60 protein-coding genes (2 of these 60 running past the window's edge) are annotated in these 56,929 nt (G+C 48.9%); 18 read left to right on the forward strand and 42 right to left on the reverse strand.

The features are described from left to right. From tilS to rpsB, 17 genes are all read right to left on the reverse strand, one after another. Positions 1-1,011, reverse strand: partial view of a tRNA lysidine(34) synthetase TilS gene (gene tilS, locus AC566Q_RS16820; RefSeq protein WP_499608427.1) — the 5' portion only. The gene continues 336 nt to the left of window position 1, outside the view; only the first 1,011 of its 1,347 coding nucleotides appear in the window; the start codon lies at positions 1,009-1,011; its stop codon lies off the left edge, out of view. An 82-nt stretch (positions 1,012-1,093) separates the two neighbouring features. Beyond that, a complete protein-coding gene (gene accA / locus AC566Q_RS16825) occupies positions 1,094-2,050 on the reverse strand; it encodes an acetyl-CoA carboxylase carboxyl transferase subunit alpha (protein ID WP_499608432.1) in 957 nt (318 codons plus the stop codon). A gap of 45 nt (positions 2,051-2,095) precedes the next feature. After that, positions 2,096-5,560: a DNA polymerase III subunit alpha gene (gene dnaE / locus AC566Q_RS16830; protein ID WP_499608435.1), complete on the reverse strand. Its 3,465-nt coding sequence runs from the start codon at positions 5,558-5,560 to the stop codon at positions 2,096-2,098. 6 nt (positions 5,561-5,566) lie between these two features. Further along, the gene (rnhB, locus tag AC566Q_RS16835; RefSeq protein WP_499608438.1) at positions 5,567-6,163 is read right to left on the reverse strand and encodes a ribonuclease HII; all 597 of its coding nucleotides are present in this window, start codon (positions 6,161-6,163) and stop codon (positions 5,567-5,569) included. Next, positions 6,156-7,310, reverse strand: coding sequence for a lipid-A-disaccharide synthase (gene lpxB / locus AC566Q_RS16840; RefSeq protein WP_499608443.1), 1,155 nt, complete (start codon positions 7,308-7,310; stop codon positions 6,156-6,158). The genes rnhB and lpxB overlap by 8 nt, the downstream gene beginning before the upstream one ends. Before the next feature lie 3 nt (positions 7,311-7,313). Then, complete coding sequence (gene lpxA / locus AC566Q_RS16845; RefSeq protein ID WP_499608446.1) at positions 7,314-8,084, reverse strand: acyl-ACP--UDP-N-acetylglucosamine O-acyltransferase; 771 nt, start codon at positions 8,082-8,084, stop codon at positions 7,314-7,316. 1 nt (position 8,085) lies between these two features. Beyond that, the gene (gene fabZ, locus AC566Q_RS16850; protein WP_489806540.1) at positions 8,086-8,535 is read right to left on the reverse strand and encodes a 3-hydroxyacyl-ACP dehydratase FabZ; all 450 of its coding nucleotides are present in this window, start codon (positions 8,533-8,535) and stop codon (positions 8,086-8,088) included. Between the two features lie 226 nt (positions 8,536-8,761). After that, complete coding sequence (locus AC566Q_RS16855; protein WP_279318239.1) at positions 8,762-9,277, reverse strand: OmpH family outer membrane protein; 516 nt, start codon at positions 9,275-9,277, stop codon at positions 8,762-8,764. 39 nt (positions 9,278-9,316) lie between these two features. Further along, positions 9,317-11,791: an outer membrane protein assembly factor BamA gene (gene bamA / locus AC566Q_RS16860; protein ID WP_499608455.1), complete on the reverse strand. Its 2,475-nt coding sequence runs from the start codon at positions 11,789-11,791 to the stop codon at positions 9,317-9,319. Positions 11,792-11,843: 52 nt separating this feature from the next. Next, positions 11,844-13,196 carry a sigma E protease regulator RseP gene (gene rseP / locus AC566Q_RS16865; protein ID WP_499608458.1) on the reverse strand — a complete coding sequence of 451 codons (1,353 nt, stop codon included), beginning with the start codon at positions 13,194-13,196 and terminating at the stop codon, positions 11,844-11,846. 3 nt (positions 13,197-13,199) lie between these two features. After that, a complete protein-coding gene (ispC, locus tag AC566Q_RS16870) occupies positions 13,200-14,378 on the reverse strand; it encodes a 1-deoxy-D-xylulose-5-phosphate reductoisomerase (protein ID WP_105935050.1) in 1,179 nt (392 codons plus the stop codon). Continuing rightward, on the reverse strand, positions 14,378-15,241 hold the full coding sequence (locus AC566Q_RS16875) for a phosphatidate cytidylyltransferase (RefSeq protein ID WP_123324305.1): 864 nt from the start codon (positions 15,239-15,241) through the stop codon (positions 14,378-14,380). The genes ispC and AC566Q_RS16875 overlap by 1 nt, the downstream gene beginning before the upstream one ends. Positions 15,242-15,284: 43 nt before the next feature. Then, the gene (uppS, locus tag AC566Q_RS16880) at positions 15,285-16,070 is read right to left on the reverse strand and encodes a polyprenyl diphosphate synthase (RefSeq protein ID WP_499608467.1); all 786 of its coding nucleotides are present in this window, start codon (positions 16,068-16,070) and stop codon (positions 15,285-15,287) included. An 8-nt stretch (positions 16,071-16,078) separates the two neighbouring features. Further along, positions 16,079-16,636 (reverse strand): ribosome recycling factor, encoded by a 558-nt coding sequence (gene frr / locus AC566Q_RS16885; RefSeq protein ID WP_123324307.1) that lies wholly within the window; start codon positions 16,634-16,636, stop codon positions 16,079-16,081. An 18-nt stretch (positions 16,637-16,654) separates the two neighbouring features. Further along, positions 16,655-17,398 carry a UMP kinase gene (pyrH, locus tag AC566Q_RS16890; RefSeq protein ID WP_105935046.1) on the reverse strand — a complete coding sequence of 248 codons (744 nt, stop codon included), beginning with the start codon at positions 17,396-17,398 and terminating at the stop codon, positions 16,655-16,657. A 184-nt stretch (positions 17,399-17,582) separates the two neighbouring features. Then, entirely contained in the window at positions 17,583-18,455 is an 873-nt protein-coding gene (tsf, locus tag AC566Q_RS16895; RefSeq protein WP_499608477.1) for a translation elongation factor Ts, read from the reverse strand. A 137-nt stretch (positions 18,456-18,592) separates the two neighbouring features. Further along, positions 18,593-19,321: a 30S ribosomal protein S2 gene (gene rpsB, locus AC566Q_RS16900; RefSeq protein WP_499608482.1), complete on the reverse strand. Its 729-nt coding sequence runs from the start codon at positions 19,319-19,321 to the stop codon at positions 18,593-18,595. A gap of 402 nt (positions 19,322-19,723) precedes the next feature. Here rpsB and map point away from each other — a divergent pair, with 402 nt between their 5' ends. From map to AC566Q_RS16920, 4 genes are all read left to right on the forward strand, one after another. Beyond that, complete coding sequence (gene map / locus AC566Q_RS16905; protein ID WP_105935079.1) at positions 19,724-20,518, forward strand: type I methionyl aminopeptidase; 795 nt, start codon at positions 19,724-19,726, stop codon at positions 20,516-20,518. A 112-nt stretch (positions 20,519-20,630) separates the two neighbouring features. Further along, positions 20,631-23,276: a [protein-PII] uridylyltransferase gene (gene glnD / locus AC566Q_RS16910; protein WP_499608489.1), complete on the forward strand. Its 2,646-nt coding sequence runs from the start codon at positions 20,631-20,633 to the stop codon at positions 23,274-23,276. Further along, complete coding sequence (dapD, locus tag AC566Q_RS16915) at positions 23,273-24,097, forward strand: 2,3,4,5-tetrahydropyridine-2,6-dicarboxylate N-succinyltransferase (protein ID WP_499608496.1); 825 nt, start codon at positions 23,273-23,275, stop codon at positions 24,095-24,097. The genes glnD and dapD overlap by 4 nt, the downstream gene beginning before the upstream one ends. A gap of 231 nt (positions 24,098-24,328) precedes the next feature. After that, complete coding sequence (locus AC566Q_RS16920) at positions 24,329-25,252, forward strand: tetratricopeptide repeat protein (protein WP_499608504.1); 924 nt, start codon at positions 24,329-24,331, stop codon at positions 25,250-25,252. 80 nt (positions 25,253-25,332) lie between these two features. Here AC566Q_RS16920 and AC566Q_RS16925 read toward each other — a convergent pair whose 3' ends face one another. Continuing rightward, the gene (locus tag AC566Q_RS16925) at positions 25,333-25,500 is read right to left on the reverse strand and encodes a hypothetical protein (RefSeq protein WP_499608512.1); all 168 of its coding nucleotides are present in this window, start codon (positions 25,498-25,500) and stop codon (positions 25,333-25,335) included. A gap of 85 nt (positions 25,501-25,585) precedes the next feature. Here AC566Q_RS16925 and AC566Q_RS16930 point away from each other — a divergent pair, with 85 nt between their 5' ends. After that, the gene (locus AC566Q_RS16930; RefSeq protein ID WP_105932938.1) at positions 25,586-26,470 is read left to right on the forward strand and encodes an IS982 family transposase; all 885 of its coding nucleotides are present in this window, start codon (positions 25,586-25,588) and stop codon (positions 26,468-26,470) included. Here the strand turns inward: AC566Q_RS16930 and AC566Q_RS16935 are convergent. The 4 genes from AC566Q_RS16935 to AC566Q_RS16950 form a co-directional block, all read right to left on the reverse strand. After that, entirely contained in the window at positions 26,467-26,937 is a 471-nt protein-coding gene (locus AC566Q_RS16935) for a mechanosensitive ion channel domain-containing protein (protein ID WP_499608516.1), read from the reverse strand. The two genes, AC566Q_RS16930 and AC566Q_RS16935, sit on opposite strands and share 4 nt — an antisense overlap. Before the next feature lie 84 nt (positions 26,938-27,021). Then, positions 27,022-27,471, reverse strand: coding sequence for a flavodoxin domain-containing protein (locus AC566Q_RS16940; RefSeq protein WP_499608522.1), 450 nt, complete (start codon positions 27,469-27,471; stop codon positions 27,022-27,024). A gap of 15 nt (positions 27,472-27,486) precedes the next feature. Beyond that, complete coding sequence (locus tag AC566Q_RS16945) at positions 27,487-28,227, reverse strand: pseudouridine synthase (protein WP_499608529.1); 741 nt, start codon at positions 28,225-28,227, stop codon at positions 27,487-27,489. After that, positions 28,220-28,549 (reverse strand): YqcC family protein, encoded by a 330-nt coding sequence (locus AC566Q_RS16950; protein WP_499608535.1) that lies wholly within the window; start codon positions 28,547-28,549, stop codon positions 28,220-28,222. The genes AC566Q_RS16945 and AC566Q_RS16950 overlap by 8 nt, the downstream gene beginning before the upstream one ends. 60 nt (positions 28,550-28,609) lie before the next feature. Here AC566Q_RS16950 and AC566Q_RS16955 point away from each other — a divergent pair, with 60 nt between their 5' ends. Together AC566Q_RS16955 and AC566Q_RS16960 are read left to right on the forward strand one after the other, a co-directional pair. Beyond that, complete coding sequence (locus AC566Q_RS16955) at positions 28,610-29,656, forward strand: DUF3549 family protein (protein ID WP_499608541.1); 1,047 nt, start codon at positions 28,610-28,612, stop codon at positions 29,654-29,656. Positions 29,657-29,662: 6 nt separating this feature from the next. After that, positions 29,663-29,974: a DUF3301 domain-containing protein gene (locus AC566Q_RS16960; protein ID WP_499608545.1), complete on the forward strand. Its 312-nt coding sequence runs from the start codon at positions 29,663-29,665 to the stop codon at positions 29,972-29,974. Between the two features lie 283 nt (positions 29,975-30,257). Here AC566Q_RS16960 and AC566Q_RS16965 read toward each other — a convergent pair whose 3' ends face one another. The 3 genes from AC566Q_RS16965 to AC566Q_RS16975 all read right to left on the reverse strand — a co-directional run bounded on the left by AC566Q_RS16965 (position 30,258) and on the right by AC566Q_RS16975 (position 31,901). After that, positions 30,258-30,467 carry a hypothetical protein gene (locus AC566Q_RS16965; RefSeq protein ID WP_499608548.1) on the reverse strand — a complete coding sequence of 70 codons (210 nt, stop codon included), beginning with the start codon at positions 30,465-30,467 and terminating at the stop codon, positions 30,258-30,260. Positions 30,468-30,622: 155 nt separating this feature from the next. Then, positions 30,623-31,324 carry an SDR family oxidoreductase gene (locus AC566Q_RS16970; protein ID WP_499608550.1) on the reverse strand — a complete coding sequence of 234 codons (702 nt, stop codon included), beginning with the start codon at positions 31,322-31,324 and terminating at the stop codon, positions 30,623-30,625. 25 nt (positions 31,325-31,349) lie between these two features. Further along, positions 31,350-31,901 carry a type 1 glutamine amidotransferase domain-containing protein gene (locus AC566Q_RS16975; protein ID WP_499608552.1) on the reverse strand — a complete coding sequence of 184 codons (552 nt, stop codon included), beginning with the start codon at positions 31,899-31,901 and terminating at the stop codon, positions 31,350-31,352. Positions 31,902-32,211: 310 nt separating this feature from the next. Here AC566Q_RS16975 and AC566Q_RS16980 point away from each other — a divergent pair, with 310 nt between their 5' ends. Then, positions 32,212-32,754 carry a cytochrome b gene (locus tag AC566Q_RS16980; RefSeq protein WP_499608559.1) on the forward strand — a complete coding sequence of 181 codons (543 nt, stop codon included), beginning with the start codon at positions 32,212-32,214 and terminating at the stop codon, positions 32,752-32,754. A 57-nt stretch (positions 32,755-32,811) separates the two neighbouring features. Here AC566Q_RS16980 and AC566Q_RS16985 read toward each other — a convergent pair whose 3' ends face one another. Continuing rightward, entirely contained in the window at positions 32,812-33,555 is a 744-nt protein-coding gene (locus AC566Q_RS16985) for an SDR family NAD(P)-dependent oxidoreductase (RefSeq protein WP_105933835.1), read from the reverse strand. 136 nt (positions 33,556-33,691) lie between these two features. Further along, a complete protein-coding gene (locus AC566Q_RS16990) occupies positions 33,692-34,528 on the reverse strand; it encodes a PhzF family phenazine biosynthesis protein (RefSeq protein WP_105933836.1) in 837 nt (278 codons plus the stop codon). Positions 34,529-34,683: 155 nt separating this feature from the next. On the opposite strand from AC566Q_RS16990, the gene AC566Q_RS16995 reads away from it, so the two are divergent. Then, positions 34,684-35,148 (forward strand): Lrp/AsnC family transcriptional regulator, encoded by a 465-nt coding sequence (locus AC566Q_RS16995; protein WP_105933837.1) that lies wholly within the window; start codon positions 34,684-34,686, stop codon positions 35,146-35,148. On the opposite strand, the gene AC566Q_RS17000 is transcribed toward AC566Q_RS16995, so the two are convergent. Together AC566Q_RS17000 and AC566Q_RS17005 are read right to left on the reverse strand one after the other, a co-directional pair. Continuing rightward, positions 35,145-35,549, reverse strand: a complete 405-nt coding sequence (locus AC566Q_RS17000) for a ribbon-helix-helix domain-containing protein (protein WP_105933838.1) — start codon at positions 35,547-35,549, stop codon at positions 35,145-35,147. The two genes, AC566Q_RS16995 and AC566Q_RS17000, sit on opposite strands and share 4 nt — an antisense overlap. 21 nt (positions 35,550-35,570) lie before the next feature. Then, positions 35,571-36,128 (reverse strand): DJ-1/PfpI family protein, encoded by a 558-nt coding sequence (locus AC566Q_RS17005; protein WP_105933839.1) that lies wholly within the window; start codon positions 36,126-36,128, stop codon positions 35,571-35,573. Between the two features lie 270 nt (positions 36,129-36,398). Here AC566Q_RS17005 and AC566Q_RS17010 point away from each other — a divergent pair, with 270 nt between their 5' ends. The 5 genes from AC566Q_RS17010 to AC566Q_RS17030 all read left to right on the forward strand — a co-directional run bounded on the left by AC566Q_RS17010 (position 36,399) and on the right by AC566Q_RS17030 (position 42,703). Beyond that, the gene (locus AC566Q_RS17010; protein WP_146129512.1) at positions 36,399-38,318 is read left to right on the forward strand and encodes an ankyrin repeat domain-containing protein; all 1,920 of its coding nucleotides are present in this window, start codon (positions 36,399-36,401) and stop codon (positions 38,316-38,318) included. Positions 38,319-38,442: 124 nt separating this feature from the next. Then, positions 38,443-39,450 (forward strand): LLM class flavin-dependent oxidoreductase, encoded by a 1,008-nt coding sequence (locus tag AC566Q_RS17015; protein WP_105933841.1) that lies wholly within the window; start codon positions 38,443-38,445, stop codon positions 39,448-39,450. Positions 39,451-39,575: 125 nt separating this feature from the next. Further along, positions 39,576-39,824, forward strand: coding sequence for a hypothetical protein (locus AC566Q_RS17020; RefSeq protein WP_105933842.1), 249 nt, complete (start codon positions 39,576-39,578; stop codon positions 39,822-39,824). A gap of 62 nt (positions 39,825-39,886) precedes the next feature. Then, positions 39,887-40,195, forward strand: coding sequence for a hypothetical protein (locus AC566Q_RS17025; protein ID WP_105933843.1), 309 nt, complete (start codon positions 39,887-39,889; stop codon positions 40,193-40,195). 189 nt (positions 40,196-40,384) lie between these two features. Then, complete coding sequence (locus tag AC566Q_RS17030; protein ID WP_499608576.1) at positions 40,385-42,703, forward strand: FdhF/YdeP family oxidoreductase; 2,319 nt, start codon at positions 40,385-40,387, stop codon at positions 42,701-42,703. On the opposite strand, the gene AC566Q_RS17035 is transcribed toward AC566Q_RS17030, so the two are convergent. Further along, on the reverse strand, positions 42,700-43,506 hold the full coding sequence (locus AC566Q_RS17035) for a formate dehydrogenase accessory sulfurtransferase FdhD (protein WP_499608579.1): 807 nt from the start codon (positions 43,504-43,506) through the stop codon (positions 42,700-42,702). The two genes, AC566Q_RS17030 and AC566Q_RS17035, sit on opposite strands and share 4 nt — an antisense overlap. An 864-nt stretch (positions 43,507-44,370) precedes the next feature. Here AC566Q_RS17035 and AC566Q_RS17040 point away from each other — a divergent pair. From AC566Q_RS17040 to AC566Q_RS17055, 4 genes are all read left to right on the forward strand, one after another. After that, positions 44,371-44,790, forward strand: a complete 420-nt coding sequence (locus tag AC566Q_RS17040; protein WP_499608583.1) for a hypothetical protein — start codon at positions 44,371-44,373, stop codon at positions 44,788-44,790. Positions 44,791-45,110: 320 nt separating this feature from the next. Further along, positions 45,111-45,692 (forward strand): HupE/UreJ family protein, encoded by a 582-nt coding sequence (locus tag AC566Q_RS17045; protein ID WP_499608585.1) that lies wholly within the window; start codon positions 45,111-45,113, stop codon positions 45,690-45,692. A gap of 484 nt (positions 45,693-46,176) precedes the next feature. After that, positions 46,177-47,298 (forward strand): ISAs1 family transposase, encoded by a 1,122-nt coding sequence (locus AC566Q_RS17050; RefSeq protein WP_499608588.1) that lies wholly within the window; start codon positions 46,177-46,179, stop codon positions 47,296-47,298. An 84-nt stretch (positions 47,299-47,382) separates the two neighbouring features. After that, positions 47,383-47,622: a PH domain-containing protein gene (locus AC566Q_RS17055; RefSeq protein WP_499608591.1), complete on the forward strand. Its 240-nt coding sequence runs from the start codon at positions 47,383-47,385 to the stop codon at positions 47,620-47,622. A 139-nt stretch (positions 47,623-47,761) separates the two neighbouring features. On the opposite strand, the gene hypE is transcribed toward AC566Q_RS17055, so the two are convergent. The 12 genes in view from hypE to AC566Q_RS17115 are tightly spaced (at most 17 nt apart) and all read right to left on the reverse strand, a layout consistent with a single transcriptional unit that may run on beyond the window. Continuing rightward, entirely contained in the window at positions 47,762-48,808 is a 1,047-nt protein-coding gene (gene hypE / locus AC566Q_RS17060) for a hydrogenase expression/formation protein HypE (protein ID WP_499608595.1), read from the reverse strand. A 17-nt stretch (positions 48,809-48,825) separates the two neighbouring features. Beyond that, complete coding sequence (hypD, locus tag AC566Q_RS17065) at positions 48,826-49,953, reverse strand: hydrogenase formation protein HypD (RefSeq protein WP_499608598.1); 1,128 nt, start codon at positions 49,951-49,953, stop codon at positions 48,826-48,828. Continuing rightward, positions 49,953-50,657, reverse strand: a complete 705-nt coding sequence (locus AC566Q_RS17070) for a D-sedoheptulose-7-phosphate isomerase (protein ID WP_499608602.1) — start codon at positions 50,655-50,657, stop codon at positions 49,953-49,955. Before AC566Q_RS17070 ends, hypD begins: the two co-directional genes overlap by 1 nt. Positions 50,658-50,662: 5 nt before the next feature. Continuing rightward, on the reverse strand, positions 50,663-50,944 hold the full coding sequence (locus tag AC566Q_RS17075; RefSeq protein WP_499608605.1) for a HypC/HybG/HupF family hydrogenase formation chaperone: 282 nt from the start codon (positions 50,942-50,944) through the stop codon (positions 50,663-50,665). A gap of 13 nt (positions 50,945-50,957) precedes the next feature. Next, positions 50,958-52,433, reverse strand: a complete 1,476-nt coding sequence (locus tag AC566Q_RS17080) for a sigma-54-dependent transcriptional regulator (protein WP_499608608.1) — start codon at positions 52,431-52,433, stop codon at positions 50,958-50,960. Further along, the gene (gene hypB, locus AC566Q_RS17085; RefSeq protein WP_499608612.1) at positions 52,433-53,455 is read right to left on the reverse strand and encodes a hydrogenase nickel incorporation protein HypB; all 1,023 of its coding nucleotides are present in this window, start codon (positions 53,453-53,455) and stop codon (positions 52,433-52,435) included. Before hypB ends, AC566Q_RS17080 begins: the two co-directional genes overlap by 1 nt. A gap of 2 nt (positions 53,456-53,457) precedes the next feature. Next, complete coding sequence (hypA, locus tag AC566Q_RS17090; RefSeq protein ID WP_020745489.1) at positions 53,458-53,799, reverse strand: hydrogenase maturation nickel metallochaperone HypA; 342 nt, start codon at positions 53,797-53,799, stop codon at positions 53,458-53,460. Next, complete coding sequence (locus AC566Q_RS17095; RefSeq protein WP_499608620.1) at positions 53,792-54,940, reverse strand: nickel-dependent hydrogenase large subunit; 1,149 nt, start codon at positions 54,938-54,940, stop codon at positions 53,792-53,794. Before AC566Q_RS17095 ends, hypA begins: the two co-directional genes overlap by 8 nt. Beyond that, positions 54,937-55,506, reverse strand: a complete 570-nt coding sequence (hybE, locus tag AC566Q_RS17100; protein ID WP_499608622.1) for a [NiFe]-hydrogenase assembly chaperone HybE — start codon at positions 55,504-55,506, stop codon at positions 54,937-54,939. The genes AC566Q_RS17095 and hybE overlap by 4 nt, the downstream gene beginning before the upstream one ends. 2 nt (positions 55,507-55,508) lie before the next feature. Continuing rightward, positions 55,509-55,730, reverse strand: a complete 222-nt coding sequence (locus tag AC566Q_RS17105; RefSeq protein WP_499608625.1) for a rubredoxin — start codon at positions 55,728-55,730, stop codon at positions 55,509-55,511. Between the two features lie 9 nt (positions 55,731-55,739). Next, entirely contained in the window at positions 55,740-56,603 is an 864-nt protein-coding gene (locus tag AC566Q_RS17110; protein ID WP_499608628.1) for a hydrogenase expression/formation protein, read from the reverse strand. Positions 56,604-56,612: 9 nt separating this feature from the next. Next, on the reverse strand, positions 56,613-56,929 hold the 3' portion of the coding sequence (locus AC566Q_RS17115) for a hypothetical protein (protein ID WP_499608631.1). 115 nt of this gene lie beyond the right edge of the window; the window shows 317 of its 432 coding nt (coding positions 116-432); its start codon lies beyond the right edge, outside the window — the gene reads right to left on this strand; it ends in the stop codon at positions 56,613-56,615.

Raw genomic sequence — 56,929 nt, forward strand, 5'->3', positions numbered from 1 at the left:
ACTAAAACTAACGGTATTGAAACACCAGGGCGGTTGCCCTTTGTCAAGGCAGTAAAGCGTATCCTGATAACGACGTAGCTGTGTATTACCCAGCACAATATGAGGTTGCGCATCGGGCCTGGCTGCCAGCATTTGCTGAATTTGTGTCAGTTGCCTGGTTCCCGGCATAGCCACCTTGTTAAGTTCAAGCCAACGGCGCAACAAGGCTCGTTGCCAGGCAGGCGAAGCGGCGTTTAAACCACTCACAGAAATGCGCCCGGGCTTGCCGCATAATCGCTCGAGACGCTCATCACAGACTTCATCCAGCAGGCCTTGTTGCTCGGCACATAAGCCGGCACTGCGGGAAGCCGTCTGCCCAAATGAGGGCCAGCGTCCCAGCAGTGAGGGGAGCACACTGTGGCGCAAGAAATTGCGGTCGAAGCTTTCATCACTATTGGACTCATCTTCTATCCAGCGCAGGCCATTTTGCTCTGCATAAGCGAGTATTTGCGCTCGGCTTAAGGGTAACAATGGCCGACTAACAGGTACTGAGTACATTACACTGAACGCTGGAATCCCCGACAATCCCTTTGGCCCTGCCCCACGCTTTAACTGGAGTAACAGGGTTTCAAGTTGATCATTCTGATGATGGGCGGTAACAATAACGCTTTTGGCCACTTTCGCATGTTCGCACAAGGCTGCGTAGCGCCGGTCACGAGCACAGGCCTCCAGACTTTCCCTGGCGCGAGGTGTTACTTCAACAGCAATAGCAGTAAAGCTTACGTCGAGCGCTTTACAAAGCCCAGCACAAAACTGTTGCCAGTCATCGGCATGGGCACTGAGGCCATGATTAACATAAACCGCTTCAATGGGTGGCACGGCTAGTTCGCCGCTACGGGATAACTGCATAAGTGAATGCAACAGCACCACGGAGTCGAGGCCACCACTTAAGCCAACAATCAGTTTGTCGGGCTGCTCGCGGGCTATCAGCGTGCTGAAATGTGTACTTAATGCAGAAAAAAACGGATCCATAAACGGGACTTTACCAGATGAAAAACGACGTAAAAAAAGGCCGTAACCGGCCCTTTTATTAAGCTAATTGATTTGTTATGGCCTAGCAATAGCCAAATGACATCAGGCGCTCATAGCGCTCATCCATCAGCTTATCCAGCGGCAGCGACTGTAACTGGCTCAGTTGCTGTTTCAGGGTGGCTTTCAGGTTAGCAGCCATGCTGTCGTGATCACGATGAGCGCCACCAAGTGGTTCATCAACAATGGCGTTGATAAGGCCCAGCTCTTTGATCTGCTGTGCACTAACCCCCATGGCTTCTGCAGCCTGAGGCGCTTTATCTGCACTCTTCCACAATATTGACGCACAGCCTTCCGGTGAGATCACGGAGTATGTGCTGTATTGCAGCATATTCACTCGATCGCCCACGCCAATAGCCAGAGCACCACCAGAACCACCTTCACCAATAACGGTACAAATGATTGGCACCTTAAGCTCGGCCATTTCTTTCAGGTTGCGGGCAATTGCTTCACTCTGACCGCGTTCTTCGGCACCTACGCCCGGGTATGCGCCGGGAGTGTCGATAAGCGTAATAATAGGCAGGTTAAAGCGCTCTGCCATCTTCATCAGGCGCAACGCTTTACGGTAGCCCTCAGGCTTAGGCATGCCAAAGTTACGTTTAATTTTCTCTGGTACGTCACGACCTTTCTGGTGACCAATGATCATCACCGGCTGGTCATCAAGTTTAGCCAGACCACCAACAATGGCTTTATCGTCGGCATAAGCACGATCGCCGGCCAGCTCGTCGAATTCCTGGAAGGTACGCCCCAGATAATCCAACGTGTATGGACGCATTGGATGGCGTGCCAACTGAGAAATCTGCCAGGCGCCAAGATTAGAGAAAATTTTGCCGGTTAACTCGGCACTTTTCGTGCGCAGACGGGTGATCTCTTCTTCGATCCCCACATCAAACTCACCGCCCTGATTTACCAACCGCAGCTCTTCTATTTTTGCTTCTAGTTCGGCTATTGGTTGTTCAAAATCCAAAAACTGTATACTCATTACGTGTCCTACTTTTACTCCCCGATTGGCCTGACCTTCAGCGATTTAGTGAAAGGTTAGCCGAACCGACTGCTCACCCAGGCACTGTTTTAACTCGTGCAATAACTGATCTTCGGGTGTAATAAACCAGTGTGCGTCACATTTTAAAGAAACTGCCACATCCGGATGTAAAATATCTAACTGAACCGGGCAACTACCGCCCGCATAATTACGTAAAATCGACTGCAACGATGATAACTTGTCTGGTTTACACCATTGCGTGTCGACTTGCAATGCCAGGGAACGCGCATTTTTCTCACGCGCCTGAACGATATCCATGGCATCCCGGGCGGTGATTGTATTGCCCCCCGAGAAATCATCAAAGCTGACCTGTCCCTTGATGACCAAAATACGATCAGGTTCGAGCACTGATTCAAACGTTTCATACATTTCAGGGAAGAACCTAACGTCCATTCTAGCACTTTTATCGTCAAGTGTAACAATTGCCCAGCGTCTGCCTTTCTTATTGGTCATTACCCGTACACCCAGCACCAGACCAACCGCGGTAGCCATCTGATCCTTGCCGGTGGGACGCAAATCGACCAGGCGTCCGTCCACATAGTTACGAACTTCTTCGGCATATTGGTTGATCGGGTGACCGGTTAAATACAATCCGAGAGTTTCTTTTTCACCGTCCAGCCAGACTTTTTCCGGCCACTCGGGGACTTCAGCAAACGCCTGACGCACTTGCTCTGGCTCAGTGGTCAGCAGTCCAAACATATCAGACTGACCAAAAGATTCGGCCTTAGCATGCTGATCGGCCGCCGCGATAGCTTCCGGAAGCGACGCCATGATAGCAGCCCGGTGCGGGCCAAGATTATCCATGGCACCCGCCAGTACCAGTTTTTCCAATACCCGTTTATTCACCCGCTTTAGATCCACTTTGGCACAGAAATCAAACAAATCAGAAAATTCGCCCTGAGTTTCCCGGGCTTCAATAATCGCTTCAATGGGGTTTTCACCCACTCCTTTGATGGCACCGATGCCGTAAACAATGCGCCCCTGAGGATCAACGGTAAACTTATAACGCCCTTTATTAAGGTCTGGCGGCAGAATTTCCAGTCCCATCCGACCCACTTCATCCACCAGGGTCACTATCTTATCGGTGTTATCCATATCGGCCGACATTACCGCTGCCATAAACTCAGCCGGATAATGCACTTTCAGCCATAACGTCTGGTAAGACACCAGTGCGTAGGCGGCCGAGTGTGACTTGTTAAAACCGTAACCGGCGAATTTTTCCACCAAATCGAAAATTTTCATCGCGAGATCTGGGTCGATATTGTTGTTCTTCGACCCTTCCGCAAAGACCGCCCGCTGCTTTTCCATCTCTTCAGGTTTTTTCTTACCCATGGCACGACGCAGCAAGTCAGCGCCGCCAAGCGAGTAGCCGGCCATTTCCTGGGCTATCTGCATGACCTGTTCCTGGTAGAGGATAATCCCGTAGGTGGGCTCCAGAATTTCTTTTAAGCACTCGTGCTGATAATCGGCATCAGGGTAGGAGATTTCCTCACGGCCATGCTTACGGTCGATAAAGTTATCTACCATGCCCGATTGCAGTGGCCCCGGACGGAACAGGGCCACCAATGCGATGATATCTTCAAAGCAATCCGGCTTAAGTCGTTTGATCAGTTCTTTCATACCGCGGGATTCAAGCTGGAATACTGCGGTGGTTTCGGCGGCCTGCAATGACCGGAAACTCTTTTTGTCTTCTAACGGAATGGCGGCAATATCAACGTCTTTGCCCTGCCCTTCCTTAATCATGTCCAGTGCCCACTGGATGATGGTCAGGGTGCGTAACCCCAGGAAGTCGAACTTAACCAGACCGGCGGTTTCCACATCGTTTTTATCGAACTGGGTAACCGGGTTTTTGCCCTCATCATCACAGTAGAGCGGTGAGAAATCGGTAATTTTAGTCGGCGCAATCACCACGCCACCGGCGTGCTTACCGGCGTTTCGGGTTACCCCTTCAAGGATGCGCGCCATATCGATAAGATCGCGGACTTCTTCATCCTGATCATAAAGCTCGGGTAAACGCGGTTCGGCTTCAAAGGCTTTAGCCAGGGTCATGCCCGGATCCGGCGGAATTAATTTTGAAATGCGATCGACAAAACCATAAGGATGACCCAGTACCCGGCCCACGTCGCGGACCACCGCTTTGGCTGCCATGGTACCAAAGGTAATGATCTGCGATACCGCATCACGGCCGTACAGCTCAGCAACATGATCGATAACCTCGTCCCGCCGATCCATACAGAAGTCGACGTCGAAGTCGGGCATCGAAACCCGCTCCGGGTTAAGGAATCGTTCGAATAGCAGGTCAAATTCCAGCGGATCCAAATCGGTGATTTTCAGGGCATAAGCCACCAGTGAGCCAGCACCAGAACCACGGCCTGGCCCTACCGGAATGGCATTGTCCTTACTCCACTGGATAAACTCCATAACGATAAGGAAGTAACCTGGGAAACCCATCTGATTAATTACGCCGAGTTCAATTTCGAGTCGTTCGTCGTAAGCCGGGCGCTTTTTCTCGCGCACTTTTTCATCCGGGAACAAAAATTCCAAACGCTCTTCCAGGCCTTCTTCTGACACCTTTACCAGGAAGTCTTCGGTGGTCATTCCGCCGGTTGGAAACTGCGGCAGGAAGTACTCGCCCAGACGCACGGTAACATTACAGCGCTTAGCAATTTCAACGGTATTTTCAATGGCTTCTGGAATGTCTTCGAACAGCGCTACCATCTCGTCACTGCTACGCAAATACTGCTGCTCACTGTACAGTTTCGGGCGACGCTTATCATCCAGCGTGTAACCATCATGGATACTGACGCGTATTTCATGGGCATCAAATTTATCCCGATCGATAAAGCACACTTCGTTGGTTGCTACTACGGGCAGACCGCGTTCTTCCGCTAACGCAAAGGCGGCGTGGTTGTAGTCTTCCTCCCCCCGCCGACCGGTACGAACCAGTTCCAGATAGAAACGATCGACAAAATGGGTCGTATAAAATGCCAAGTTATCTTCCAGCATTTTAGGGTTGTTTTTAATCAGTAGCTGACCAACATCGCCTTTGGTTCCACCTGAGAGCACAATAACGCCCCCGGCATGTTCCGCCAGCCATTGTTTATCAATCATAGCCCGATGATGGACATGGCCACGCAGATAAGCCTTCGATATCAACAAGGTGATATTTTTATAACCCTCATTGTTCATGGCCAGTAACGTGAGGCGGAAAGGCTCATCGGCAAAATCCTCACTTTGCACCCAGAAATCGGTGCCAATGATGGGTTTTATTCCGCGGGAGTGCGCCTCTGAGTAATATTTTACCAGGCCACACATATTCATCTGATCGGTGATCGCCACCGCCGGCATGCCCAGCTCTTCCACTTTGGCCAGAATAGGTTTGACCTTATTCAGACCATCCATCATGGAAAAGTCACTGTGTACCCGTAAATGAACAAAGTTCGCTGACATTTTTTATTAACCTTTAGTTGTCACCGAGGATTCTGCAGCAGTAAGTAATGCCTGAACCGGTTTAAAACTTTTGCGATAACACGATAATACACCGTTGTCGGCCAGCGCTGCAAAGTGCGCTTTGGTGGGATAGCCTTTGTGCGCGGCAAAACCATACGCAGGATATTGCTTATCCAGCTCCAGCATATCGTTGTCCCGCTCCACCTTAGCCAGAATCGATGCGGCAGAAATTTCAGCATGCAGGCTGTCGCCTTTTACCACCGCTTCTGCAGCATAAGACCAGGGCGGCAACCGGTTACCGTCCACCAGCACGTAGTCTGGCGTTAGTAACAGATTATCTACAGCGCGGGTCATAGCCAGCATGGTCGCGTGCAGAATATTAAGTTTGTCGATTTCGGCCGGCGTTGCACGGCCAATTGCCCATGCCAGTGCTTTTTGTTTGATTTCAGCCGATAACGCGTTGCGTTTTTTCTCACTGAGTTTTTTAGAATCAGTTAGCCCCTCTATGGGATTGTTCGGGTCGAGGATCACCGCAGCGGTGACGACATCGCCCACCAAAGGGCCCCGGCCAACTTCATCCACTCCGGCAATATAGTTACTCATTGATTACTTCCAGAACGGCTTCTGCCGCACGCTCATCAGCGTTTTGCTTTAAGGACTGGTGCAATTCAACAAACCGCTCCGTTAACGCCCTGGTATCAGCGTCAAACAAGTTGAGCAGTTCACTGCAAAGCCGCCCGGGGTTTACCTCTTCTTGCAACAGCTCTGGCACCAGCGCTTCGTTAGCCAGAATATTCGGTAATGAAAAATACGCCGGTTTATATAACCACATCATCATTTTGTGGGTTAACCATGACAACAGGTATGCCGATACCATGGGACGCTTGCATAACATGGCTTCCAGCGTGGCCGTGCCGGATGCCAAAAGAATCACATCGCTGGCAATCATCGCTTCACGAGACTGCCCCGCCACCACTATCACCCGACTATCTTTAAGCCAATCCGGTTTATTGGCTTGCAGATATTGTTCGATTTGTTGCAAACGTCTGTCATTGGCGGCCGGGATGACAACCTGACAGTAAGGCTTATGCTGCCATAATTGCTCTACCGTAGCGGTAAATACCGGCAGTAATTTAGCCACCTCACCGCCCCGACTACCGGGCAACAGAGCCAGACACTGGCTATCGTGACTCAGGCCGAGCGCGTTTCTGGCTTCAGCCTGATCCGGACACAGTGGAATAATATCGGCCATGGTATGACCGACAAACCGATAAGGAACCTGGTATTTATCGTAGACATCCTGCTCGAAGGGAAAAATCCCCAGTACACGGTTTGTGGCCCTGGCAATCTTAAAGATACGTTTTTCCCGCCAGGCCCATACGGTAGGACTGACATAGTGTACGGTTTTAATGCCATGTTGTTTTAGGGCGGTTTCTACACGCAGATTAAAGTCGGGCGCATCCACACCGATGTAAACGTCCGGAGGGTGCTTTATAAAATGAGCGATGAGTTCGTTTTTGACTTTCAGAATGGGCCGGATGCTGGATAACACCTCCACCAGTCCCATCACCGAGAGAATTTCAATATCAAACAGACTGATGCACCCCGCCGCCTGCATGTGCTGCCCGGCAATGCCTTCGAATATTGCATCCGGATAGCGCTTTTTCAGCGCGCTGATGAGTCCGGCGGCGAGCACGTCGCCGGACGCTTCACCGGCGACAACGGCAATGCGTAGCGGTCTGGTTGTCATCGCTTAGCGCACGATGCCGCGTTCTGACTCCGTCAGAAACGTAATTAACATGCCAACTTCGGGATGGCCTTCAGCCATCTCAGTCAGTTTTTTAATTGCTTCTTCAACCGTATTATTATCGCGGTAAATCACTTTATACGCGCGCTTAATCGCCATGATGGTTTCTTTACCATAACCACGACGACGCAACCCTTCAGAATTGATACCTTGCGGAATATATTTAGTGCCACTTACCATTACGTATGGCGGAACATCACGTAATACAATTGCGCCTCCTCCCATAAAGGAGTGAGCGCCAATTTTACAAAACTGGTGGATTGCAGTAGCGCCGCCCAGTATCGCGTAATCGCCAATGTCGACGTGGCCAGCTACCATCACGTTATTCGCCATAATCACATTATCGCCAATCACACAGTCGTGAGCGATATGCGCGTTAACCATAATCAGGTTATCAGAGCCAATACGGGTAACACCTTCATCTTGCACCGTACCACGGTGAACCGTCACGCCTTCGCGAAAAACGTTGTTATCACCAATAATTAACTCTGTGCGTTCGCCGGCGTATTTTTTATCCTGGCAGTCTTCACCAATAGATGTGAACTGGTAAAAATGATTACCTCGTCCGATACGCGATGGCCCTTTAATCACCACATGCGACTCCACCCGGCAATCATCGCCAAGTACCACGTCGTCTCCAATCACTGAAAACGGGCCAACGGCCACGTTGTTACCGAGTTTGGCATTGGGGGAAATCACTGCAGTTTCATGAATCACGTTAATTCTTCTCTCTCATTGCACACATAAACTCTGCGCAGCAGGCTTCTTCACCGTCGACACTCGCGACGCCTTTGAACTTCCAAATCCCACGACGCTCTTTAACCAAGCTTACGTCAAATTCTAGTTTGTCGCCTGGCGTTACCGGGCGCTTAAAACGCGCGTTGTCTATTCCTGCGTATAAATATAGCTTATCGTTTTTACCTATGGTCTTAAATCCCAGTACCCCGGCGGCCTGCGCCATTGCTTCCAGGATCAATACCCCCGGAAAAATCGGATAATCAGGAAAATGTCCGGTAAAACAAGGTTCGTTGAGGGTAATGTTTTTATACGCTTTGATGCTAACACCCAGTTCATAATCCGTCACTCTGTCAATAAGCAGAAACGGATAACGATGAGGTAGCAAATCCATAATTTCACGGATTTCGATAGTATTAAGTGGGTTGGCCAAAAATTATCTCCTTCGACACGGTGCAAGCAGACAACTCCCTTGATGGTGACTTTGTCGCTATAACTTCATATGGGCGGCAACCTTACGCGTTAATCACTTAAAAACAAATCAGACCAACACACTGCGCTGGCCTGATTGATTAAGAGTAGATACTAGTTGTTGCTGTAAGTACCTGCTGACTTACAGAGCAGAATTAAACGTCGGCTCTGTATTTACCAGCCACTGATTAGTTTAATTTGCTCAGCTGATCCAGGACTTTTTGTGACAGGTCGTTGCTTTCGTCTGCATAAACCACAGCCGGTGCATCAAGTACCAGATCGTAGTCGTTGTCTGCTGCAACTGAATCAATTGCTTGCTTGATAAGCGCTAAGATTTTGTTACGCTCTTCATTCTGCCGACGCTGAATATTTTGCTGTAGTGGCTGCACTTTCTGAGAAAGTTGCTCACGAACAGTCAGAATTTTCTCTTCCAGCTCTTTCTTTTCGGTGGCGCTCATGGTTGCCGCGTCACGCTGTAGTTTCTCAGCATATAACTGGCCATCACGTTGTAACATGTTGACTTCGTCAACCTGCTCTTTGAATTCCATAGAAATGGCATTCTGGATCTCAGCCGCTTGCGGCAGCGCCTGAAAAATACCTTGCACGTTTACCACGCCGATTTTTTGTTCTGCCATTGCTGCAGAACTAAACATCGCACTACCTAACATTGCCGATGCAATTGCGTATTTTGCCAACTGTTTCAAAAGGTGCTCCTTTTATTTTCTGGTCTGTGCCAGCTACTATTAGAATGTTTGACCAATATTAAATGTAAAGAATTTCGCATCATCACCTTCGCGCTCTTTAAGTGCTCGCGAAAAGCTAAAGACCATTGGGCCCATTGGTGATATCCATTGTACAGAAATACCGGCTGAACTGCGAAATAATGTCGGATCAGAATAATCCAGCAGTTCGTCCCTACCCCTGTTATCTAACTGTAGATACTCGTTATAGTCAAACTCTGTATCCCACACGTTACCTACATCCATGAATACACTGGTACGAACAGAGTTAGACGAATCCTCTTCCACAAAGGGTGTCGGGGTAATCAGCTCGATACTTCCCAATGCCATGGCGTTACCCCCAAGACTACGACGAGAAAGTACGTAGGAATCGCCCGATGGACTACCAGGAATAACCGTGCCATCCGGTAATGTAACCGAATTTGACCCACTAACACGCTGTATACCTCTGGGGCCTACGGTATTGTTCTCAAAACCACGCAGTGTATCGGCACCACCGGCCGTGAAGTTCTCGGTAAACGGCAGGATCTGGTCTTCGCCGTTAATATCACCATAGCCATTACCATAACCCAGTCTGACCTTAGTTAGCACCGACCAACGCTGATCGCGACTGAGCGGGAAGTAAAAGCGACCGTCGTAAATGGTTTTAAAGAAATTCACGTCTGAATTTGGCGTGGTAATACTAAATGATGCACGCTGTGATGAACCCGCCGTTGGGAACAAACCACGGTTTAATGTACTGCGACTCCAGGATACCGAGCTTTGCAGACTGGTGTAGTTAATCGGCGCATCCGGATTCTGACCGTCAGTAAACTGCCCGTAGAAACGGTTTGTCTGCTCGTAATATCCGCGGTTAGACAGCTCTACATCTGAGTAGGTCAAGCCAAAGTTTATACGGTTAAATTCGTCAATAGGGTAACCAATATTTGCCCCGACAGACCAACGCTTGGAGTTGTACTGAATAACGTTAAAGCTGGAACCATCGAACTCACTGAACGCTACAGTTCCACCCAGACTGATACCGTCGACGGTAAAGAATGGGTCCGTGTAAGACAGCTGCGCCGACTTTTGGTACGACACTGTACTCACGTTAACACCGATACGCTTACCGGTACCCAGGAAGTTATCCTGCTGAATACCCGCTTGCAGACCTAACTTAGTCTGATCCCCATAGCTGATACCCGCGTTAAATGAACCAGAAGGTTGCTCTTTCACTTTAAACTGCACGTCGACCTGGTCATCTTTACCCGGAATACGGACGGTTTCAAATTCTACTTCTTCCATGTAGGTCAAACGGGACATGGCGTTCTTCGAGCTTTCCAGCATATCGTTGGATAGCCAGGTACCTTCCATTTGTACTACGTTTTGACGTAACACTTCATCGGCCGTAATGGTGTTGCCGTTAAAGTTAATCCGGCGTACATAGATGCGTTTTCCCGGATCTACCCGCAGAGTCAGCTTAACGGTTTTATCTTCATCGTTAATTTCCGGCACGGTGGTTACCGTAGGATAGGCATAACCAAAACGGCCCAGATATTTGCTGATAAATTCTTCGGTGTAGGTCACTTCCGCCTGATTGTATAACTCGCCCGGCGTAAGTGGTAATACCCGCTCAATGTAGTTCTCATGACCCAGCATTTCACCCACCAGCTCAACTTCTGAGATGGTGTACTGCTCACCTTCGGTGACGTTCAGTGAAATATAGATACCGTCTTTCTCGGGGGTCATGGCCACCTGAGTGGAATCCACATTGAAACGCAGGTAACCGCGGTCCATGTAGAAGTTAGTCAGAGTTTCCATGTCACCCTGTAACGTTTGCTGCTGATAACGGGTTTCTGACAGGAAATCATACCAGGCAGTATTAAACTGTAACTCAAAATCTTCCAACAGCTCCTGGTCTGAGAACAGCTCATTACCCACGATATTGATTTGTTTGATATCGGCGGCATCGCCCTCTTCAAACAATAGCTTCAGATCCACACGGTTACGCGGTAATGGCGTAATGATTGCGGTGACGTCGGCGTTATACTTACCAATGCTGTAAAAGAAGTCTTTCAGGCCATTCTCAATGGACGTCAGAACGGTTTTATCCAGTGGCTCACCTACCCGAATATTACTCCCGTCCAGACTTTCCTGAAGCTGCTCATCTTTAATGTCATCGTTGCCGTCAAAAATAATGTTACTGATGGTTGGACGTTCGGCAACCTTGATTATCAGCGTATTGCCATCACGCAATACCTGAATGTTTTCAAAGTGTGTTGACGAATACAGAGACCGAATCAACTGCGTAATTCGAAATGAATTGACTTCGTCACCTTTTTGCACCGGAATGTAGGTTAGCGCGGCGCCCAAAGCAACTCGCTGCAGGCCTTCAACCCGGATATCTTCTACGACAAACTCACTGTTGCCTGAAGCAGCGTTGGCTAAGCTAGCACTGGAGCATAACAATCCGGCTACTACTAACTGATTAAACTTCATCTATTCTTTTTCTTCCTGCTGCGTTCGCTTATTCTTGCTGACGTCTGCATTCTTACGACAAACGTGTAATATCATTAAATATGGCAATGCTCATTATGGTAAATAACAGCATGGCACCAATTCTAAATCCCCACTCCTGAACTTCCTCAGGTACCGGGCGACCGGTAATCCACTCAATGGTAAAGTACATCAGGTGACCACCGTCTAACATTGGCAGGGGCAGTAAATTGACTATCCCGAGGTTCACACTGATCAGAGCCAGAAAACTTAAAAAGTAAACCAGGCCATATCCTGCACTGTTACCCGCGCCCTGCGCGATAGCAATCGGGCCGCTCAGGTTTTTAACTGATACATCGCCGGTAATCAGTTTCCCTATCATCTCGACGCTTAAGGTCATTAAGCGCCAGGTCTTATCGACCGCTTTGCCCACCGCTTCCAGTAGTCCGTACTGGTGGGTAAACACATAACCTTCAGGCCATGGTTTGGCAAAAGGACTGACTCCCAGGTAACCGTCCTGCCCCTCTGGCGTATCACGGCGCCCAATTGTGGCAGAAAGGTCATAGGTTTGACCAGCCCTGTTTACCTGAATCTCTACCTGTTCACCCGGGCGGTTCTTAATTTGGGCAACCAAATCTTCCCAGGCAGCCACCGGTTGTCCATCCAGCGCCACAATCACGTCGTTTTGCTGTAGGCCAGCTTCACTTGCCGCAGTCTGTTCGGCCACGTAAGCAACGGTTAATGTTGCCCCGGGCCTGAATGGCGAAATTCCCAGACTGCGTAAAAGAGACTCCGAATCCGGATCAAAGTTCCATCCGGCAATATCTAAAACGCGTTGGCGGGCGCTATCGCTCTCTGATACCACCGTTACCGGCATGCTTTCCTGGCCAATGTATGACATCAGTTCCAGATTCACGGCTTCCCAATCCGGCGTTTCCCTTGAGCCAACGGCGATAATTTCCATATTGCCGGTCAGGCCCGCTTGCGCAGCGATGCTATCAGGACTCACCTCGCCAATCACCGGCTTTATGGTGCTGATACCAATCAAAAACATTGCGTATAAGGCAATAGCAGCAAAGATAAAGTTAACGCCCGGGCCAGCAGCAATAATGGCCATTCGCTTGCCTACAGACTTGTTGTTAAACGCCTGAGAAGCCATTTCAGGTGGCACTTCATCCACCCGTTCATCGAGCATACGCACGTAACCACCTAACGGAATAGCTGCCAGGGCAAACTCGGTACCGTGCTTATCTACTTTGCTCCAGATAGGCTTACCAAAGCCAATGGAAAACCGTTTTACGTACACGCCACACAGGCGCGCAATGTAGTAGTGCCCCCATTCGTGAACAGCAACTAAAATACCCAGGGCAATAATAAATGCACCGGCATTACGCAAAAATTCAAACACGCTTTAACTTTCCTCTACCATTGCTATTGCAGCCAGTCTTGCCTGTTTGTCTAACTCAAGCACCTGTTGGATGGACGAAACGGCGGTTGGTTCAAAACGATTCAGAATTTCCTCGTTTATTTGTGCTATTTGGTTAAAGCTTATGCGATTGTCCAAAAATGCCTGCACTGCAATTTCATTGGCTGCGTTCAGTCGCGTAGTAGCGGCCTGGCCACTGCGGCAGGCTTCAATAGCAAGATATAAATTAGGAAAGCGATGAGTATCCGGGGTCGAAAAGCTCAATTCACTGAGCGTAGCAAAATCGAGTGGTGCCACACCGGCATCAATTCGGTTGGGATACCCTAACCCATAGGCAATAGGTGTTCGCATATCAGGATTGCCCATTTGTGCAATCACAGACCCATCAACATACTGAACCATGGAATGAATGGTGCTTTGTGGATGCAGCACCACCTGAATATCGTCTGGCTGCAAACCAAACAACCAACAGGCTTCAATAAACTCCAATCCTTTGTTCATCATGGTGGCTGAGTCTACCGAGATTTTGCGCCCCATATCCCAGTTGGGGTGGGCACAGGCCTGTTCGGGTGTAATTTCAGCAAAAGTCGACAGCGCCCGCTCCCGGAACGGACCACCAGAGCCTGTAAGCAATATTTTACTGATACCGGAGGCGCTTAATTCGCCGTAGTTGAAATCTGCCGGTAAGCACTGAAAAATGGCGTTGTGCTCGCTGTCGATGGGCAATATCTCGGCATGGGACTGTCTGGCGGCCTCTAAAAACAACGCACCGGACATCACCAGCGATTCTTTATTCGCCAACAGGACCCGCTTGCCTGCTTTCACCGCTGCCAGCGTAGGCTCAAGACCCGCGGCACCAACAATAGCCGCCATAACCGAATCGACTTCCGGCGCTGACGAGACTTCTTCCAGTGCCCTTTTGCCACTTAGCACTTCCGAGGACAGTTCATAGTCTCTAGCCAGGCTGATTGCCTGTTCGTAATCCGCATCACTGGCCACGACCAGATACCGCGCGTGACAGGCTTTCGCCTGCTGCACCAGTCTTTCCACCTGACGGTGGCCGGTGATCGCAAAAACCCGGTATAAATCCGGGTGGCGGGCAATAACATCAAGTGTACTTTGACCGATGGAGCCGGTCGCACCAAGAATCGTAACCGTTTGCATTATGCCATCCAGGTGACGTAGCAGTAGGCAAATACAGGGAAAGCGGCAGTCAGGCTATCGATACGGTCCATCAGACCACCGTGACCAGGTAAAATCCGGCCGCTGTCTTTAATGCCGGCGCACCGTTTGAACATACTTTCGTTGAGGTCGCCCAGCGCTGACACGCCAACCGTTAAGCCCCCAATAAGTAAATGCAGCCAGATACGTGAAGACTCTACCTGATAATGCAGCGCGGCAAAAGCAATGATCGCAAAAGACGCCATGATGCCTCCGAAGAGCCCCTCAAAGGTTTTGCCCGGTGACACATTAGGACGTAGCTTATGACGGCCGAATTTCACGCCCACAAAGAAAGCGCCGATATCGGCAGCCCAGACAATACCGAGTACATAAAAAATAAGTGATGCACCATAAAAAGTGTCTACATCGTAAAGGCTTGAACGAAGGGCTACGACGGCCACCCAGGTTGGAATAAGGGTTAATACGCCAAATAAACAGCGAATCATCCAGCTTTGACGCCAAAACGCCGAGTAGCGTGGATAAGCGAGGATCATAAAAAATGAAGCCAGCCACCATACCGCGGCTACCGATAGGATCCAGTGGTAGAATTCATTAAGCGCCCCCTGTGACCAAATCAGATCGACATCTACTATGCCAATCAGGGTCAGGCAGCCCGCCAGCAGAATGAGCCCGAAAGCTATCTTATAAGGGCGACCCGTTATCCCCGACATATTCGCCCATTCGTAACCGCCCAGGGCGACCACACCGGCTATCACATACTGAAATATATGAATGGGTAAAAACAAGATGGCCATAATAGCCAGTGGCGCCAGGATCAGCGCCGTAATAATACGTTGCTTTAACATGCGATGGGTCTTTTATAGGCTAATTGCCGGCAGCAGGCAGTCATTAGGAGTTTGCAACCTCGGTGGTCTCCACCTGCTCACCGATAAGGCCAAAGCGGCGTTGACGCTCACTGTAGTCTTTGACGGCCAGATAGAAGGCTTCTTCGTCGAAATCAGGCCACAGCACATCAGTGAAATACAATTCAGCATAGGCGCACTGCCAGAGCAGGAAGTTACTGATGCGATGTTCGCCGCCGGTTCGGATCAACAAGTCGAGTTCAGGCAGTCCCTGAGTAGACATATGCTGATCAAAAACGGCTTCATCAATCTGGCTAGCGTTAAGGCTGCCGTCGCTCACTTTATCAGCCAGCTGCCTGGCGGCGTTAACAATATCCCAACGGCCACCATAGTTGGCCGCAATGTTAAGCACCAACTCCTTGTTGTCTGCGGTCATCGATTCAGCTTTGTTGATTTTATCAACTAGTTTGCGATCAAAGCGTGAGGTATCACCTAATACTTTTAATCGCACCCCGTTTTTATTCAACCGTTTAGCTTCGCTGTTTAATACCAGATTAAACAGATCCATCAAAACACTGACTTCTTCTTCCGGACGCTTCCAGTTTTCACTGCTAAATGCAAACAAGGTGAGTGACTGGATAGCATTTTTGCGTGCAAAACGCACCGCTGCGCGCACTGACTCCACCCCAGCGCGATGCCCGAAAGTACGAATCTTCCCTTTCTTTTTAGCCCAGCGTCCGTTGCCATCCATAATAATAGCAACGTGCTTAGGCATATTCAGCAACGCCAGTCTTTCGTCCAGCGTTGCTTCGTCAGTCTGCGATCGCGACATGATCTTATTTATACTTCCATTAACTCAGTTTCTTTATCAGACAGCATGTTATCAACTTTTTTGATAAATTCATTGGTTAGTGTCTGGATATTTTCTTCACCCGCGCGACTTTCGTCTTCGCTGATTTCTTTTTCTTTGAGTAATTCTTTAATATCGCTGTTGGCATCGCGACGAATATTACGAATCGCTACCCGGCCTTGTTCGGCTTCGTTACGTACCACGCGGATCAGGTCTTTACGACGCTCTTCGGTCAGCGGCGGCAAAGGAATACGAATTGTCGTACCGGCGCTCATTGGGTTTAGACCCAGGTCGGCCTGCATGATGGCTTTTTCTACGGCCTGAATTGAGCTCTTATCAAATACCGTTAACGCCAGGGTACGGCTGTCTTCGGTGATGATATTGGCCAATTGACGTAACGGAGTATCTGCGCCGTAATACGGCACTTGAATCCCGTCAAGTAAGCTTGGGTGCGCGCGACCAGTGCGAATTTTACTTAGCTGGCCTTTTAACGCCGTAATACTCTTTTCCATACGCTCTTGCGCATCTAATTCTATTTCATCAATCACGATTTCATTCCTGTATTATTATTCAGTAACACTCTCGACATGGTCGATTAACGTGCCTTCAGGTTCGCCCATCACTACCCGTTTGAGGCAGCCAGGCTTATTCATATTGTAAACCCGTATAGGTAAGCTATGGTCTCGTGCCAATGTAAAGGCCGACAGGTCCATCACTTTTAATTCTTTTTCCAGTACGTCCTGGTATGACAGCTGCGAATACAGTTTCGCTTCAGGGTTTTTCACCGGATCATCGCTAAACACACCATCAACCTTGGTCCCTTTCAGAACAGCGTCGGCTTCAATTTCGATACCGCGTAAACACGCAGCAGAATCGGTGGTAAAAAATGGATTGCCGGTGCCGGCAGAAAAAATAACCACACGACCTGATTTCAGCAGGCTAATGGCTTCAGCCCAGTTGTAGGCATCACAGACGCCATTAAGGGGAATAGCTGACATCAAGCGGGCATTTACAAAGGCACGGTGCAGTGCGTCACGCATTGCCAGGCCATTCATTACCGTGGCCAGCATGCCCATGTGGTCGCCTACCACCCGATTCATACCCGCTTTGGCGAGTCCTTCACCACGAAACAAGTTACCACCGCCGATAACCAGTCCAACCTGAACACCCAATTCTACCAGTTCTTTGATTTCCTGGGCCATGCGGTCCAGCACTTTGGGATCAATACCAAAGCCTTCATTCCCCATTAGCGCTTCGCCGCTGAGTTTAAGCAGGATGCGTCGGTAGGCGGATTTTGGTGCGATGCTCATTGTTGTTTTTTCCTCTTGATTCGGCTTGGGTCATATTTTGTACACAAACTATGAGCCAAACCGACTTAATCGGTCGTCATCTTCCGGTATAGCCGGCGCTTTGCTTTCAGCTATAAAAAAGCACCTCCGGAGAGGTGCTCGTAGTGTATCCGACATTGGCCGGATGCAAAAGTCAAACCGCTAATTATTTCTTAGCAGCTTCCATTTGCGCAGCAACTTCGGCAGCGAAGTCTTCAGACTTCTTCTCGATACCTTCACCTACTTCAAAGCGAACGAAGTTAACAACGTCTGCGCCGTTAGACTTCAGTAATTCGCCTACTGATACAGAAGGATCTTTAACGAAAGGCTGACCAGTCAGGCTGATTTCGCCGGTGAATTTCTTCATGCGGCCAACAACCATTTTCTCAGCGATTTCGGCAGGCTTGCCAGACTGCATCGCGATTTCGATTTGGATAGCTTTTTCTTTTTCAACAACTTCAGCTGGTACTTGCTCTGGCTTAACAAACTGCGGGCTTGAAGCGGCAACGTGCATAGCAACATCTTTAGCCAGCTCTTCTTCTCCACCAGTTAAGATAGCAACTACGCCGATACGGCCACCGTGCACGTAGGCACCTAAGTTGTCACCTTCAACAGTCAGTACACGACGTGGAGAGATGTTTTCACCGATTTTAGCAACCAGTGCGTCACGAACGTCGCTAACTACGCCGCCTTCGATTTCAGACGCATTCAGTGCTTCGATGTCGTTCAGACCTTTTTCAAAAGCAACGTCCAGCAGTTTGTTACCAAACGCCAGGAAGCCTTCATCACGTGCTACGAAGTCAGTTTCACAGTTTACTTCAAGCATGGTTGCTTTGCCTGCTTCAACTTTAGTCAGGATGACACCTTCAGCGGCGATACGGCCAGCTTTTTTAGCGGCTTTAGCCTGACCAGACTTACGCATGTTTTCGATGGCCAGTTCGATGTCGCCATCAGTTTCAACTAACGCTTTTTTGCAATCCAGCATGCCGGCGCCAGTACGCTCACGCAATTCTTTTACGAGTGCTGCAGTCACTGCCATTTTCAATTCCTCAGCAATATTTAAATTCAGTGTAAAAGGGGCGAAAGCCCCTCTTAATTAATTCTTAATCTTCGATCAGAGTTGATCGGTACAACTAATCTGAGGCTCAGTTGAGCCTCAGATTAAGCAAGCGGATATTACTCAGATGCTTCAACAAACTCGTCTTCAGCTTGTACTTCCAGGTTGCTGTTGCGACCTGCGCTTACTGCGTCAGCAGCTGCGTTTAAGTACAGTTGAACGGCACGAATTGCATCGTCGTTACCAGGGATGATGTAATCAACACCATCTGGGTTTGAGTTAGTATCAACAACAGATACAACCGGAATACCCAGGTTACGGGCTTCAGTTACCGCGATGTGCTCGTGATCAGCGTCAATGACGAACAGTACGTCAGGCAGACCGCCCATGTCTTTGATACCACCCAGGCTGCTTTCCAGCTTGTCCATTTCACGCTGAAGCATCAGCGCTTCTTTTTTGGTCAGCTTTTCGAAAGTACCGTCCTGGCTTTGTTGCTCAAGGTCTTTAAGACGCTTGATTGACTGACGAACCGTTTTCCAGTTAGTCAGCATACCGCCCAACCAACGCTTGTTCACATAGAATTGGTCACATTTCTGTGCTGCTTCTTTAACTGCATCACCGGCTGCGCGCTTAGTACCAACGAACAGAACTTTACCTTTCTTGGCAGAAACGCCAGACAGGAAGTTAAGAGCTTCGTTGAATAAAGGAACCGTTTTTTCCAGGTTGATGATATGAACTTTGTTACGAGCGCCAAAGATGTAAGGTTTCATCTTTGGGTTCCAGTAACGGGTTTGGTGACCGAAATGCACGCCGGCTTTCAGCATGTCACGCATAGAAACGTTTGCCATGTTTAATTCCTCAATTGGGGTTAGGCCTCCATACACCCATTGTATCGATCTGCTATCGCCATAAAGCAACGCAGACACCCCGATACGCCGTCACAGTGTATGTGTGTTTTAATTTAAGTAATGTACTTATATAAAGTAACCGCAGTCGTTTTGTATGAACAAAATCCACAGTAATGACACGGTTAATTCAAAAAGCGCGCGCTTTATACCATGTAGCGCCCGTCATCTCAAGTTAAAGTTAGGTTTCAGGCCGGTAAACTGACGCTTTTTGCCAGTACAAAACCCACAGGCGCTATACACGCGCAGTGGTATTCGCTAACATACAGCCTTTTGAAAATAATAGAACTACGGCACGGCCCGTTGCTGTTATTTATTCTACTGTCTAATTTAAAGAGGACTCAGGTGGCTGCAATAATTAAAACCGCTGAAGAAATCGAAAAAATGCGCGTTGCCGGTAAACTGGCTGCAGACGTATTAATGATGTTAGGTGAACACGTTAAAAAAGGCGTGACCACCGATGAGCTTAACACTATTTGCCATGACTATATTGTTAATGAGCAACAAGCGATTCCAGCACCTCTTAATTACGGTCACCCGCCCTTCCCCAAATCCATTTGTACGTCGGTAAACCATGTGATCTGCCACGGCATACCGGCTGATAAGAAGCTCAAGGATGGCGACATTGTTAATGTTGACGTGACCGTAATAAAAGACGGCTACCATGGCGATACCTCAAAAATGTTTATGGTGGGCAAGCCCAGCATTCTGGCTGACCGTTTGGTGAGAGTGACTCAGGAATGCCTTTATAAGGCTATCAAGGAAGTCAAACCGGGTATGCGTCTGGGCGATATCGGCCATATTTGTCAGACTCACGCTGAAGCGCACAATTATTCAATTGTCCGCGAGTACTGCGGACACGGCATTGGCGCAGGCTTCCACGAAGAACCGCAGATCGTTCACTACGGCCGTCCCGGTACCGGTGACGAACTGGTTCCCGGCATGTGCTTCACTATTGAACCCATGGTGAATGCCGGTAAACGTTATTCAAAAATCTTACCAGACCAGTGGACCGTGGTAACCAAAGACCGCAGCCTCAGTGCACAGTGGGAACATACACTGTTAGTGACCGAGGATGGCGTTGAAGTACTGACCCTTCGGGATGACGAAGATCTCGAACGAATTTATCACCACAGTTAATAAATAATGCCGCCTCCGGGCGGCATTCGCTTGCTTAGGCAGCGAAAAATGCCGGGTTAATCCTAACGGGTTAATTCACAGAGAGTGTTCTGAAGTATTCATTGGGTGAGTTGTGAAATTAAAATCGTTATGTGAAGAAATCGCTAGCATTGACTCTGTCGACGACATCAAATCAATTAAACAACTGGTATCTCAAAGCTATGAGTGGTTAGAGGCAGCCTTTACTCTGCACCCCATCGACGAACTGGTTACGGGGCGCGCAATATTTATTGATACGTTGTTGCAACGCTTGTGGAGCCTTTACGGTCTGGCAAATGAAAGAGGCCTGGCGCTTTGTGCCGTGGGTGGTTACGGTCGCGGCCATTTGCAACCCTACTCCGACATCGACCTGCTGATTGTCAGCAAAAAACCGCTTAAGCGTGACGTGCAGGAAAAAGTCGGCCAGTTTATTACTATGCTGTGGGACATTAAGCTTGATGTCGGTCAGTCGGTACGCACCATCAAAGAAACGGTAAAACTTGCCAAGGATGATATTTCCATTGCCACCAATCTGGTAGAAAGCCGTATGCTGAGTGGCTGCGACCAAACCTTTGTGGACATGTGGCACGCGGTCAACGAAAAAGATACCTGTTGGACCAGCAAAGCTTTCTTCGCCGCCAAGTACGAAGAGCAAAAAGCCCGCCATGCTAAGTTTAATGGCACGTCTTACAACCTTGAACCGAATATCAAGGAAAACCCGGGCTGTTTACGCGACATTCAGTCAATCGGCTGGGTCGCTAAAAAACACTTTAAAGAATACGATGGTAAAGGGCTGGTTGGTCATGGCTATTTCACCAAGGATGAACTCGATGAGTTAGTCGAATGCCGTATGTCGTTGTGGCGTATGCGCTTTGCTCTGCACCTGGTCGCCGGACGCAGCGAAAACCGCTTATTGTTTGACTATCAGCCAGATGTGGCCGCCATGATGGGCTATGGTGATGACAGTAAAACCGCGGTTGAAAAGATGATGCGGGCCTTTTTCCGTACCGTACGCCGTATCAGCGAACTCAACCAGATGCTGCTGCAGCGCTTCCGCTACGACATGCTGAACCAGACTATCCAGAGTCGCAAAACCATCAACGACGATTTTTGTTTGCTTGACGGTAATATTTCTCCTACGCATAACAACGTATTTGAATCGCCTGAGGATATCCTCAAGTTTCTTAAAACCATTGCGGATAACCCTGATGTTCAGGGCCTGGATTCCAACTGTATCCGCCAGTTGCGCAATGCTCGTCGTCGTTTTCAGTCGGCCTATTATGTAGAACGAGCGGAATGTCGTCAGTTAATCATTGAGCTGTTTAAACACCCGCATTTCTTTGATTTCGCCTGGGATATTATGCATCAGTACGGCATTCTGCAGGCTTACCTGCCGGAGTGGGATCACATTGTGGGCATGATGCAGTTTGACCTGTTCCACGCCTACACGGTGGATGAGCATACACATCGCCTGGTGAAACACGTTAACCATTACTTTCAGCCACACAATACAGAGTTTCCTCGTTGTGGCCGCATAGTGCGGAATTTCGACAAGCCTGAGCTGATTTATATTGCAGCAATCTTCCATGATATCGCCAAAGGCCGCAATGGTGATCATTCTACGCTGGGTGCGAAGGATGTGGCGATCTTCTGCGAAGCTCACGGTATTGAAAAGTCCGACGCCGATCTGATTGCCTGGTTAGTAGAAAATCACCTGCTAATGTCAGTAGTAGCGCAGCGCCGGGACATCTACGATCCGGATGTAGTGAATGATTTTGCTACAGCCGTGCGTAGTCACACGCACCTCAACCTGCTTTATGTACTGACCCTGGCGGATATTCGGGCCACCAACGATAATCTTTGGAACGACTGGAAAGCCTCGCTTTTAAGAGAGCTGTACAGCATGACCCAAAAAGCCCTGGATAATGGCCTGCAATGCGGCGTAACCATGCGCGAACGGGTGGATTCACACAAAGCCAAAGCGCTCAAATTGCTGACTACGGCTAAAGCTGATGCCCAGCGACTGGAGACCTTATGGTCACGCTTCGAAGACGACTATTTTGCTCGCTTCAAGCCAGAGCAAATCAGCTGGCACAGCCGGGAAATTCTGGCCTTTGAGCTCGACCATGAAGCTGGCGAAATGCTGATCAAAACCAATAATGACCTGGCCAAAGGCGGCACAGAGTTATTGCTATACGGCGAAGACCGCCCAGCCCTGTTTGCCCAGATCGCGTCGGTGCTCGATAGCCGTAACTGCTCTATCCATGATGCGCATATCGCCGTCACCCGTGACGACCATGTATTTGACAGCATTCTTATTTTAGAAAATGACGGTTCGCGCATTGAGGGCGAATCGCGACTGCGTTCAATTGAACAGGCCATTGCCGAGCAATTGTCTAAGCCTGGACGCAGTCATAACAATACCCGCAAGCTTTCCCGCCAGCACAAGCAATTGGATGTGCCGGTTAAAGTGCGTTTTTATTCTTCCCAGGATGATGCCACATTAATTGAGCTGGAAGCATTGGACGCGCCGGGAATTCTTGCTAAAGTCGGTCACGCTTTCGTAGACTGCAATCTCACATTAAAATTAGCCAAAATTGCCACCATCGGTGAACGCGCAGAAGACGTATTTATCGTATCGAATGAGCATGGCAAAGCCCTGACGCCGGAAGAACAGACGACGCTTAAAAAGCGGATATTGTTTAAACTCGATCAACTTGAAGATATCAACATACCATGACTGAATTAAAAGCCATTATTGAAGCGGCCTTCGAAGACCGCGCAAGTATCACACCTTCCGCTGCCCCTGCTGAAGTTAAACAAGCAGTGAGCGATGCCATTGCCTTACTCAACAGCGGCGAAGCACGTGTGGCCGAAAAAATTGCCGGTGAATGGGTTGTTCACCAATGGCTGAAAAAAGCAGTATTGCTGTTTTTCCGCCTGCACAATAATGACGTAATGGAAGGCGCAGAGAGCCGTTTCTACGATAAAGTGCCACTGAAATATGCCGATTACACTGCCGAGCAGTTTGCTGCTGACGGTGTGCGTATTGTGCCACCTGCAGCCGTACGTACAGGCTCTTTCGTAGGCAAAAATGTTGTGGTTATGCCATCTTACGTTAACATTGGTGCGTATGTTGGTGAAGGTACCATGGTTGATACCTGGGCTACCGTTGGCTCATGTGCACAGATTGGGAAAAACGTTCACTTATCGGGTGGCGTTGGCATTGGCGGTGTACTTGAGCCACTTCAGGCTAACCCTACCATCATCGAAGACAACTGCTTTATCGGCGCGCGCTCTGAAATTGTTGAAGGCGTTATCGTTGAGGAAGGCGCAGTTATCTCGATGGGCGTATACATCGGCCAGTCTACCCGTATTTATGACCGCGAAACCGGCGAAGTACACTACGGCCGCGTACCTGCTGGTGCGGTAGTTGTACCGGGTAACCTGCCAAGTAAGGACGGTAAATACAGCCTGTATGCTGCCATCATCGTGAAAAAGGTTGATGCAAAAACCCGCGCTAAAGTAGGGATCAACGCCCTGTTGCGTGGCGCTGAATAAGCATTCAGCGGTTACTTTGAAAAGGCGCCTGATGGCGCCTTTTTACTTTGGGATAAACCCCGAGCCATTTTGCTCATGTATCGCACTCTGGTGATAATTAGCCGGCATTAGCAATTTTTCCGTGATACTGCTAGAGTAAAATTGTGAACAAGGTGTTAGCGCATTTTTGAGAAGTTTAGCGGAACAAGGAGTAATGCGTAACATCAGTCCAAAGCCAAAATTAAGGAAGATATGATGCGATTACCACAAATCGTCAGTGCCACATCATTAGCGCTGTTACTGGCATTCAGTCAGGACGCTAGCGCCTTTTCTGGTACTACGGAAACCAAAAAATACTGTGTTGACGAAGACTGCAAAGCACAACTGCGTAACCTGGTACAACTGGCCAGAAATGGTAGTGGTCGGGCAGCAGCCATTGTTGCCATGGCCTATGCCTCCGGCGATGGCTTTGAGAAAAACTTCGAAAAAGCTGAACACTATATAATTCTTGGCGCACGCTCCCGCGATCCGGTTGCCGCCTATCTAATGGCGGATTGGTTGCGCAATGGATTCGTACTCGATCAGGACATCACCAAAGCCGATGAAATGCTCGACCTCTCGATTAAATATGGTTATGCGCCGGCCATGTATGAAAAAGCACTGCAGATTCTGAAATCCAGCGACAGCGATAAAACGGATCAAGCGGTGGCTTTACTCGAGAGCGCTGCTGAACAAAACAATATGCGGGCGATGTTTTTGCTGGCCCGCATGAAAGAAACCGGCACAGGGGCTGCCAAAGATGTAGAAGGCGCAGTGGATTTATTTCAGCGTTTAGCCAGGGCGCGGCATCCAGAAGCCATGGAATACCTGAAAGACCTGGCCGAGCGCTCAGCTAATGCTAAGCAGGATTCAGCCATTCTCGCTAAGCTGGAATTGGATAAAAACATTGAAGTTATCGAAGTTACTGGCGAAGCCTTTGAAGTGTCACTGGTACTCGATGGTCTGGTGGATACGCTGGTAAGCAGCGGAAAATACGATCAAAACTCTATTGGCAGCCGGATCCGCGGGGTAAGTTGCAATGAATCATTCAAATGCGGCAGTATAAAACCCAGCGATGACCCATCAGCCAGCACGGTATGGGAGTTAATTTCCGCACGTAAACGCTGGCAGGATTAAGGTAACCAGCCAGGGATACTTTTAAGCTGCATTCAAAGAAAAGGCGCCATCTGGCGCCTTTCGCGTTTTCGTCTGCTACCTTAATCTTTCTGAGTTTCCCGGGGCTGCTCCGGTTGAACAGGCATTTGTTTGTCGGTTGATTTACCAATCCCCTGCCAGTGTTGTTTAGGGTTAATAATCACAGGCCGGGTGAGCACCAGGTTATTCGGGTAAGCAATCTCTTCATCATCCTTAGTAATTAACCCCAATCCTGTTTAAGAAATTGAACTAAATGCCTGTTCCCAGATCGGATCTTTCGACCAAGAACGATTCAATCAAACAAAAGGAACAGGCATGAAGAAGTTAGTAGAATTATTTTGCGATGTCGATGATTTTTGCAAAGTGTTTATCCCTCAATGGCAAAAGCAGCTGCTGGAAGACGGTACTCGAAAAAGACAACGAGCTTGCCGTATGTCAATGAGTGAAATGATGACCATTATTATCGGTTTCCACATGTCACATCATCGTGATTTTAAGAATTATTACTTGGGGTATGTTCACGCTTTTTATCGTAAAGACTTCCCTGTTCTACTCAGTTACACGCGTTTTTTAGAAGTGATGCCTCGTACTATTGTCCCCATGTGTGCCTATTTTAGTTCGCTTAAGGGCAAGCCTACAGGCATCGAATTCATTGACTCAACGAGTTTAAAAGTCTGCCACAACATTCGCATTCCCAGACATAAAACCTTCGACGGAATTGCACAAAGAGGAAAAGGCACCATGGGCTGGTTTTATGGTTTCAAACTACACTTAATCGTCAATCATCACGGCGAAATAGTCGCAGCAAAAGTGACGACGGGTAATGTTCATGACACAAAACCTGTTGAGGAATTAGCTCAACATTTACCGGGTAAATTGTACGGAGACAAGGGCTATTTAAGCAAAGCACTTGAAGCTAATTTATTTGATAAAGGCGTCGAACTTATCACCACGGTTCGCAAAAATATGAAAGCAAAAGCGATGTCTTTATGGGACAGAGCAATGCTTTCAAAACGCTTCATTATTGAAACCATCAACGACCAATTGAAGAACATTTCATTCATTGAGCACTCAAGACATCGCAGTATGAACGGTTTTACGCTTAATCTGATGGCAGGCCTGGTTGCTTACTGCCTCAAGGAAAACAAGCCATCACTTGATATTACTGATGTTGAGCGTAATTCAATGGTCGTGGCTTAAGCCGATCTCGGGTTAATTAACCTTGTGGTGAATAAATTGATGTCGGCAATATAGCCTTCCATATAATTATCACCATCGATAATACGAATAAAATTACCCTTGGTATAAGAGTTCTGAAACAGCAGCACAAAGTAAGAAGTGATATTACTCAGCAGCGACCAACTGGCAAACAGCGCAACCCCCGTGAGCGCAATGATAGACGTGGAAAGTACAATCAGACCACTAAAATCTACGCCCCACACCAACAACAACACTGCAATGGTAATAACCCCAGTGATTAATCTGGCCGTGTGATAGGTTTTCTTGCGAGCTTCTTCACTCAGCTTACTACTGGTGGCCAGCTTCTCGATTTGCGGCAACAATAACCGGTTCACCCCCATAAAAAGGATCAGTACCAGTACGGTTACAATCAGATTGGACATGTAAAATGTTGCCCAGTCGGTAAAACGGCTCATCACATCATTCATAAAAAACGAGTCCTCAGGCGCGCTGTTATAAGCGCTGCTAACTGGGCAAACGAAGGGCGCTGGCCAGCGCCTACCCCGAAAAATTTAAGCGATCAGTTTATCCTGAATGCCTTTGAACCAGTTAAGTACATCCTGCTCCGGTTCCAGCGTTTCCATGGCATCGACTTCCAGCATGTCTGCTACCGGGAAGCCCTGTAATTCAGTTAACAGCTCCTGGCAAATTCTGCCGCCGCCACAGTACGAATCGCCATAACTGCTGTCGCCTAAGGCTGCTACCGCAAAGGGCTTTTGCTCCAGCAAAGGAAACTGCGTGCGTAACTCATCAATGGGAAATTCCAGATTAGGCGGCAAGTCGCCTGCGCCGGTTGTTGATGTAATCACTAGCAAGGCCTGCGGATCGGTGAAATCACTGACATCCGGATCTTTAAAGACTTCCGCATCAATGCCTTGATCTTCACAATAAGACTGCACTTCTTCTGCTACGTTTTCTGCATTACCGTATACCGAACCGACGATGATATTGAGGGTTGCCATGGACCTACCTTACTTTTATTGACTCCAGGTTAAAAACGGCTGCCAGCTTACCAATAACTGTTCTATTTCGCTATCGACTTGCGTCTGAATAGTCAGCCATTCACCGCTAACCGGATGGTAGAAGCCCATCGACACGCACACCAGTATCAGCCGATGGCAATCGAACTGGTCGCGTAAAAAGCCATTGTGTTTGCCGTCGCCATGGGTGGTATCGCCCACAATGGGATGACGTATATGCAACATGTGCCGCCTTAACTGGTGCTTACGCCCGGTGTGAGGGGTTAAGCCCAGCCAGGAATAGCGAGCAGTGTTATAGCGGCCTACCGTAAACGGCAGTTCGTAATGAGCCAATGGCCAGTAATCTGAATGGGCAGTTTGTGGTGCAACCTGTTTCGTGCGATCGGCATCGGCATACTTATCCCAGCGATATTTGAGCGCATAGTCGATCATCCCGGCCGACTTTACATAGCCCCTGACCAGTGCCCGGTAAGACTTCTGCATGCCATTACTCATCATTTGTGCATTCATTGCCGAAGCCGTTGCGCTATCCAGCGCAAATAACAGTAAACCAGCGGTTGGCCGGTCCAGCCGATGTAGCGGATAAACATGCAGTCCAAGCTGATCCCGCAGTAACTGCACCGCAAAGCGGGTTTCGTGTTTATCAATCGGGCTGCGATGCACCAGTAAACCAGCCGGCTTATAAATGGCCACGATGTAATCATCCTGATACACCACGTCTAATTCGTTGTTACCCATGTTGAGACTGACTCCAGCTGTCGAAACGCGCCAGCACCCGTTGCACAGGCAGATGATTACTCTGCCAGGTAACTTCGGCCATAGGCTGAATTTGCATGGTTGGGGGTAAGGTATTCGTTTTCAGCAAAGCCTGTAAGCGCGGAATAAAGATAAACTGCAGCCATTGCTCAAAAGCAAGCGTGTCACAGGCGAAGGGCTGCTGGCTGGCCAGCGCTTCCTGTGAAGGCGTGACCGCCGACCACAAACCCGCAGCTTTTAATATTTCTTCCAGCTCAAACAACAAATCTGAGCCCTGCTCAATGGATTTGGGATCATGAATCATTACGCGCTTACTCCAATGCCTGTTACACTATCGGCAAATTTTGTCATAGTAAAAATCAGCATGAATTCAAAAAGTATTCACTCGCTGAGCGAGTTCTTATTACATGCGGGCACGGATTATCGCATTTTTGATTTAGGTCGTGGAGTTTATCCTGTTGCGTCGCAAACATTTTTAGATATCGAGAACGGTAAAGTATGCCCTCCCCGCCCTCGTCAGCAACACGCCTGGTATGCCGTAGTGTTCTGGCAAACCAATCCTCAAGCCCAGCGTTATATCTGGTTTGTTAAGTTTCCGCTGGATGAACAGGGTTTACTAATACAGGCAGCGCGCAACCATTTTTTACAAATCATCGTCGATGCACTAGGCAACCAGATTGCCGGTGAACAAAGCAGTAATGAATTGCACGATAACCCTTATACCTTTGTGCCCAGTCAGCAGCTTATGGCGCAGTTTTCGGCCATTGCCCGTCTGGCTCTGAACGACAAGAAAAGCGAGGCACTGGAACAAGCCCGGCAATATCTGCAGGCGCCGGCCATTATTGATTGGCAGCAACTACCGGTTCAGGCCATTGCCGACCTCGCGGTAGCAATTGATGATAAACAAGCTGCTCACATTATCGAAAATTTCGGACACTTCAGCGAACCGTTTTTAGAAACATTGTTCAGCAGCCTCGAAAGCGTTGCGTTGCCTGACAACCTGCAAACCTTTTTTATTGAGCAGCTTAATATGGTTGCCAAAGATGAAGCGCAAAAGCACGTCATGCTAGGCCTGCTCAGAGCATTAAGCACACCAGACTATCACCCGCAAATCAACCAGGCGGTGAATGAGCTGTTAGAGAACATATCGCAGCCTGATATGCATTTACTGAGTGTGATCGCCGGGCGACATGATGCGCAGTTAGATACCTTAACGGCGCAGCGCTTTCTGGAAGCGGCGGCAAAGGCGGATGCCGAAGGTGCCTATAAGCATGAGTTGTTTATTGGCCTGTTTAGCGATTTGGTGCAAATTCCAACACTGCGCAGAACCATGCTGACCCTGGCCCGGGCACATCAGAATAACCCATTAATGCAGGCTCCGTTAAACAGCCTTTTCAACAAGGCAGGATAAGACACGGTGAATTTATTTGATGTTTTGTTATTGGTGCTACTGTGTGCTGGCGGCGCTTTTTTCTGGCGGATCCGAACGATTTCTGAGTGCGCAAACCAATACCTGCAACGCTACTGCGAACAGCAGCGTTTGCAGTTAGTGAGTGTGGCCAGAAAAACCACCCGCCCCATGTTGTACCGGGGTAAGCTTGACTGGCGCAGTAAGTTTTTATTTGAGTTTTCATCCACCGGCGATGACTGTTACCAGGGCACCTTGCTGCTTAATGGACTGACGGTGGTCAAAACCGAAACGCCACCACATCGCATTAATACTCACTAATTATTACCCATAAAAAAACGGTGGCCTTAGCCACCGTTTTCTCTGGAATTTTGAGACTCCCTCTCAGCGTTAGTGCAATTCTAAGCCTGGCTTATAATCCCGCACGCAATTCCTTCTTACTCTGCTTCACAGCAGGCCACCTGTCCCTAGGCGTATCCCTTTCCATTTATCCTTCAAAACTTTACTTCCTGTAAAGTAGTCTCCGCTCCTGGAGTTGTCCTGAGCCGTCCTGGCTTATTCCATTCCTACTGGCATCCCAGCCTCTTCCTTAAATCCTGGTGGTTTATTCCTTTAAACCGGATTCCTTTTGTCTTCCTGACATCGTCATCCTGACGAATTTCCTGTTGCCAATCCTGGCGTTATCTTCCTGATTAATGCCTTCCTGGCTGTTGTCTTCCTGACGGGTCACATCTCCTTGCGACATGTTTAGATTACGCTTCTGAGAAAAACCTGCCACCGGTGGATTACACAAAACCGCCTGATTATCATTCATCGCGTCTGTGACAGATTTAATACTCTATATTTTTCATAACCTTAACCAAAAGTGTAAGGCACGGCCGGGTAAAACAAACCGCTTATTCGTACACTTTTGTAGGAAATGTCTTACACGATAACGGCAGTGTTTGTCACCCGGAGCCTTGTTTCACGTTATGGTTTATCGGCAGGCATAACAAATACTTCTCTGACACAGGCTGTTTTGCTGCTCGACAACGCATAAAGCACAGCGTCAGCAATGTCTTCTGGCGCAATTTTGTCGTCTTTCGGTTCATCAAAAAATGGTGTGTTCACCATGCCCGGACAGATGGTGGTGCACTTACCGCCCCACTCACGCATTTCCTCCGCCAGGTTCATGCCAAATCCGTAGGCAAACCATTTAGTAGCGCCATATACTGAACCTTTAAGTGTCATACGGCCTGCGGCAGAGCTGGTTAACAGAAAGTGCCCTTCACTGTCTTTCAGATAAGGCAAACTGGCTTTAGCCGTATAGAGCAAGCCGTTAACATTGGCCCCCAACATAGTAGACCACTCTCCAACATCGCCCTCTGCCACACCCGGGGAGTTCACGCCGGTGCCGGCATTGGCAAAGACACCGTCAATGCTGCCAAATTTGCTATGGATATCTGCAAATGCATTGCTTAACGTGTCAAAGTCGCTGACATCCGCTTTTACTGCATAGGCCTTGTCTTCACCCAGTTCACTTACCAGCTCCTTAAGCTTATCCAGACGTCTGGCCAGCAAGGCAACGTGATAGCCTTCAGCCACCAGCGCCCGTGCCGTGGCCTCACCGATGCCGCTTGATGCGCCGGTAATGGCGATGACTTTTGTTTGGGATTCTTGAGTTACTGACATTATGACTCCTACCTGCTAATTCTGATTACGCTACCAGTTCACTGATCTTGCCCACAAACGCGGGAATGTCGTTTGGATTTCTACTGGTAACGAGTTTACCGTCGTGGACAACCTCGTTGTCTTCCCAGGCTGCACCGGCATTAAGTAAATCGGTTTTAATACTTGGAAATGATGTAACTTTGCTGTCCCGGGCTAATTCTGATTCGATGAGTAACCAGGGACCATGGCAAATTGCACCGATCGCCCGGATACGGGTTTCAGCGTGTGCGCGCTTTATAAAAGAAACTGCCTGTTCGTTGTTACGCAGAATATCCGGGTTAATCTGACCGCCCGGCAACACTATTGCGTCGTAATCACCTGGCGCTGCGGCGGTAACCTGTTTATCTACGGCCACTTCCTCACCCCATTTGTCCTGGTCCCATCCCGTTATTGAAGTCTGATCGTCAATAGAAAGGACGTCTACCTCAGCTCCCTGCTCAGCAAGCATTGCTTTGGGTTTAATTAATTCACTCTGCTCAAAGCCACTGGTTGCCAAAATCGCGATTTTTTTACCTGCTAAATTAAATTGATTGCTCATAGTAAACACTCCTGTGACAAGCTGGTTTTAAAGTTTTGCGTGACCGATACGGCAGCAACATCCGTTCCAAACACATAAGCAATTGATTTAAATTAAAAATAGAAAAATTATTCGTTCTTGTAGCAGTCCCTGGAGGAAAGTTTTGCAGTCAGTGTGAAGGACTTACAGGGACAGACTATTGGAGTAATCGGGCACTAATCGAATTCAGTTTATGCGGATATCCGGTAGCAAAATAGCACCTTATGCTGTGCGCAAAACCGCATAATAAACGCATGACTTTTCACAATATTGGCTCTGGAATAGCGAAAAAATGGCACACCACTATCATCCGATCGCAATCTGGTTACACTGGCTGATGGCCATAATGCTGGCCATTGTCTGCTTATCAATGGAATTTATCAGCCTATACCCAAAAGGTAGCAGTGGTCGGACACTGATGTTATCCACGCATTACCTGTTAGGTCTGGTTATCGTCATACTGGCATTCGTCAGGCTGTGGTTCTGGTGGCGCAGTAAGCCGGTTGAAAACCCCGACCAGGGGTCCATGCAAAAGTATATAGCGAGGGCGGTTTTCATACTGTTATACGGCCTTATGATCACCTTACCGATCGTGGGTTGGGTGGATATTGGTCTGTGGGATGTGTCAGTTTCAGCTTTTGGCTGGCAACTGCCACAAATAGCCTCACCAGACAGCGTCATGGCGGAAGAGCTATCTCAGGTTCATATTTTGATGGCAAAAACCGGCTATGGGCTCGTTGGGCTGCATGGCACTGCTGCCCTTTATCATCACTTCATATTAAAAGATGCCACGCTGAAAAGGATGTTACCGCGCTTCCGCCAGCGGCTTAGCTAGCAGCCAGAGACTGACTAACGTCAGGCTCTGTTCATATTGCTGCCATAAAAACTGCTATCAGGGCAGATATGCCCCGCCACAAACCGGAATATAAGTCCCTGTAACGTGAGATGCTCCCTCGCTAGCTAGGAAACGTATGGTGTTAGCAACGTCTTCCGGCTGCGCTATACGTTGGTTTGGCGTGATGCTGCGAATAAATTCTTTAAACTCTTCCGGAGCCTGTTTAGTGGCATCAGTCTCAACCATGCCCGGCGCAACAATATTGGCAGTGATCCCGAAAGGACCAAGCTCCTGAGCAAGGTATTTATTAAAGCTATCCAGCGCGCCCTTCGCTGAACCATGAGCAATAAAGCTTGGTGCAGGCGCTTCCGAAAGCGTACTGGAGATAAACACAAGCCGCCCAAACTGCTTCTCTTTCATACTCTTAGCAGCTAATTGCGCAGTAACATACGAAGCATGCATTTCATCATTGAGTTTCTGGGCAAATTCATCCCAACTCTGATCAAGAAACGGCTTGGGTGTAAAGTTCATGTTGGCGTTGGACACCAGTACATCCACCCCACCGAATTCATCGTTGATTTTATTGAACATGGCCGCCAGCTGGGAATCATCCCGCACATCGGCCTGTAAAGCTACCGCTTCACCACCTTGCGCAATAATACTTTGCGCTAATTCTTCGGCAGTGGCTGCGCTATTTACATAATTGATAAAAACGCGGTATCCCTCTTCGGCCAGCGCTTTAACCGTTGCGGCACCAATACCTCTTGCTCCACCAGTCACCAATGCATTACGTGTTGTCATATAAAATTCCTCAGAATAAATAATGTCAGGACATGGCGCCCTGACCACCAGATATTGCCATCGTAAAACCTCAAGCATACTTAAGGTCAATAGTTATCTGGCTTTATATTCTGCTAATTTACCTTTTTACTGCCCGTTAAATTGTACGAGTGGTTCCAGACACAGATACAGGGCTGCCTTTTTCCTCAGACAGACTAACTCTTATCAATGAAGGTGCTCCCATATCTTCGCCCTGACGGATAGTAAACTGACCATTGTGGGGCCAGTTAGCATCACGCAGATAACCGGCAAAAGCAGCCGCTGCAGCGCCGGTAGCCGGATCTTCAATAACCCCACCCGAGGCAAAAGCGTTTCTGACCTCAAATACCTGGGGACTTTCAATATACACCAGCATGATGGTTACCAGTCCCAGCGCTTCCATAACAGCTTTACCTGCCGTCAGGAAATACGCCATGCTGGCCAGTTTTTGCCTGCTTTGCAGCGGCAATACAATGTGGTTTGAACCGCCATGGATATAAGCCGGAGATAATCGTTCATCGAGGTCTTCTTCTGAAAGGCCGAAAAGTTTAAGCGCCTGGGTGAGTTCATCGCTGGTGACCGGTCGACTATGAGTAGGTGGTGAAGTTAGCGTAGCCGCAACGCCTTGCTCGGTTTGTTGTGTATTAACGGCTATTTCTGCGCTGTTGATAGTGAGTTTATACTCGCCGGCACCTGCGTGTTCACCTAACACCGCGCCAAGCGCTATGGTGGCATGGCCGCAAAATGGCACCTCAGATTCAGGCGAAAAATAACGTACCCGCCAGGCTGATTCATCTTCTGCAAGAGGATAAGCAAAGGCGGTTTCTGAATACCCCACCTCAGCAGCAATGCTACGCATCTCACTTTCTGTCATTGGGTCTTTGAGTAACACCACACCGGCGGGATTGCCACCATTGTTGCCATCGCTGAATGCGGCTATACGTTGTACGTTCATAACTGTTCCTTACGCGGTAAATTAACGGGCTGATAGCTTTTATAGAATATCACTGTCCGTACACTCCTTTCACTACCATTCGATAAGCCTTATATTGATTTCTCATTTCATATAAAGGTAAATTAAACAAATAACCTTCAATTTAAAGATTAGCTATGACAAAACAGATTGACCACCTCGATAAAGCCATTTTAACTGTGCTGGATAACAATGCCCGCCTGAGCCTGGCAGAGATAGGTAAGCAAGTCGGGTTATCCGGCCCGGCAGTAGGTGAAAGAATCAAAACGCTTCAGCATAAAGGCGTTATTGACGGGTTTGGCGTACGGCTGGATATGCGAGCGCTGGGCTATAGCATCCAGGCGCTGGTAAGAATAAAGCCGAAGTCAGGGCAGATAAGAAAAGTGGAAAAACTAATTAGCGACGAGCCCCGCTTTATGGCCTGCGATCGGGTAACCGGTGAGGACTGCTTAATCGCACGCCTGGCGTTGCGGGATATCGCAGAACTCGATGATATTATGTTTCCGCTGCATGAATGTGCCGATACCAACACCTCCATCGTTAAATCATCGTTGTTCGAGCCCCGGCTACCGCAGATCAATATCAGTAAAGTGGCCCGCTAATGTTTACTGCCCTGTCGGGATGATTGCTGCTCAGGCAGTTGGTTCAGTCGTGTCGCCATTGTATCGGCTTCCTGTTTAATCACACGATCAGCGTCAATATCACTGAGAGGCTCAATTATATCCCGTTCAAAATAACCATCGGTAATCATAGACAGATAACGGCCGCAGCAAACCCGCAGAAACGAGGTGAAGTTGCCAACGTCATGGTCGGCATCGAGTGACTCCAGATACAGTTTTGAAATCAACTGGCTCACGCTCAGTTCGTCCCGGCTGGCGATTTCCTGCAGCACATTCCAGAAAAAAGTCTCCATGCGGATGGAGGTCACCACGCCATCAATTCGCATTGAGCGGGTAGTACTCGTCCATAAAGACGGATCGGCATTAATGAATAATCCACACACAGACTTCTCCCTATTCTTTGCTTAAAGCAACGCCATAAACTGGCTTAACAATGCCGGATGAGCCGGCCAGGCCGGGCCTGTCACCAACTTACCATCAGTAATGGCCTCATCCATATTCACAGCAACATAGGTGGCCCCTGCCAATTTTATTTCCGGCTCGCATGCCGGGTATGCAGACACTTGCTTACCTTCCAGCATACCGGCCGCTGCCAGTAACTGAGGGCCATGACAAATCGAGCTAACCGGTTTGTCAGCGGTAAAAAACGCTTTCACCAACGCAATGACATCCGCATTTAACCGCAGATACTCTGGCGCCCGGCCGCCGGGAATATACAAACCATCATAATCTTCGGCCTTAACGTCTGCAAAGGTCGCGTTTAGCGTAAAATTATGGCCCGGCTTTTCGGTGTAGGTCTGATCGCCTTCAAAATCGTGGATTGCCGTTTTAATGGTATCCCCTGCCGATTTATCCGGACACACCGCATCAACCTCATGGCCACAAGCCAGCAAGGTTTGAAATGGCACCATATTTTCGTAGTCTTCTACAAAATCACCCGTGATCATCAGGATCTTGCTCATAGTGTTACCTCGATAATAAGTTAAGAAGTTGTTATACAAACACAGTTACTTCACAGGCAGGTAACAACATACTACTACATGATTAATATACGTATGGAAAAGTAAAGTTTTTGCCTCAGGCAATTAGCTTTGCCAGCGCTATAGTGTATCCAAATCCAAAAGCGATCCTCTATTCATTGACAATCCGGCTCAGGCACTTTAATTGCGGCTTAATATCATGGTAATGTTACGATTAATAAGAACAAAAAAATCATGTGATAAGGATTGTCCGTGCGAAGAATGGTTGTTGGAACGGGTATAGCCCTGATCGCCACTGGGCTTTGGTTTTATGCCACCATGGAGCCAGTTGACAATCCCGATATTCCTACCGACAATGCTACCGGCCAGGTTGCCATTGATACGTCCCCACAGGAAAGTGCGCTACCTGCTAGCAAGACTGAAAACACGCCTGAAGAAACATTTATCCCCACAACCAACCGATGTGCGCAATTTCGCTACGACTTAAATCACACAAAAAGTAAATTTTTCGAACAAACCGACTTAAACCCTTACCTGGATAAAGGCTATTCCGCCGACGATATTACATTAGCTATAATACTTATGGATTCCCGGTTAAGTGCCGTTAGATGGCGGGACACTTATCGCAAACAATTCAGCCCGATTAATCAGGCCAACAAAATCTACGGCGGGCAAATAAAGTCAGACAATAAAGGTTGGATTAGCAGGAGCCCATTCGCGAGCGACGCGCGTACGCGCTGGGTGCTCAAAAAAGCGCGTGCAGGCGAAGTGCCGATAGGAACACTCCCTGATGCATTACTCCCCGATGATGTTGCAACACTAATACTAAACCAATCCATTGGTGATGACACCATAAAGCAATTTGCGTTAGCCCTGGACGATATCAACGCCTCACTGGGCGATGAGCAAGCTCTGGGGATGCTAAATATTCTGGATGCAGCCATCTGGGTTGGCCGCAATGATCTGGCCCGCTGGCTGATGAGAAAAGGGGTTTCGTTACAATCAGATCCCTTTATCGGTGGTCCTTTGGATTATGCACTGGACCGCCTCCATCAATTGGTGGGAATGATGGGTTCAGGAGGCAAGTCTGAAGATGTCATTCGGCAGTTGGCTTTTATAGATTATCTGATAGGGCTTGGGCAGCAGGCCACGGTTGCGTCTACTGAAGATGGCTATTTTGTTAACAACTCCGGGTACTCGTCCTACTTTTTTAAACCTGAAGGTGTTTCTTCCATACTGGAACGCTTCGGTTATAACCTGTTCGCCACACCAAAGACAATTCCACCAACCAAAACTGCAAAAACAACGCAATTGATGGATGAGTTATCAGCTCAGCAGCAGGCCTATGTTAGCGATAACGGCTATGCCACAGCCAATAAAATACAAGCACAATGTGAAGACTATCGAGCCAAAGTAAAACGTTATTGGAAACCTGAACTTATAGACGTAAGTGAATCTGAGGAAACCGATAAAACGTTATTTAATCGTGCTCCTGAATTAGTCAGTTGCAGACGTTCTGCCGATAATTACGAAGTGAAAAAAAGTGAGAATAAAAATACTCCTGCATACCTGCGTGCCAATATTTTATGGAGAAGCGGCGATTACACACTTACCGCCTCCACTCTAAACGCCGCTCCTGAAATATTGCAACTTTTCTCTCATAATGCGCTGGCGGAATTCCCTACTACATATCCCTCCCTGATTAGTCTTGGCCTCATGCCAGACGAACTAAACTACCTGTTTTTTGATGACGGTATTACCCGGGGCCTTTCTGCCTCTACCCTGCATAAATTAAATGAATCAGGATTTGATCTGCATACCTTAGATCGCTACGGTCGCAGCTTGCTTTTTACCGCGATTCAGGCGATGAACCTTGAAGCCCTGACATTCCTGGTAGAACAAAACGTGCCTTATTACCAGCCCGATGATGCACCGGATCCGCTCTATCAGGCCCTTTACTTTGCCGCCACTCGCGGGCATGAAAAAAACGCGTATGAAATCGTTTCACAGCTAATGAGCTATCAGCCCACCATCACTCAGGCACACCTTAACCAAATGCTGTTGCTAAAGCTGAGGTTTCGTCAAACCTATGACAACATCGTCGATGCTTTCCCTGCACTGGCCAGTGATGAAGACAGCGCGGTTTACCCAACAGAAACCTGCAGACTTTAACTCCAACCTCTAATCCATGACTTCAATTGAAACCTAACGCGATGTTATGCCGCTAGTCGAATCGCCCTTTTGATTCGCTACATCATCCCAATACTACTTGGTATGCAAACTAACAGGTATTTTCATGACTAATCCCTTGCCCCTGTCGATTCTCGACCTCGCCCATGTCGCCCAAGGCAGTTCCGTACGCGACGCTCTGCTGCGCAGTCAGGCCATCGCGCAAACGGCTGAACAAGCCGGGTTTACCCGCTATTGGCTGGCTGAACATCATGGTATGCGGGCTGTGGCCAGCGCCGCCACTGCGGTGTTGTTATCTAGCGTGGGCGCAATCACCAACCGTATTCGTATTGGCTCTGGTGGCGTTATGCTGCCCAATCATGCACCGTTGGTGATTGCCGAGCAATTTGGTACGTTAGCGGAGCTTTATCCCGATCGTGTAGATTTGGGGCTTGGCCGTGCGCCAGGCACTGACATGGCAACCGCCAGGGCTCTGCGCCGCGACATTCAGGGCGATGCCGAGCGCTATCCCGAGGATGTCGTTGAACTTCAGCGATTGCTGGGCACACCTGAAGAAGGCCAAAAGCCTATTGCTGTGCCCGGCGCCGGCACCAATGTGCCAATTTGGTTACTCGGTTCCAGTTTATATTCAGCTCAGCTGGCAGCCCATATGGGTCTGCCCTTTTCCTTTGCATCACATTTCGCGCCCGACATGCTCAGTGATGCAATAAGCATTTATCGGGCAAACTTTAAACCCTCTGCACAACTGGCCAAGCCTTATGTGTCAGCGGGTGTAATGGCGGTTATTGGTGAGAATGATGACCATGCCCGCCAGCTCTTTACCTCGGTTCAGCAACAATTTGCTAATCTGCGTCGTAATGCCAACAAACCCATGCCGCCCCCGGTAGAAGATATTCGCCTGGAGCTTAACGAAATGGAAATTCGCGGTATTAACAGTACGCTGCGCTATGCTCTGGTTGGCGATAAGGAAAGTGCTGAGGCCCAGCTGAACCAGTTTGTGGCAGCATTCGGCGTGGATGAGGTGATCCTGTCATTTCCCATTTTCGAGCAAGCCTGGGTATTACAGGCTATTGAGGCAGTGGCAGCTATGCACATCAGGTCGCCAGCGTTATAACAAGGTAATTATCGAACTGGTTTTCAACCTCACTGTTAGCGCTTCCAGGTTGGTTATTTATCAACCAGCGAGCTGTACTTTGCTACGCAGACACACATTGTCTTGCGCAATCTGGCTTATTACCGATGGACTCGGGACTGAAAACGAAGAATACGTTCGATACTTTTATTGTTGCAGTAGGTGCAGCACTGGTTTTGGTAGGGCTCTACCTGTTTATTTCTGGTAAACAGGGCGATGGCTCACGCAACAGTAATGTGGAAGGCTTTGGCATCAAAATTAATGTCAGTAACCCTTCCATTATTCTGGTTGTCATTGGCATAGGGCTTATCCTGTTGCCTATGTTTTTACCTAATGCGCCGGACACCAAACCTTAAACTTCCCCGACCCAATAGACTGGCCTGGCCCCGAGCCGGGCCCCATCATCCCCGTCCAGCCCATGGTATACTATCCCGAAGGTGACTGGTATTTAGTGGGCTACACGCAAAATGGCGTCGATATTTCCATGGCGGTGGAAGGTAATGCCACCTTTAGCGCTAAATCCGCTGGCGGCGTGTCCTGGCGAATGGAATTTGTTGCTACCGACCTTTGGGGTAATATGTCACAGTATTTCTATTCGGGCACAATCTCCCACACCGATGAAGTGCGTTCGCCACCGATAATGAACCTTGAAGACAATGGCCAGTTACATCTTGAATACGCCATCGGCGTTAACAAAATCATTATCCACTGGATGAAGCTAAATTGAGGCTGGCTAGCAGTCGCTGCAAGCTTTTTAGCAAGTAGCCTCTTTTAAGGTATGGCAAGACACTGGTCGTAAAAAGATACAGGACTGACGGATATAAGTTTGCTTACCATTGTTAATTTCTGCTTTACTGTGCCCTATAAAACACAATAAAACTGCCGGGCCTGGAACCCGGCAGGATCAGGAAGTGCAATGGCTGATAAGTCTGTTCAGAAATATACCGCCCCTGCCGGTGGCTGGGGTGCATTAAAAAGCGTCACCAAAAGCTGGATCGCCAGCGAAAAGCCGCTGAAAAACCTGCGCGCTATGCTCAAAACCAATCAGGACCATGGTTTTGATTGCCCGGGCTGCGCCTGGGGTGAATCACCGGAAAATGGCCTGGTGAAATTTTGCGAAAACGGCGCTAAAGCGGTTAACTGGGAATCCTCAGGCCGCCAGGTAGGCCCGGCTTTTTTTGAGCGTTACACCGTGTCTAAGCTTTTAGAGCATAGCGACTACTGGCTGGAAGACCAGGGCCGTTTATCCCACCCCATGCAATACGATCCGGCTACAGACAAATATGTAGAAACCAGCTGGGATGATGCATTTGCATTAATTGCACAACATCTCAACCAGCTGGCCAGTCCCAACGAGGCCGAGTTTTACACCTCCGGACGAACCAGTAATGAGGCGGCTTATCTTTATCAGTTATTTGTACGCGCTTTGGGTACCAATAATTTTCCTGACTGCTCCAACATGTGTCATGAAGCCAGTGGCCACGCCATGAAACAGTCGGTGGGCGTAGGCAAAGGCACCGTGGTATTCGACGACTTCGCCAAAGCCGATGCGATTTTTGTTCTTGGCCAGAACCCGGGCACCAATCATCCACGCATGCTCGAACCGTTACGGGAAGCCGTTGAGCGAGGCGCTCAGGTGGTTTGCTTTAATCCGCTTAAAGAGCGTGGTCTGGAACGTTTTCAGCATCCGCAACATCCGCTGGAAATGTTAACCAATGGTGATGCCCCCACTAACACCGCTTATTTCCGCCCGGCGTTAGGCGGTGATATGGCGGTAATGCGCGGTATTGCCAAATGCATGCTGGAATGGGAAAGAGAAGCCCGGGCCAATAACCGCCCGGCGATATTTGATCACGATTTTATTGCCCGTCATACCAACGGCCTTGATGACTATCTGGCACTGGTTGATGCCACTTCCTGGCAAGACATCGTTGAACAGTCGGGGCTCAGCAAAGACGATATCTACCTGGCGGCCAGCATGTATTGTCGGGCTGAACGGGTGATTATGTGCTGGGCCATGGGGATCACCCAGCATAAGCACTCGGTTGCTATTATCCAGGAGATTATTAACGTACAACTCCTGCGCGGCAATGTGGGTAAGCCGGGTGCCGGATTATCACCGGTGCGAGGCCACAGCAACGTGCAGGGCGACAGAACCATGGGTATCGATGAAAAGCCACCGCAATGGCTGCTCGATGCACTGGAGGAACGCTATAACTTTTCAGTCCCCCGAGAGCCTGGTCACAACGTGGTGCAAGCTATTCAGGCCATGGAACAAGGGCGCGCTAAAGTCTTTATTGGCATGGGCGGCAACTTTGCTCAGGCCACCCCGGACACACCGCGTACTCATGAAGCGCTTAAGCGGTGCGACCTTACGGTTCACGTTAGCACCAAACTCAACCGCTCGCATTTGGTTACCGGTAAAGCCGCGCTTATTCTGCCTTGTCTGGGCCGCACTGAAGCAGATATTCAGGACGGTCAGCCTCAAGGCGTGACGGTAGAAGATACCTTTTCGATGGTACACATTTCCTATGGGCAACTACCTCCGGGCTCAGCGCTGTTACGCTCAGAGCCTGCGATTGTAGCCGGAATGGCAAAAGCCACATTAGGTAATCATCCGGTAGGCTGGGACGCACTAATCAACGATTACAGCCGCATCCGCGAGTTGATTGCCGATACCATCCCCGGCTTTACCGGCTTTAACGAGAAGTTAACCCAACCGGGCGGATTTCACTTACCTAACCCGGCATCTGAGAGAACGTGGCGCACGGCTGACCAGAAAGCCGGCTTTGCTGCCAATCCATTACCCGGCCAATTACTCTCTGCACAATTCCCCGCCGGAGAAACACCGGATCTTATACTGCAAACACTGCGCTCACACGATCAGTACAACACCACGGTTTATGGCCTTGATGACCGCTATCGGGGCGTATTTGGCCAGCGCTATGTGGTGTTCGTTAACCCAGAGGACATTAACCGGCTGGGCTTTAACGAAGGCGATAAAGTCGATATGATTTCCCTTTGGCATGGTGGCAGAGAACGGCGCGTGGAAGGTTTCACTCTGGTGGCTTACGATATTCCCCAGGGGCAGGCTGCCGCTTATTTTCCGGAAGCCAACGGTCTGGTGCCGTTGGAGAGCTATGGCGATGAGTCATTCACGCCCACTTCCAAATACATTGCTATTAAACTGATGAAAGCACAGCCTGATAACCGCATTCCGGTATCTCACAACTAGCCTGCGTTACCGGCCACTGAACTGTGGTACACCCTGGGAGCGCTGTGGTGGGGTAAGTGAATTAAGTTAAGCTGATACCGTTTAGCCCACTCCACAGCCATGGTGGTAGGCGCAGATAAGGTAACCAGGGTTGGCAGACCAACCCGAATAGCCTTTTGCACTAACTCAAGCCCGCAACGACTGGTCAGCACCATAAAACCATTTGTTAAGGGTGTGTCGGATAAGGCCAGCGCACCAATCAGTTTGTCCATGGCGTTGTGGCGGCCAATATCTTCACGGCACAATGTGATGCGACCCTCGTTAGTCACAAAAAATGCGGCATGCTGCGCACCACCTGAATACAGAGCCTGCTGATACTCACGGATACGATGACGAAGGTTGGTGAAGGCGTACACTTCAGGCAAGAGTGCACCCGGTAATTTAGCAAGTTCAGGTAACGCCGATTTCAGCGCATCTGTACCGCAGATACCGCAGCCCGAGCTGCCAGCCAGGCGGCGTTGATAAGACTTCAGTTGCCACTGGGCACGAGGACTAAGCTGCACATCAGCCACCCCCTGCTCTCCTTCAAAGGTCACACTGATGCTACGCAACTGGCCCGGCGAATCAATAATGCCCTGAGTCAGGCTAAATCCAACCACAAAATCCTTCACGTCATCGGGGCTAACCATCATTACCGCGTAACTGATGTCATTATAGCTGATAGCCAGGGCACATTCGGCTGGCAGCGCACTCTCTTCTTCCAGTTTCTGTGCACTGACGGTCTGGTAGCGATATACTTCAGCGGTCTTTGCTCGGTCTGCCATGGTCAGGATTCATATCGGTTGGCTTTAACTGGGATGATAGTATAACCAGGCAGGGTTAGACACCGGATTTTATGTATCTTATAAAATTCGACAGCCTGTTATAAATACCAGGCGATTTTCGGCAGGCATAAAAAAACGATGACCGAAGTCATCGTTTTCTCTGAATTTCGAGTTTCCTTCTCAGCGATCCCTTGCGACTAAAATCTTCCCGATTAAAATCCGTATACGCCCCTTTCCTTCTTTTCTCACATCATCCTGCGTGAGCTGTTCTCCCTGAACAGGTCCCTTTCCATTATTCCTGTATAAGCTGTACATCCTGCTACAGCATTCTCCATCCCGGAGTTGTCCTTTTCGGCCTTCCCGACCGGTCCTTTATCCTTAAACAGAGTTCCTTACCCTGTCTTACTCATCCTGAGCAATCCCAAGTTCGTCCGTGTGTCTTCCTGACTCGTCGTGTTTCCTTGTGACACATTCAAAGTACGCTTATGACTGAGGAATGCTAATCCACTCTGGGAAATTTTTGCGTCAACGTTACCGGTAAAAACTGACAAAATTAAATTTAATTTATATTTTTCAATACACTAGAAATTTATAGACGTCATTAGCATAGGTAAGAGTCTACAATATCTCACGACTTTGTAAGATATTTCGTACACACATAGAGGGGAATTGTCTTATCCTTTTGGCTAAGTTCCAAACATCGAAAATCTGCGTGCTCAAAGAAACCGTCGGGGAGCTTTATAATCTGAGATTAAAAGATTGCATAGTCTGTCTGCAATTCGGTATAAGTATAGCTAAGTGTTGCAGTAGCGCCAGAGCAGGCCTCTATTAACCCGCAGCCATGTATGAAAACGGACTTTATCAATGACCTCATCCAATCCCATCAATAAAGAAACATTAATGTATGGTGCCCTGGCCGCTTTATGTGTGGGCTCAATACTTTGGATAGTGAGACAAGAAGTCAGTCTGTTGCTGATGCTCGGTGTTTTTAACCTGGTTTGGATAGTGAAGTGGTATAAAACCATGCCCGACGCCACGGTAATGGATCCGGTAAATTACGTAACATTTAACAACGGTCATATTCAGTTTGGCTCAACCTCAATTCCGGTCCACAAAGTGACACGGGTGGCATTAGAAACCACGAGGGAACATTGCTATTTTTCCCTCCCCTATAATCCAACAACACCGGGAAATCCGCCTGGCTTTGTTTTTCCCGCCAGCAAAGCAGCGGAGTTTAAACGCTATTTGCAGGGAGAACTTGGCGATATCCTCTTTATTTATTAGACAGTGTGCCCATTAGAGAGTGGCGCAGGAAAATAGATAAGTAATAACAGTCCTTTACGCTGCGCACAGGAAGTTGCCAATTGCCTGCTAACTGGCAAGCAAGTTACCAGTCACCCTGCTTTCGCCTGTTCGACACAAAAACAACAAAACAACTTAATTTCATAGACTTACGACAATTTAATCGGTAAATTTTAGTTTGGCACCCGTTTTGCAAGTTCAGGAAATGCTAAAGCAGTAGCCATTACAATAAAGTTGTTGTTAAGCAGCTATACAAGCAATAACGCATTAATAACTGTTCGATTTCGCAGTAAGGTAAAAACATGACACGTACACAAAAAATATCCAGCGGCCTTCTACTCACACTTGCTACCACCGCACCGGCCTTTGCGCATACCGGTCACGAGACGGTTCAGAATGCTTTTTTGGCTGGTTTGTCGCACCCCATGATGGGTATGGATCACCTTATTGCCATGGTAGCGATGGGCTACTGGACGTCAGGTTTTGCAGGTAAACAATGCAAGGCCATGCTTTCCGCATTTTTTGCATTATTGATTGGTGGTTTTTCATTAGGCTTAGCAGGTTTCAGCTTTTCGTTTATGGAAACAGGCATCGTCCTGACATCCGTAATTACCGGCTTACTTATAGCCACACGTAAGAACGTAACTCAGGGCCTGGCGGTTAGCCTGGCGGCCTGTTTTGCAATGTTTCACGGTTTTGCTCATGGTCTCGAGACCGCCGGCTCCGTCCCTTATCTGTTTGCTTCAGGTTTCCTCGTTACCAGCGCCACACTGGTAGCGGCGGGCTTTGCTGTGTCGAAACTGGTCTCGCGCAACATCCCTTCTGCAAACAGAGTTATTGGGCTGGTAATTGCAATGATGGGAGTATCGTTGTTTTCAATTTAGGTGACCCACACCAATTATTGAATACCATGGGCAGGAGCCGGACAAATGTCCGGCTCTTTTTTGTTTAGTATATTCGTCAACTCACACCGTCTTACACTGTAAAATTTAGCTTCCTATCGAACCTGCAACCAAGCATCTTGCGAAAAATGTTGAGCATAACAACTTCGCGATGTAGGGTGATATTGTTAATTAGTAACTCATGGAGCGCAGGTAACTTCGCTAGTCATCCCGTGCCTGATTAAGTTCAGTTTGGCAGTTAAGGAATAAACTAAGATGAGTGTTTATTTTTCAAAAGTCGATTGGTGGCTTATAGCCGTTCTATTATTTTAACTGTGGTACTTGGCTTATTAATGTATAACCAAACTAAAGCAGGTAGCCAGGGCAAGATCACGAACATTTATTGACCAACTGAGTTAACAAGAGATATTACAACTGGACGAAATTTAGTGACTGTGATCTTATACTCTCTTTTGCGGAGAGAGTCATGGGTACAGGTGCATTTGAACAGCTTTTTAGTGAGTTAGAAGATCCTCGTCAATCAGCTAAGGTGGCACATTTATTCACTGATATTTTATTCCTTGTCGTGTGTGCTTCCATCGCTGGTGCCAAAGGCTGGGAAGACATTGAAGATTTTGGTGATTTACACTTTGACTGGTTTCGCGAGAAAGGGCTTTTCAAAAATGGACTGCCCGTTCATGACACGATTGCTCGTGTGATATCAAGAGTCGATAGCGAACAATTCCAGCGTTGCTTTATCGGTTGGATGCAGTCAGTCGCCGAGTTATCCGACAGGCAGTTAATTGCGATTGATGGTAAGCGGCTTTGCGGTTCTTACAATCGTGAAGACAGGCAATCAGCCATCCATATGGTGAATGCGTTTGCAGCCGAAAATAATGTGGTATTGGGGCAAATTAAGACCCAGAGTAAGTCGAATGAAATCACAGCCATTCCAGCCTTACTGAACCTGCTGGATATCAAAGGTTGCTTGATATCAATAGATGCGATGGGCTGCCAAACTGCTATTGCGGAGAAGATTGTAGAGAGTGGTGGTGATTATCTTCTTGCTCTAAAAGGTAATCAAAAGGAACTTCATGATGCCGTGCGCAATGAGCTTGCGGGTGCTGTAAACCAAGAAGTCATTTGTCTGGAGAAACATCATGGACGAGGCGAAGCAAGAGCGTACCATGTTATGGATGCGGCATCGTTAGTGAATAGGTTTCCTGAATGGAAAGGGCTGAAAACGATAGGCGTTACGTTAAGCTATCGGCAGCCAAAAAAAGGTAAAGCATCTTTGGAATACCGGTACTACATCAGTTCAGCAGCTTTAACTAAAGCACGCTTTGCCAACGCAGTGCGTAGTCATTGGGCAGTAGAAAACAGTCTTCATTGGGTCCTTGATGTCTCAATGAAAGAAGATGAATGCCAGATATATCGTGGCAATGCCGCCGAAATACTGTCAGGAGCGAGGAAGCTTGCCTTGAACATGCTTCGTGCGGAGACAACCAGAAAAACGAGTGTGCCACGGAAACAGAAGCGTGCGCATGGCAGCACTGATTACTTGGAAAAGGTGTTAGCGGCGGGTTTGGTAGCGTTGAACGAAATTTGAGCACTCATGCTCTCGCCCTGAGCAGGTAGCTACGTTTGTTTTGGAACAGCATTTTTTACCGCCGGATTGTTTCTGTTACTGGTAGTGCCATGTAAATACACGTTAACGGAAGATCGCGTACTGATTCAAAGTGGGCTCTTCAAACAGGAAGCGCTGTATTCTCAAATAACCGGAGTTAAGAAAAGCAATAATCCGCTAAGTGCCCCTGCTTTATCACTTCAACGGGTTGAAATCACAATGAAAAACGGGTTTAAGCTTGTTTCGCCCAAAAACAGAGAACAGTTTATACAAGAGCTAACATCCAGGTTAAAAGCCGCTTCATAAGCAGCTTTTTAGGTGTTTTGTGACTCCTGCTGGCCAGCGGCGAGCCTCAGGCTGCTTTTGACAACGTATCGGGCAAGACTAACTCAGACGAAGCGGTCACATTTGCTAAGAACCAATAACTGAACAGGTAACCTGCGGATTAGCAAATCCGCGGTAATTGCTCACCGACCAACATATCCAGAATACGCTCGCCGCCAAAGTGTGTCTTCACCAGCACGCGGTTATAGTTCGATTCAATGACTTCACCAATAATAGCTGAATCTTTACCGGCCGGGTGATTACGTATCGCCTCAAGCACCGCCTCAGCTTTATCGGCCGGGACTGCCGCGACGAGCTTGCCTTCATTGGCAAAGTACAGCGCATCAAGACCGAGGATCTCACAGACACCGCGCACAGTATCTCTTACCGGGATCTGCTCTTCCTCCAAACGAATGCTGACTTCAGACGACTCGGCGAATTCACATAACACCGTGGCAACACCGCCCCGGGAGGCATCACGAATAGCGTGAACGTCCGGACACACTTTCAACATGGTTTGCACCAAATCATTTAACGCCTGGCAGTCGGTTTCCAGTGTCACATCGAGCGCCAGATCGCCACGGGCATTAAGTATTGCCGCGCCATGATCGCCTATCAGGCCATTTACTATAATTTTGTCGCCAATCCGGCAGTTAGACGCTGAAATATCAACACCTTCAGGGATCACCCCAATACCACTGGTATTAATAAAAATTTTATCGCCTTTGCCTTTCGGTACCACTTTGGTGTCGCCGGTGACGATAGTCACTCCGGCCTTATCAGCGGCAGCTTTCATTGAAGCAACCACACGCCGCAGTAGCTCAACATCGAGCCCTTCTTCTAAAATCATACCGCAGGACAAATACTTTGGGATCGCGCCAGACACGGCAATATCATTGACCGTACCATTCACCGCCAGCGACCCTATATCACCGCCCGGAAATTCTACCGGGTCTACCACGTATGAATCGGTGGTAAACGCCAGTTGTGCGCCACTTTGCATCAAATCAGCCAATTTAAAGCGGGCCTGATCTTCCAGTTGCTCCAGGTCGGAATTAGCGAAGGTCCCCACAAAGACATCTTCAATCAGATCGCGCATGGCTTTACCGCCTGCGCCATGAGCCATGGTGATGGTTTTGGCCCGCAGGGTCCGTTTAGGTTTATTCATACTGCTTACTCGGTTGGTTACACGGCTTGTTTAACGTCGATTTTGCCGTAGCTGTAGTAGGCGGAACAAGCGCCCTCAGTCGATACCATCAACGCGCCAATAGGCGTTTCGGGGTTGCACTGCTCGCCAAACAATTTGCACTCCCAGGGTTTAAGAACGCCCTTGAGCACTTCGCCGCACTGACAGGCTTTAGGATCGGCCACGTGGGCAGGCTCTACGGCAAATAAGCGCTCAGCATCAAATCGGGCGAATTTTTCACGAATGCGTACCCCTGAATGGTCGATTGAGCCCAGGCCCCGCCACTCAAAAAATTCGCGCAACTCGAACACCTCACCAACGGCTTTAAGGGCGTTATTGTTACCCTGCTCGGGAACAATTCGTTTGTACTGGTTTTCCACCAGCGCCTTGCCATCACGGATTTGCTCTACCACCATCAGCATGGACTGCAGAATATCCAGCGGCTCAAAACCGGCAATCACCAGCGGGCGTTTATAATGACTGGCAATAAACTCATAAGGCGCTTTACCAATGACCATCGACACATGACCAGGCCCCAAAAAGCCGTCGATAACCATATCTGGTGAGTCCAGAATCGCCTTGATGGTTGGAATGATGGTAATGTGGTTACAGAACAGCGAGAAGTTTGTGATGCCTTCCCTATCCGCCTGTAGTAGCGTTAATGCCGTACTCGGCATAGTGGTTTCGAAACCCAACCCAAAAAACACCACGTTTTTATGCGGATTTTTACGGGCAATATCCAGTGCATCCATGGGGGAATAAACCATACGTACATCACAGCCATCAGAATTGGCCTGCTGCAGGCTTTTTTTCGAGCCTGGCACACGCATGGCATCACCAAAAGTGGTAAATATCACATCAGGCTGTTCAGCAATGGCAACGCAGTCGTCTACTCTTCCCATCGGCAGCACACAAACCGGGCAGCCGGGCCCATGCACCATTTCAATCTTATCGGGTAATAACTCTTCCAGTCCGTAGCGAAAGATTGAGTGCGTATGGCCCCCGCACACTTCCATTATTTGTAACGGTCGTTGCGCGGTAGCAGGGATTTCCTCTACCACGGCATGGATGCGCTCAAGCACTCGCCGGGCCATTTGGGGATCGCGAAACTCATCTACAAACTTCATTACTTCTTCTCCTGAGACAACCGGCTGTCAGCCAGCAGGCTGTGCACCAGATCCCATAAAATGTGATAACAGGCCAGGTGGCACTCCTGAATACGGTGAATACTGTCGCTGGGTACGGTAATACAAACATCGGTGAGCTGTTGTCGTTGCAGCTCGCCACCGGTTCGGCCGGTAAACGCAATCACGTTCAGCTCCATGGCCCGGGCTTTTTTGCAGGCTTCAATTAAGTTGGCTGAGTTGCCACTGGTGGAAAACACCACCAGCGTGTCACCGGGGCTGGCCAGCGCGGATAACTGCCGGGTGATGACATGTTCGGTACCCACATCATTACTCACTGCCGTCATCATCGCCGTATCCTGAGATAAGTTGATAGCGGGCAGCGCTTTGCGACCGGTAGTAACCGGGTGCATAAACTCTACAGCCAGATGCGCGGCATCACAGGAAGAACCGCCATTGCCTGCGGTGAGTAGTTTACGCTGCTGTGTATAAGTCGTCGCAATAAGCTTGGCAGCCGAAAGCAAGGTCTCGCTATGGCAGTCAAAAAAAGCCTGTTTTACGGTGATACTGTCACGCGCTTTAGCCTGAACAGAATCTATCAGAGCGCGTCCCAGTTCGTCTTTATCGCTGGGTTTAACGGCTGCTGCCTGGCCAGTAAAAGGGTACAGCGCCGACAGAACAGACTGGTTATCAGTAGGCTCGCTCATCACGGTTATCCCTGTGCACCCTGTTGCATGGCGTCGAGCTCTTCCTGTAACTCACCAATCTCAGCCAGAATCTCCAGTGTTCGCCGGGCTTCTTCCTCATCGATAATACTCATGGCAAAGCCTACGTGCACCAGCGCCCAGCTACCTACTAAAGATTGCAGGTTACCATCAACTGGCACCACACAACTTAAATTGGCTTCGCGCTTAACACCGGAAACCTGAACAATACCGGTTTGCATGGCCTCATCGCTGATAGCGACAATCTGGCCGGGGATCCCTAAACACATACTGATATTCCCCTTAATGCTGTTTACTGGTTTCTGAGTCGCCGGATTTCTCAAGCTCGTAGCGTTCCAGCTTGGAACGCAATCCTACCCGCGATAAACCCAGTTCCAGTGACGCGCTGCTTTTATTCCAGCGATGGCGGATCAACGTCTCGCGCAGAATGCGTTTTTCCAGCAGCTCAACCTTTTCTTTTAGCGTGCCTTCAAGGCCAGCAAACATATCAATGTCTTCATCCTCTCCGCCAGGCGCCGCTCTTAAGACCCGCGGATTGAGCAGGTCTGCAGTTAGCCATTCGCCTTCACACATTACCAGCATGCGGCGTACCTCATTTTGTAATTCACGCACGTTACCCGGCCAGCTGTACCGTTTCATACAGGCGATGGCTTCTTCACTAAAACCTTTTACCGGCTTGTCGAATTGATGCATGGCGGTTTGTAAAAAGCTGTTTGCCAGTACCGGAATATCTATCGTACGGCGAGACAATGCCGGCAGCTCCAGGGTGACTTCGGCTAAACGAAAATACAGATCCTGCCTAAACCGGCCGGCGCGCACTTCTTCTTCGAGGTCTCGGTTGGTTGAAGCCACTACCCGCACATTGACCTTGCGGCGCTGTTGCTCGCCGAGGCGGCGAATTTCACGCTCTTGCAGAACCCGCAACAATTTAACCTGAAATGCCGGGCTGATCTCACCAATCTCATCCAGAAAAATAGTGCCGCCATCAGCCTGTTCAAACAGACCCACATGGTCGGTAATCGCGCCGGTAAACGATCCTTTTTTGTGGCCAAACAATTCAGATGCCAACAGTTCATCGGGCATGGCACCGCAGTTTTCTACCACAAACGGCCGGTCTGAACGCAAGCTGTTGTAATGCAGCGCCCTGGCAAAGAGTTCCTTACCCGCACCAGATGGGCCGGTGATCAGCACCGAGACATCATAAGGCGCAATTTTGCTGACCTGGTCACAGATTTTATTCAGCGGGCTTTGCGCATGGCGTTTTATCTCTTCAAGCTGAAAGCTATTACGCAGATGGGCTTTTTTCTCACTAACCTGCTGCTCGGCCTGCTCTTCGGTAAGACGCATCTCCATATTCAGCAGTGCATTCTCACTTTGTAAGGCGCACATCCGGCACGCACTGCGGATAATCATTAGCAGACTTTCCGGGTGCCAGGGTTTGGTGATGTACTGCAAAATACCTGCTTCGTTGAGGCCTTTGATAATGTCTTCTGAGTCGGTATAGCCAGACAAAATAAGCCGGGCGACCTGAGGCCAGCGATCCCGCACTTCGGTTAGCAATTCCACACCGGTACGATCCGGCATGCGCTGATCGCACAGGATCACCTGCACGTCATGGCTTTCCAGTAATTCCAGCGCCAGGTCGGCGCTATTGGCAGTTAATACGTCAAACTCTTCATCCAGAGTTCGCTCAAGAGTTTCAAGCGAACGGACTTCATCATCAACGCATAACACAATAGGACGTTGAGATGTGGTCATTATAAGATTGCCTTAAACTGCTCTACCTGTTGTTGCAAAAGATGAATACGCGATTCAATGATGGCTGCCCGCTTGGTGTTGATCCAATCAAGCCACTCCTGCATGCCCTCGCCACTTTTGGCTGACAGCTGAATAATACGGATTTCCGGATTGACCCGTTTAGCGTACTCAATGCATTTCTCGACATCAAAATCCAGATACGGCAGCAGGTCAGTTTTATTCAGGATCATCAATTCTGACGCATGGAACATATCCGGATACTTGAGCGGTTTGTCTTCGCCTTCGGTGACCGAAAGAATCGACACTTTTGCCGCCTCGCCCAAATCAAACGAGGCCGGGCAAACCAGGTTACCGACATTCTCGATAAACAGCACGCCGCCGGTCATCCCGGAAAAGTTCTCCATGGCATGACCGACCATGTGCGCATCGAGGTGGCAACCTTTGCCGGTATTGATCTGAATAGCCTGAACGCCGGTTTCGCGGATGCGGTCTGCGTCATTGGCCGTTTGCTGATCGCCTTCAATTACGCCTACGGTGTAACGGTCTTTAATGCGGTTAATGGTTTCAGTCAGTAAGGTGGTTTTACCTGATCCCGGGCTGGAAACCAGATTGAGCACAAACAACGACTGTTGTTCAAAGCGTACCCGGTTTTGCGCGGCGTACTGGTTATTTTTACCCAGAATATCCTGCTCAATTTGCACCATTCGGCTTTGACTAAGGCCTGCCACATGGGCATGAGCAGGGCCTTTGCCGAAGTGAATGTTATCGCCATCACTTTCAATGCCGCTGTGGTCATGCTGGTCTTCATGACTGTGAGCGTGTGAATGGTCGTGACTATGTCCACCATGATGGTCGCCATGATGGTGATGATGATCATGGTCGTGATGATGATGCCCGTGGGCATGTGAATGATCATGACTATGCCCATGAATATGAGTGTGATCATGGCTATGCCCGTGGGCGTGTCCCTCATGCCCTTCTATTTTAACTTCACCTTCTGAACAACCGCAAACCGTACACATGTTTATGCCACCTCTAGTTCTTTTATTCTCATTTCTTCACCCTGCGTTATCTGTAAGTGATAACTGCCACAAACAGGGCAACTGTCATAGCGTTGCGTGACCGGGACGGTATCCAGACACTGCAAACAGAAGGCTTTTCCCGGCATTTTTATAATGTGCAGGCTGGCGCCTTCGGCCAGACTTCCTCTTATAACGGCATCGAAACAAAACGTCAGTGCGTCGGCTTCGATGGTGGCGAGCGGGCCAATTTCGACCCACACCGCTTTGACTTTTTCAAACGACTGGCTCACGGCCTGTTCTTCTAATACCTGCAGGATCCCTTCTGCAATAGACATCTCATGCATGAATTAACTCCAACCGCCACGACACACAAGGGTCGAGAAGTTTTATCAGGGTTTCCACCACCGGGGTTACCTGATCCCAGGGTAAATATAGCCCTTCCAGCATGGTTTTGAGACTGCCCTGGGGATGAAAATTCCACTCAGTGGGGGCAATAATCTGGTATTTAGCCACGTGATTACGGTTATCCAGTTCAACTTTATGTAACAGAGAACCTCTGGCCGTTTCGACTACAGAGCAGCCCCGCACGCCTGTTCCCTCAGCCCGACTAAACTGATGCTGGCCGATTATTGATCTGAGCCTCATTGGCGCTGTGGTTATTTCACGGTAAAGCGAGCGCAGGCGACTTTCAATTAAAAATCCTCTGGCTTCAATATTTTGTCGAGCCCAACAGCCGGTTTCGGCCGGTGCCCCACTAACGGTTGGCTGATGACAAAACTGTTCCGCTTCCGCAGCTTTTAATGATGTCAACACTGCCATCAGCTGTTGCGACTCAGTTAAGTTTAACGTTTTTGCGGCCAGTCCTAACGGGTATTCACCGCAGGCTTTCAACAACTGACATACCTGGGTTGATAATCCCATCGTTGCTAACGAGGATCCGGCCTGGTTGGCCGGTAATAATGGCTTAATAACCTCTTCCAGTTGCCGGGCCAATTGCTCTAGCGCAGGCTGACAATCCGCCTCACCGGATGTTGCCGAAGCCAGGGTTAAACACCAGTCAAGTTGCTTACGACACTGATTGAACCAGTCCACCACATGACGCATTCTGGATTTATGCTGTGGTGCCCAGCTGGTCACCCAGCTAAACACCTGCTCTCTTAACGACTCGGCAAATAATAGTGTATCCCGGGCTTGCTTTATGACCGACGTTTCAGTGATGCCAGTGGCGCTCTCTACGGCTCTGAGCGCGGCGATTAACTGCCCTATCCCGCAAATATAAAAGAGCGATGGCATCGTCGACAGTACCCGATCAACCGGTTTTTCGCTGAACAGGCGGGTAACGGCAAACGGGCGGGTATTGTTGATATCAACGGCTTTGATATGGTCACGGTTATAACAAACGGTTACTTGTATGCCGCCGGTAAGCGGATTAGACCCTGCGTTATGCGCTTTACTTCCGCCAGCCAGTTCTGCAGCAATATTCATGGTCTGCTGTCCTCTTGCCGGGCGAAGTTGCCGGTTAAGAATGCCCGGCGACTCACCTGTGGCGCATCATCGGCCAGTTGCTGTTCACTCTCTGCATCACAGTCTTTTGCATCAAGCTCAGCAGCCTGACGCATTTCGCTATGAACCGTATAGCTTTGATGTCGTTCTGAAGCCGCAATGTTTTCTGTATCAAACAACGCTGCCAGCACTTCCTGCGCGGTTTCCATCGCTATGCTCTGTGAGGAAAACTCAAACATCGGTGAAAACACCGAGCAGGTGGCGAAATCGCCACATTCCCGGGCATAAGCACGAATAAAATCATACTGGCCGGAGGGCAATTTCTGACGAAATTTAGCGCCAACTTGCTTAGCGTTATGATGAGACGCCTCGCCCGGGAGCAACACAATATTCATACACCAGGGCGTAACGATGATGCCCAGCCAATTGTCTTCCCATGACAAAAAATCGGTCGCATCCACTGCGAGCTTATTATTGTACACCGGCAGGCCTGCCATTTTGCGGGCCACCGATTCATAGAAAGCGACAACTGCTGTACCGTTTGACACTGTTAGTCCTCTATCACCATAAACTGATCGCGGTCACCATCACATTCCGGACACCGCCAGTGGTCGGGTAGGTCGACGAACGCCGTGCCTGGTGGAATTTGCCAGACCTCATCACCTTCGCCCGGATCGTATACATACCAGCATATTTTGCATTCAAGTCTGGCCTGCTTATCAATGCGGCTGGCATCGCCTAAATAACTGCCTTCAAAACCCTGAAAACTCATTCTGCCTTCCTATACCAACGCATCGCGGATTTCAGACAAACGTACCGCTGAATCGGCCAGATCCTCGGGGGCTGCGCAAGCCACGGCAGGAATTGCCACAATTTCCAGGGTGTCCAGGATAAGTTGGTCGGTACTGTTGTAATACTGTACCCGCCACAGGCCATCTACCTGAGTCGACGTGATACGGCAGTTGCCGTATCCCCGGGACAAAATGGTGACACTGCCGGTACCGGTGGTTTCGGTCAGGCTGTAGTGATCTTCAGGCGAAAAAGGTAGCAAGGACAGGTTTATCACATGCGAGGCCATCCCCGGGTCGCGCTGGTAGTCTGCAGAGGTATCAGCAATTTCTACCAGTACCGAAGGCGCATTCAACAGCCCTTCAGGCAGCCTGGCGATTCTGGAAGGTAAATCCACCTTAGTGGCAAATGCCTGGTCTTTCACACATTCGGGGATCTCTGCCACCTCAATAGCTTCTGCTGTCACGTTACTCTGCTCGTCAAAGGTACGTAAACGCCAGATACCGGCCATGACCGTTTCCTGAATTCTGACCGGCTTATCGCCATCGATCACAACGCTCACCTCGCCTTCACCGAGGATTTGATTAAGCAGGTTTAAATCTGCCTGGGGTAACTCGGTAAGCGTCATAATGCTGCTCTGACCGTTTTCGTTGATCTGGCCAAGCATAAGCTGGATATCGGCGAGGATACTCATGGCCTGTGGGCAACGTTCCAGCTCACTTTCTTGCGGAAACGATGGCATATCATAGGTGTTCATTTCCGATGGCATCTTCATGTAATCAAGCACCATGTCGCCTTCGGACTGGCTGCCCGGCCCGATTGGGACATTGACGATGTTTATACTGTTATCACGCATGTTGTTCCCCTATTGTCCGCAACGTTTACTCACCGGATTAAACACTACCGGAATACCAATACCCGGATCCGGGCGGGGCTCCAGCGTCAGGATTCGATGGATCTCGTGTACGTAGTCATCCCAGTTTTGCACTTTGGTAATCGCGTCGAGATACTGGCCATGCTTAAGAAACACCAGTGCCGGCCACGCCATAAAGTTATAACGGCCGCGACAGGCGGTTTGAATATCTTCAGATACCACCGCTGGGGTAAGCTGAGGAAATTGCTTGATCAGCTCTGGCAGGATCACAGCTACATCCAGGCTTTCCGGAAAGCGTTTAGGATCTT

The organism is Alteromonas sp. H02 (assembly GCF_059682525.1).

Excerpts from the sequence above, each read along its gene's own strand:
- lpxB (WP_499608443.1), bottom strand. The coding sequence starts at position 7,310 with ATGACAACCAGACCGCTACGCATTGCCGTTGTCGCCGGTGAAGCGTCC.
- AC566Q_RS16875 (WP_123324305.1), bottom strand. The coding sequence starts at position 15,241 with ATGTTAAAGCAACGTATTATTACGGCGCTGATCCTGGCGCCACTGGCT.
- hypE (WP_499608595.1), bottom strand. The coding sequence starts at position 48,808 with ATGAATAAACCTAAACGGACCCTGCGGGCCAAAACCATCACCATGGCT.
- dnaE (WP_499608435.1), bottom strand. The coding sequence starts at position 5,560 with ATGTCAGCGAACTTTGTTCATTTACGGGTACACAGTGACTTTTCCATG.
- AC566Q_RS17030 (WP_499608576.1), top strand. The coding sequence starts at position 40,385 with ATGGCTGATAAGTCTGTTCAGAAATATACCGCCCCTGCCGGTGGCTGG.
- rnhB (WP_499608438.1), bottom strand. The coding sequence starts at position 6,163 with ATGAGTAACTATATTGCCGGAGTGGATGAAGTTGGCCGGGGCCCTTTG.
- AC566Q_RS16995 (WP_105933837.1), top strand. The coding sequence starts at position 34,684 with ATGACAAAACAGATTGACCACCTCGATAAAGCCATTTTAACTGTGCTG.
- AC566Q_RS17075 (WP_499608605.1), bottom strand. The coding sequence starts at position 50,944 with ATGTGTTTAGGGATCCCCGGCCAGATTGTCGCTATCAGCGATGAGGCC.
- hypA (WP_020745489.1), bottom strand. The coding sequence starts at position 53,799 with ATGCATGAGATGTCTATTGCAGAAGGGATCCTGCAGGTATTAGAAGAA.
- AC566Q_RS16950 (WP_499608535.1), bottom strand. The coding sequence starts at position 28,549 with ATGATTCATGATCCCAAATCCATTGAGCAGGGCTCAGATTTGTTGTTT.
- AC566Q_RS16970 (WP_499608550.1), bottom strand. The coding sequence starts at position 31,324 with ATGTCAGTAACTCAAGAATCCCAAACAAAAGTCATCGCCATTACCGGC.
- AC566Q_RS16920 (WP_499608504.1), top strand. The coding sequence starts at position 24,329 with ATGATGCGATTACCACAAATCGTCAGTGCCACATCATTAGCGCTGTTA.
- ispC (WP_105935050.1), bottom strand. The coding sequence starts at position 14,378 with ATGCAAACGGTTACGATTCTTGGTGCGACCGGCTCCATCGGTCAAAGT.
- AC566Q_RS17005 (WP_105933839.1), bottom strand. The coding sequence starts at position 36,128 with ATGAGCAAGATCCTGATGATCACGGGTGATTTTGTAGAAGACTACGAA.
- AC566Q_RS17035 (WP_499608579.1), bottom strand. The coding sequence starts at position 43,506 with ATGGCAGACCGAGCAAAGACCGCTGAAGTATATCGCTACCAGACCGTC.
- accA (WP_499608432.1), bottom strand. The coding sequence starts at position 2,050 with ATGAGTATACAGTTTTTGGATTTTGAACAACCAATAGCCGAACTAGAA.
- uppS (WP_499608467.1), bottom strand. The coding sequence starts at position 16,070 with ATGTCGCGATCGCAGACTGACGAAGCAACGCTGGACGAAAGACTGGCG.
- AC566Q_RS16980 (WP_499608559.1), top strand. The coding sequence starts at position 32,212 with ATGGCACACCACTATCATCCGATCGCAATCTGGTTACACTGGCTGATG.
- AC566Q_RS17015 (WP_105933841.1), top strand. The coding sequence starts at position 38,443 with ATGACTAATCCCTTGCCCCTGTCGATTCTCGACCTCGCCCATGTCGCC.
- AC566Q_RS16985 (WP_105933835.1), bottom strand. The coding sequence starts at position 33,555 with ATGACAACACGTAATGCATTGGTGACTGGTGGAGCAAGAGGTATTGGT.
- tsf (WP_499608477.1), bottom strand. The coding sequence starts at position 18,455 with ATGGCAGTGACTGCAGCACTCGTAAAAGAATTGCGTGAGCGTACTGGC.
- AC566Q_RS17040 (WP_499608583.1), top strand. The coding sequence starts at position 44,371 with ATGACCTCATCCAATCCCATCAATAAAGAAACATTAATGTATGGTGCC.
- AC566Q_RS16965 (WP_499608548.1), bottom strand. The coding sequence starts at position 30,467 with ATGAATGATAATCAGGCGGTTTTGTGTAATCCACCGGTGGCAGGTTTT.
- hypD (WP_499608598.1), bottom strand. The coding sequence starts at position 49,953 with ATGAAGTTTGTAGATGAGTTTCGCGATCCCCAAATGGCCCGGCGAGTG.
- AC566Q_RS17020 (WP_105933842.1), top strand. The coding sequence starts at position 39,576 with ATGGACTCGGGACTGAAAACGAAGAATACGTTCGATACTTTTATTGTT.
- AC566Q_RS17080 (WP_499608608.1), bottom strand. The coding sequence starts at position 52,433 with ATGACCACATCTCAACGTCCTATTGTGTTATGCGTTGATGATGAAGTC.
- AC566Q_RS16930 (WP_105932938.1), top strand. The coding sequence starts at position 25,586 with ATGAAGAAGTTAGTAGAATTATTTTGCGATGTCGATGATTTTTGCAAA.
- pyrH (WP_105935046.1), bottom strand. The coding sequence starts at position 17,398 with ATGAGCATCGCACCAAAATCCGCCTACCGACGCATCCTGCTTAAACTC.
- AC566Q_RS16945 (WP_499608529.1), bottom strand. The coding sequence starts at position 28,227 with ATGGGTAACAACGAATTAGACGTGGTGTATCAGGATGATTACATCGTG.
- AC566Q_RS16975 (WP_499608552.1), bottom strand. The coding sequence starts at position 31,901 with ATGAGCAATCAATTTAATTTAGCAGGTAAAAAAATCGCGATTTTGGCA.
- AC566Q_RS17105 (WP_499608625.1), bottom strand. The coding sequence starts at position 55,730 with ATGAGTTTTCAGGGTTTTGAAGGCAGTTATTTAGGCGATGCCAGCCGC.
- AC566Q_RS17025 (WP_105933843.1), top strand. The coding sequence starts at position 39,887 with ATGGTATACTATCCCGAAGGTGACTGGTATTTAGTGGGCTACACGCAA.
- AC566Q_RS16990 (WP_105933836.1), bottom strand. The coding sequence starts at position 34,528 with ATGAACGTACAACGTATAGCCGCATTCAGCGATGGCAACAATGGTGGC.
- AC566Q_RS16955 (WP_499608541.1), top strand. The coding sequence starts at position 28,610 with ATGAATTCAAAAAGTATTCACTCGCTGAGCGAGTTCTTATTACATGCG.
- bamA (WP_499608455.1), bottom strand. The coding sequence starts at position 11,791 with ATGAAGTTTAATCAGTTAGTAGTAGCCGGATTGTTATGCTCCAGTGCT.
- hypB (WP_499608612.1), bottom strand. The coding sequence starts at position 53,455 with ATGTGTACGGTTTGCGGTTGTTCAGAAGGTGAAGTTAAAATAGAAGGG.
- AC566Q_RS17110 (WP_499608628.1), bottom strand. The coding sequence starts at position 56,603 with ATGCGTGATAACAGTATAAACATCGTCAATGTCCCAATCGGGCCGGGC.
- rpsB (WP_499608482.1), bottom strand. The coding sequence starts at position 19,321 with ATGGCAAACGTTTCTATGCGTGACATGCTGAAAGCCGGCGTGCATTTC.
- dapD (WP_499608496.1), top strand. The coding sequence starts at position 23,273 with ATGACTGAATTAAAAGCCATTATTGAAGCGGCCTTCGAAGACCGCGCA.
- AC566Q_RS16940 (WP_499608522.1), bottom strand. The coding sequence starts at position 27,471 with ATGGCAACCCTCAATATCATCGTCGGTTCGGTATACGGTAATGCAGAA.
- AC566Q_RS16935 (WP_499608516.1), bottom strand. The coding sequence starts at position 26,937 with ATGAATGATGTGATGAGCCGTTTTACCGACTGGGCAACATTTTACATG.
- AC566Q_RS17070 (WP_499608602.1), bottom strand. The coding sequence starts at position 50,657 with ATGAGCGAGCCTACTGATAACCAGTCTGTTCTGTCGGCGCTGTACCCT.
- AC566Q_RS17045 (WP_499608585.1), top strand. The coding sequence starts at position 45,111 with ATGACACGTACACAAAAAATATCCAGCGGCCTTCTACTCACACTTGCT.
- AC566Q_RS17095 (WP_499608620.1), bottom strand. The coding sequence starts at position 54,940 with ATGAATATTGCTGCAGAACTGGCTGGCGGAAGTAAAGCGCATAACGCA.
- AC566Q_RS17050 (WP_499608588.1), top strand. The coding sequence starts at position 46,177 with ATGGGTACAGGTGCATTTGAACAGCTTTTTAGTGAGTTAGAAGATCCT.